The organism is Staphylococcus sp. EG-SA-15, assembly GCF_017151895.1.
Taxonomy (GTDB): Bacteria; Bacillota; Bacilli; order Staphylococcales; family Staphylococcaceae; genus Staphylococcus; species Staphylococcus aureus.
In genome coordinates this window covers 1-42135 of sequence record NZ_JACVZN010000024.1, presented here as the reverse complement: position 1 = coordinate 42135, position 42135 = coordinate 1, and the positions used below count along the sequence as shown (strand labels likewise).

45 protein-coding genes and 1 pseudogene are annotated in these 42135 nt (G+C 32.4%); 30 read left to right on the top strand and 16 right to left on the bottom strand.

Annotation, left to right across the window (positions count from 1 at the left end):
- Positions 1-99 (top strand): annotated as a pseudogene (locus IDG64_RS10385) (potassium transporter Trk); the annotation flags it as partial.
- 289 nt (positions 100-388) lie between these two features.
- Here IDG64_RS10385 and rnjA read toward each other — a convergent pair.
- The 4 genes from rnjA to def form a co-directional block, all read right to left on the bottom strand.
- A complete protein-coding gene (gene rnjA / locus IDG64_RS10380; RefSeq protein WP_000811375.1) occupies positions 389-2086 on the bottom strand; it encodes a ribonuclease J1 in 1698 nt (565 codons plus the stop codon).
- The gene (locus IDG64_RS10375; RefSeq protein WP_000257888.1) at positions 2086-2304 is read right to left on the bottom strand and encodes a DNA-dependent RNA polymerase subunit epsilon; all 219 of its coding nucleotides are present in this window, start codon (positions 2302-2304) and stop codon (positions 2086-2088) included. Before IDG64_RS10375 ends, rnjA begins: the two co-directional genes overlap by 1 nt.
- Positions 2305-2332: 28 nt before the next feature.
- Positions 2333-2455: a hypothetical protein gene (locus IDG64_RS10370; protein ID WP_031864513.1), complete on the bottom strand. Its 123-nt coding sequence runs from the start codon at positions 2453-2455 to the stop codon at positions 2333-2335.
- 330 nt (positions 2456-2785) lie between these two features.
- Positions 2786-3337: a peptide deformylase gene (gene def, locus IDG64_RS10365; protein ID WP_000957036.1), complete on the bottom strand. Its 552-nt coding sequence runs from the start codon at positions 3335-3337 to the stop codon at positions 2786-2788.
- Between the two features lie 364 nt (positions 3338-3701).
- Between def and IDG64_RS10360 the strand changes: the two genes are divergently transcribed.
- The 13 genes from IDG64_RS10360 (at position 3702) to IDG64_RS10300 (ending at position 16091) form a co-directional block, all read left to right on the top strand.
- Positions 3702-4328, top strand: a complete 627-nt coding sequence (locus IDG64_RS10360) for a YkyA family protein (RefSeq protein ID WP_000668339.1) — start codon at positions 3702-3704, stop codon at positions 4326-4328.
- Between the two features lie 170 nt (positions 4329-4498).
- Positions 4499-5611 carry a pyruvate dehydrogenase (acetyl-transferring) E1 component subunit alpha gene (gene pdhA / locus IDG64_RS10355; RefSeq protein WP_000035320.1) on the top strand — a complete coding sequence of 371 codons (1113 nt, stop codon included), beginning with the start codon at positions 4499-4501 and terminating at the stop codon, positions 5609-5611.
- A gap of 3 nt (positions 5612-5614) precedes the next feature.
- Positions 5615-6592 (top strand): alpha-ketoacid dehydrogenase subunit beta, encoded by a 978-nt coding sequence (locus IDG64_RS10350; RefSeq protein ID WP_000068176.1) that lies wholly within the window; start codon positions 5615-5617, stop codon positions 6590-6592.
- Between the two features lie 90 nt (positions 6593-6682).
- Complete coding sequence (locus tag IDG64_RS10345) at positions 6683-7975, top strand: dihydrolipoamide acetyltransferase family protein (RefSeq protein ID WP_000863440.1); 1293 nt, start codon at positions 6683-6685, stop codon at positions 7973-7975.
- Positions 7976-7978: 3 nt separating this feature from the next.
- A complete protein-coding gene (lpdA, locus tag IDG64_RS10340; RefSeq protein ID WP_000260117.1) occupies positions 7979-9385 on the top strand; it encodes a dihydrolipoyl dehydrogenase in 1407 nt (468 codons plus the stop codon).
- Between the two features lie 167 nt (positions 9386-9552).
- Positions 9553-9828, top strand: a complete 276-nt coding sequence (locus IDG64_RS10335) for a UPF0223 family protein (RefSeq protein ID WP_000455597.1) — start codon at positions 9553-9555, stop codon at positions 9826-9828.
- A gap of 143 nt (positions 9829-9971) precedes the next feature.
- The gene (locus IDG64_RS10330) at positions 9972-10511 is read left to right on the top strand and encodes a helix-turn-helix domain-containing protein (RefSeq protein ID WP_001020625.1); all 540 of its coding nucleotides are present in this window, start codon (positions 9972-9974) and stop codon (positions 10509-10511) included.
- Positions 10512-10523: 12 nt separating this feature from the next.
- A complete protein-coding gene (locus IDG64_RS10325; protein WP_000433551.1) occupies positions 10524-11618 on the top strand; it encodes an ABC transporter ATP-binding protein in 1095 nt (364 codons plus the stop codon).
- Entirely contained in the window at positions 11611-12408 is a 798-nt protein-coding gene (locus IDG64_RS10320; protein ID WP_206171316.1) for an ABC transporter permease, read from the top strand. The genes IDG64_RS10325 and IDG64_RS10320 overlap by 8 nt, the downstream gene beginning before the upstream one ends.
- Before the next feature lie 5 nt (positions 12409-12413).
- The gene (locus IDG64_RS10315) at positions 12414-13223 is read left to right on the top strand and encodes an ABC transporter permease (RefSeq protein ID WP_000872390.1); all 810 of its coding nucleotides are present in this window, start codon (positions 12414-12416) and stop codon (positions 13221-13223) included.
- Positions 13223-14296 (top strand): ABC transporter substrate-binding protein, encoded by a 1074-nt coding sequence (locus IDG64_RS10310; protein ID WP_000819671.1) that lies wholly within the window; start codon positions 13223-13225, stop codon positions 14294-14296. The genes IDG64_RS10315 and IDG64_RS10310 overlap by 1 nt, the downstream gene beginning before the upstream one ends.
- Positions 14297-14369: 73 nt before the next feature.
- The gene (auxB, locus tag IDG64_RS10305) at positions 14370-15389 is read left to right on the top strand and encodes a lipoteichoic acid stability factor AuxB (RefSeq protein WP_000145505.1); all 1020 of its coding nucleotides are present in this window, start codon (positions 14370-14372) and stop codon (positions 15387-15389) included.
- Between the two features lie 282 nt (positions 15390-15671).
- Complete coding sequence (locus IDG64_RS10300; protein ID WP_001080466.1) at positions 15672-16091, top strand: DUF4064 domain-containing protein; 420 nt, start codon at positions 15672-15674, stop codon at positions 16089-16091.
- Positions 16092-16172: 81 nt separating this feature from the next.
- Here IDG64_RS10300 and IDG64_RS10295 read toward each other — a convergent pair whose 3' ends face one another.
- Together IDG64_RS10295 and IDG64_RS10290 are read right to left on the bottom strand one after the other, a co-directional pair.
- A complete protein-coding gene (locus IDG64_RS10295; RefSeq protein WP_001060842.1) occupies positions 16173-17525 on the bottom strand; it encodes an Nramp family divalent metal transporter in 1353 nt (450 codons plus the stop codon).
- A 183-nt stretch (positions 17526-17708) separates the two neighbouring features.
- The gene (locus IDG64_RS10290; RefSeq protein ID WP_000170610.1) at positions 17709-18323 is read right to left on the bottom strand and encodes a YktB family protein; all 615 of its coding nucleotides are present in this window, start codon (positions 18321-18323) and stop codon (positions 17709-17711) included.
- 156 nt (positions 18324-18479) lie between these two features.
- Here IDG64_RS10290 and IDG64_RS10285 point away from each other — a divergent pair, with 156 nt between their 5' ends.
- A complete protein-coding gene (locus IDG64_RS10285; RefSeq protein ID WP_001240316.1) occupies positions 18480-19307 on the top strand; it encodes an inositol monophosphatase family protein in 828 nt (275 codons plus the stop codon).
- Positions 19308-19460: 153 nt separating this feature from the next.
- Here the strand turns inward: IDG64_RS10285 and IDG64_RS10280 are convergent, their stop codons facing one another.
- Positions 19461-19652, bottom strand: a complete 192-nt coding sequence (locus IDG64_RS10280; protein WP_000810620.1) for a DUF5325 family protein — start codon at positions 19650-19652, stop codon at positions 19461-19463.
- 101 nt (positions 19653-19753) lie between these two features.
- Between IDG64_RS10280 and typA the strand changes: the two genes are divergently transcribed.
- Complete coding sequence (gene typA, locus IDG64_RS10275; RefSeq protein WP_000182654.1) at positions 19754-21601, top strand: translational GTPase TypA; 1848 nt, start codon at positions 19754-19756, stop codon at positions 21599-21601.
- Positions 21602-21740: 139 nt separating this feature from the next.
- On the opposite strand, the gene IDG64_RS10270 is transcribed toward typA, so the two are convergent.
- Complete coding sequence (locus tag IDG64_RS10270; RefSeq protein ID WP_001250275.1) at positions 21741-21908, bottom strand: YlaI family protein; 168 nt, start codon at positions 21906-21908, stop codon at positions 21741-21743.
- Between the two features lies 1 nt (position 21909).
- The gene (locus tag IDG64_RS10265; RefSeq protein WP_000614716.1) at positions 21910-22392 is read right to left on the bottom strand and encodes a hypothetical protein; all 483 of its coding nucleotides are present in this window, start codon (positions 22390-22392) and stop codon (positions 21910-21912) included.
- A gap of 141 nt (positions 22393-22533) precedes the next feature.
- On the opposite strand from IDG64_RS10265, the gene IDG64_RS10260 reads away from it, so the two are divergent.
- From IDG64_RS10260 to IDG64_RS10250, 3 genes are all read left to right on the top strand, one after another.
- Entirely contained in the window at positions 22534-22809 is a 276-nt protein-coding gene (locus tag IDG64_RS10260) for an Fpa/YlaN family protein (RefSeq protein ID WP_001118417.1), read from the top strand.
- 313 nt (positions 22810-23122) lie between these two features.
- Complete coding sequence (gene ftsW, locus IDG64_RS10255) at positions 23123-24349, top strand: cell division peptidoglycan polymerase FtsW (RefSeq protein ID WP_000787940.1); 1227 nt, start codon at positions 23123-23125, stop codon at positions 24347-24349.
- Positions 24350-24902: 553 nt separating this feature from the next.
- Entirely contained in the window at positions 24903-28355 is a 3453-nt protein-coding gene (locus IDG64_RS10250; protein WP_000809512.1) for a pyruvate carboxylase, read from the top strand.
- Between the two features lie 139 nt (positions 28356-28494).
- Here the strand turns inward: IDG64_RS10250 and IDG64_RS10245 are convergent, their stop codons facing one another.
- Positions 28495-29406 carry a COX15/CtaA family protein gene (locus tag IDG64_RS10245; protein ID WP_000467123.1) on the bottom strand — a complete coding sequence of 304 codons (912 nt, stop codon included), beginning with the start codon at positions 29404-29406 and terminating at the stop codon, positions 28495-28497.
- Between the two features lie 439 nt (positions 29407-29845).
- On the opposite strand from IDG64_RS10245, the gene cyoE reads away from it, so the two are divergent.
- From cyoE to IDG64_RS10225, 4 genes are all read left to right on the top strand, one after another.
- Positions 29846-30757 carry a heme o synthase gene (gene cyoE, locus IDG64_RS10240; protein ID WP_000031401.1) on the top strand — a complete coding sequence of 304 codons (912 nt, stop codon included), beginning with the start codon at positions 29846-29848 and terminating at the stop codon, positions 30755-30757.
- Positions 30758-30781: 24 nt separating this feature from the next.
- Positions 30782-31243, top strand: coding sequence for a DUF420 domain-containing protein (locus IDG64_RS10235; RefSeq protein WP_000538766.1), 462 nt, complete (start codon positions 30782-30784; stop codon positions 31241-31243).
- 326 nt (positions 31244-31569) lie between these two features.
- Positions 31570-32607, top strand: coding sequence for a CAP-associated domain-containing protein (locus IDG64_RS10230; protein ID WP_000733409.1), 1038 nt, complete (start codon positions 31570-31572; stop codon positions 32605-32607).
- Between the two features lie 15 nt (positions 32608-32622).
- Entirely contained in the window at positions 32623-33057 is a 435-nt protein-coding gene (locus IDG64_RS10225) for a YlbF/YmcA family competence regulator (protein WP_000606480.1), read from the top strand.
- A 62-nt stretch (positions 33058-33119) separates the two neighbouring features.
- Here IDG64_RS10225 and IDG64_RS10220 read toward each other — a convergent pair whose 3' ends face one another.
- Positions 33120-34046 (bottom strand): glycerophosphodiester phosphodiesterase family protein, encoded by a 927-nt coding sequence (locus tag IDG64_RS10220; RefSeq protein WP_000757572.1) that lies wholly within the window; start codon positions 34044-34046, stop codon positions 33120-33122.
- 238 nt (positions 34047-34284) lie between these two features.
- Here IDG64_RS10220 and IDG64_RS10215 point away from each other — a divergent pair, with 238 nt between their 5' ends.
- Positions 34285-34539, top strand: coding sequence for a YlbG family protein (locus IDG64_RS10215; protein WP_001049150.1), 255 nt, complete (start codon positions 34285-34287; stop codon positions 34537-34539).
- Between the two features lie 2 nt (positions 34540-34541).
- On the opposite strand, the gene IDG64_RS10210 is transcribed toward IDG64_RS10215, so the two are convergent.
- On the bottom strand, positions 34542-34931 hold the full coding sequence (locus IDG64_RS10210; protein WP_000814565.1) for a DUF7147 family protein: 390 nt from the start codon (positions 34929-34931) through the stop codon (positions 34542-34544).
- 69 nt (positions 34932-35000) lie between these two features.
- Between IDG64_RS10210 and rsmD the strand changes: the two genes are divergently transcribed.
- A complete protein-coding gene (gene rsmD, locus IDG64_RS10205; protein ID WP_001263796.1) occupies positions 35001-35543 on the top strand; it encodes a 16S rRNA (guanine(966)-N(2))-methyltransferase RsmD in 543 nt (180 codons plus the stop codon).
- A gap of 1 nt (position 35544) precedes the next feature.
- Positions 35545-36027 carry a pantetheine-phosphate adenylyltransferase gene (gene coaD / locus IDG64_RS10200; protein ID WP_000401377.1) on the top strand — a complete coding sequence of 161 codons (483 nt, stop codon included), beginning with the start codon at positions 35545-35547 and terminating at the stop codon, positions 36025-36027.
- 61 nt (positions 36028-36088) lie between these two features.
- Here the strand turns inward: coaD and IDG64_RS10195 are convergent, their stop codons facing one another.
- Positions 36089-37228: a nucleotidyltransferase gene (locus IDG64_RS10195; RefSeq protein WP_000843610.1), complete on the bottom strand. Its 1140-nt coding sequence runs from the start codon at positions 37226-37228 to the stop codon at positions 36089-36091.
- Between the two features lie 126 nt (positions 37229-37354).
- Here IDG64_RS10195 and IDG64_RS10190 point away from each other — a divergent pair, with 126 nt between their 5' ends.
- The gene (locus tag IDG64_RS10190) at positions 37355-37912 is read left to right on the top strand and encodes a YceD family protein (RefSeq protein ID WP_000872161.1); all 558 of its coding nucleotides are present in this window, start codon (positions 37355-37357) and stop codon (positions 37910-37912) included.
- A gap of 79 nt (positions 37913-37991) precedes the next feature.
- Complete coding sequence (gene rpmF / locus IDG64_RS10185; protein WP_000290472.1) at positions 37992-38165, top strand: 50S ribosomal protein L32; 174 nt, start codon at positions 37992-37994, stop codon at positions 38163-38165.
- A gap of 116 nt (positions 38166-38281) precedes the next feature.
- On the opposite strand, the gene IDG64_RS10180 is transcribed toward rpmF, so the two are convergent.
- From IDG64_RS10180 to IDG64_RS10170, 3 genes are all read right to left on the bottom strand, one after another.
- Entirely contained in the window at positions 38282-39667 is a 1386-nt protein-coding gene (locus tag IDG64_RS10180) for a recombinase family protein (protein WP_000861313.1), read from the bottom strand.
- 206 nt (positions 39668-39873) lie between these two features.
- Positions 39874-40554 carry a type II toxin-antitoxin system PemK/MazF family toxin gene (locus tag IDG64_RS10175; RefSeq protein WP_000392109.1) on the bottom strand — a complete coding sequence of 227 codons (681 nt, stop codon included), beginning with the start codon at positions 40552-40554 and terminating at the stop codon, positions 39874-39876.
- Positions 40555-40589: 35 nt separating this feature from the next.
- Positions 40590-41309: an XRE family transcriptional regulator gene (locus IDG64_RS10170; protein ID WP_000358224.1), complete on the bottom strand. Its 720-nt coding sequence runs from the start codon at positions 41307-41309 to the stop codon at positions 40590-40592.
- A 141-nt stretch (positions 41310-41450) separates the two neighbouring features.
- Between IDG64_RS10170 and IDG64_RS10165 the strand changes: the two genes are divergently transcribed.
- Together IDG64_RS10165 and IDG64_RS10160 are read left to right on the top strand one after the other, a co-directional pair.
- Positions 41451-41669, top strand: coding sequence for a helix-turn-helix transcriptional regulator (locus tag IDG64_RS10165; RefSeq protein ID WP_001198672.1), 219 nt, complete (start codon positions 41451-41453; stop codon positions 41667-41669).
- Between the two features lie 15 nt (positions 41670-41684).
- Positions 41685-42135 (top strand): BRO-N domain-containing protein (locus IDG64_RS10160; RefSeq protein WP_031774109.1); only part of this gene is annotated, 451 nt, incomplete at its 3' end.

Sequence of the window (42135 nt, the reverse complement as noted above, 5' to 3'; positions counted from 1 at the left end):
CCAAATCCAAATATTAATTTAGAAATAGGTGATATTTTAATCATGATTGGACATGATAATGATTTAAATCGCTTTGAAAAAAATATTGCGACGAGATAATCGGGAGTGGGACAGAAATGATATTTTCTCAAAATTTATTTCGTCGTCCCACCCCAACTCGCATTGCCTGTAGAATTTCTTTTCGAAATTCTCTATGTTGGGGCCCCTGACTAGAATTGAAAAAAGCTTGTTACAAGCGCATTTTCGTTCAGTCAACTACTGCCAATATAACTTTGTAGAGCATTGAACATTGATTTATGTCTCAAGCTCATCATATATAAAGAAAAAGCTACTAACAATGGGTGGTGAGTTTAATTAAAACTTCACTTCAAAGTTAGTAGCTTTTTGATTATTTATTGTTTGATTCTTTTTGTTCGTTTACCTTCATAATGACTGGTAAAATCATTGGTTTTCTAGCTGTTTTTTCAAATAAATAAGGTTGTAATGTTTCAATGATAGAAGATTTAATCTGATGCCATTGAATATCTTTATTTTGATTTAACTTACTAATAACATCAGTTTTGATTTTGCGTTGTGCATCATAAATTAATTGACCTGATTCCCTCATATATACAAATCCTCGAGAAATAATGTCTGGACCAGAAAGTAATTTATTTGTATTAAAATCAATACTAACAACAACGATAACTAAACCTTCTTCAGATAATAGCTTACGGTCTCTTATTACAACATTACCGATATCACCGATACCACTACCATCAACAAGTACATTACCAGATGGAATGCGACCAGCTTTACGTGCTGAATCGTGTGTTAAAGCTAAGACATCTCCAATATCAAAGATGAAGACATTATCTTCTTCAACGCCGCATTCAACACCAGTCTCACCATGTGCTTTTAACATACGGTATTCACCATGAATAGGTAAGAAATATTTCGGCTTGATTAATCGAAGCATTAATTGTTGATCACCTTGAGAACCATGCCCTGAAGTATGGATGTTAGAAATCTTGCTATGGATAACATCTGCACCAGCTTTATACAAGGAATTAATAGTTCTGTTAATACTTTTTGTATTACCTGGGATAGGTGATGAACTAAATACAACGGTATCTTCAGGTATAATTTTAATTTGCTTATGAGTACCATTAGCAATTCTAGATAATGCTGCCATTGGTTCACCTTGTGAACCAGTACATAGTATCAATAACTCATGCTTCGGTACGGTATTAATTTTATTAGGTTCAATAAATGTTTCAGGTGGTGCTTTAATATAACCAAGTTCCATACCTATTTTAATATTGTTTTCCATCGAACGACCGAACGTAACAATTTTACGGTTATTTTTGATAGCAGCTTCAACTGCTTGTTGAACTCGGTAAATATTAGAAGCGAAGGTAGCAAATATAATACGACCTTTACAATTACGGAAGATCTTATCTACGTTTTGACCAACTTCACGTTCGCTTAAAGTAAAATCAGGCACAAGTGAATTTGTTGAGTCTGAAAGTAAACATAGAACGCCTTCTTCGCCTAATTGAGCCATTTTAGCAATGTTTGCTGGTTTGCCTACAGGTGTAAAATCAAATTTAAAGTCACCGGTATGAACTACTTTTCCTTCAGGTGTATCTACGATGACGCCATAAGTTTCAGGAATACTATGCGTAGTTAAGTAGAAAGAAATCGTAAAGTGCTTAGATTTAATCACACTGTCCTCATTGATTTCATTTAGTTTAGCAGTACGTAATAAATGATGTTCTTCAAGTTTATTACGGATTAAACCTAATGCTAAAGGACCACCATAAATAGGTATATTAAGTTGTTTTAATAGGAAGGGCACACCGCCTATATGGTCTTCGTGACCATGTGTTATAAATAGGCCAACAATTTTATCTTGGTTTTGAACTAGATATGTGTAGTCAGGTATAACATAATCAATCCCTAATAAGTTATCATCAGGGAATTTGATACCTGCATCGATAATGACAATTTCGTCTTTATACTCAACTGCATAAGTATTTTTACCGATTTCACCTAGACCTCCAAGTGCATATACACCTACTTCATTTGGATGTAATTGTTTCATTATTTAGCAATCTCCACATTAAAGTGTTCTGAGTTTTCTTTTTCGTAATCTAAATGTGCGCCCTCTAATTTAGTGATAAATTCGATATTAAAATTACGATCTTTCAAGTAACGACGTACTTGTTCTTCTGTTTGAGCTTCAACATAAAGTGATTGTGTATTTTCACGCACAATTACCTCGTCTCTGTTATGTTGATAAAAAACTTTAAATACTGCCATGTTAAAAATTCCTCCTAAGAATGTTTGTTTAATTTATTGTTAACCCTAGTAAAATCGTATTGGAGTATATATCGATAAATTCATTCCAATTATCTCTATAATTTAACTTAATAACGATTTGGTTAATAACTAGGTTCATCATGTCGTTCATTTTAAAAAATTAGTGAAATAACACTAAAATTTCAGTTAAATCTTATTTTACATGATGAATGATAATAAATAAAGCAGTTTATCTCACTAGAAATCTAAGTATTTCGAATAAATGTGCAGTTCTATTTATTAAAATAAATGTAGAGATTATAAATTAATGTTAAGAAAGAATTAAAGGATTTTATATGAAACGGTAAAATTTAAATGAGGGGATAAAAAGTTTGGTAGAAAGGTGAATATATTTAACTGTTGTTTATTCGAAAAAGTTGTACAAGAAAAAGCTTAGGACATCATATTTATCCTAAGCTTTGATAATTAGTAATAGTGTGTTTTAAACTTCTACTGCATCTGTATGTGGTTGTAATGGGTGGTCTTTGTCAATGTGATCATAGAACATTACACCATTTAAATGATCAATTTCATGTTGGAAAACAATTGCTGGATATCCTTTTAGTCGTAATTGTATATCATTACCTTCGATGTCTTTGGCTTTAATTGTAATTCTATTATGACGGTGAACTAGACCAGCAACATTATCATCGACACTAAGGCAACCTTCACCAGTTGGTAAATAAGCTTCTTGAACGCTATGACTTACAATTTTTGGGTTCACAAGCATATAGTCATAAGATTTGCCACTGCCATCATCTGGTATTAAAACAGCAATCATACGTTTAGAAATATTAATTTGAGGTGCAGCCAAACCAACGCCTGAACGTAAACCATATCGTTTCGCGATTTCCTCATCTTGACTATTTACTAAAAACTCTCTCATGGCGATTAATGTTTCTTTTTCTTCTTTAGTTAATGGTAATTCTAACTCAGCTGCTTTTTGACGCAAAGTTGGATGACCATCTCTAATGATGTCTTTCATTGTTAACATATATTGCACCTTCCTTATTTTAATTTGTTTTAGTTGAATGACAGTAAAAAGGTTGTTAAGATACTCATACATTTTTATGTGTAAATATCTACAAAGTTAACCAACTACTGCCAATGTTTATTTTAGATAGTATATGTAAATTTTCAGATATGCTAATTGCTTAAAAAATGATTAAAGTGTTGGTTTCAAGCAATGATACTTTAGAAATTTATTTATCATCTTGACTTTAAAAATTATATTATAAATGACGTAACTGTCAACAGATATACTTAGTAATGAAGATGTGTAATGTAATTGTTTAAAATTGATTTCCAAGCAGATTTTATTTATCATTTAATTTAAATAGCAAGTGGAGGTACAAGTAATGAAATTTGGAAAAACAATCGCAGTAGTATTAGCATCTAGTGTCTTGCTTGCAGGATGTACTACGGATAAAAAAGAAATTAAGGCATATTTAAAGCAAGTGGATAAAATTAAAGACGATGAAGAACCAATTAAAACTGTTGGTAAGAAAATTGCTGAATTAGATGAGAAAAAGAAAAAATTAACTGAAGATGTCAATAGTAAAGATACAGCAGTTCGCGGTAAAGCAGTAAAGGATTTAATTAAAAATGCCGATGATCGTCTAAAGGAATTTGAAAAAGAAGAAGACGCAATTAAGAAGTCTGAACAAGACTTTAAGAAAGCAAAAAGTCACGTTGATAACATTGATAATGATGTTAAACGTAAAGAAGTAAAACAATTAGATGATGTATTAAAAGAAAAATATAAGTTACACAGTGATTACGCGAAAGCATATAAAAAGGCTGTAAACTCAGAGAAAACATTATTTAAATATTTAAATCAAAATGACGCGACACAACAAGGTGTTAACGAAAAATCAAAAGCAATAGAACAGAACTATAAAAAGTTAAAAGAAGTATCAGATAAGTATACAAAAGTACTAAATAAGGTTGGTAAAGAAAAGCAAGACGTTGATCAATTTAAATAATTAATATAATACAGATGGTAGGAAACAACTAATACAGTTCCTATTATCTGTATCTTTTTTTATTAAAACAGAACTTTTTCAAATGGTTTAACAGTCCCATTTATTTGTGGTACAATTAGTAAGGATAAAATGAATTTCTATACAATTATGGGAAAGGTATGGTGAATTGAATGGCTCCTAAGTTACAAGCCCAATTCGATGCAGTAAAAGTTTTAAATGATACTCAATCGAAATTTGAAATGGTTCAAATTTTGGATGAGAATGGTAACGTCGTAAATGAAGACTTAGTACCTGATCTTACGGATGAACAATTAGTGGAATTAATGGAAAGAATGGTATGGACTCGTATCCTTGATCAACGTTCTATCTCATTAAACAGACAAGGACGTTTAGGTTTCTATGCACCAACTGCTGGTCAAGAAGCATCACAATTAGCGTCACAATACGCTTTAGAAAAAGAAGATTACATTTTACCGGGATACAGAGATGTTCCTCAAATTATTTGGCATGGTTTACCATTAACTGAAGCTTTCTTATTCTCAAGAGGTCACTTCAAAGGAAATCAATTCCCTGAAGGCGTTAATGCATTAAGCCCACAAATTATTATTGGTGCACAATACATTCAAGCTGCTGGTGTTGCATTTGCACTTAAAAAACGTGGTAAAAATGCAGTTGCAATCACTTACACTGGTGACGGTGGTTCTTCACAAGGTGATTTCTACGAAGGTATTAACTTTGCAGCAGCTTATAAAGCACCTGCAATTTTCGTTATTCAAAACAATAACTATGCAATTTCAACACCAAGAAGCAAGCAAACTGCTGCTGAAACATTAGCTCAAAAAGCAATTGCTGTAGGTATTCCTGGTATCCAAGTTGATGGTATGGATGCGTTAGCTGTATATCAAGCAACTAAAGAAGCACGTGACCGCGCAGTTGCAGGTGAAGGTCCAACATTAATTGAAACTATGACATATCGTTATGGTCCTCATACAATGGCTGGTGACGATCCAACTCGTTATAGAACTTCAGACGAAGATGCTGAATGGGAGAAAAAAGACCCATTAGTACGTTTCCGTAAATTCCTTGAAAACAAAGGTTTATGGAATGAAGACAAAGAAAATGAAGTTATTGAACGTGCAAAAGCTGATATTAAAGCAGCAATTAAAGAGGCTGATAACACTGAAAAACAAACTGTTACTTCTCTAATGGAAATTATGTATGAAGATATGCCTCAAAACTTAGCAGAACAATATGAAATTTACAAAGAGAAGGAGTCGAAGTAAGCCATGGCACAAATGACAATGGTTCAAGCGATTAATGATGCGCTTAAAACTGAACTTAAAAATGACCAAGATGTTTTAATTTTTGGTGAAGACGTTGGTGTTAACGGCGGTGTTTTCCGTGTTACTGAAGGACTACAAAAAGAATTTGGTGAAGATAGAGTATTCGATACACCTTTAGCTGAATCAGGTATTGGTGGTTTAGCGATGGGTCTTGCAGTTGAAGGATTCCGTCCGGTTATGGAAGTACAATTCTTAGGTTTCGTATTCGAAGTATTTGATGCGATTGCTGGACAAATTGCACGTACTCGTTTCCGTTCAGGCGGTACTAAAACTGCACCTGTAACAATTCGTAGCCCATTTGGTGGTGGCGTACACACACCAGAATTACACGCAGATAACTTAGAAGGTATTTTAGCTCAATCTCCAGGTCTAAAGGTTGTTATTCCTTCAGGCCCATACGATGCGAAAGGTTTATTAATTTCTTCTATTAGAAGTAATGACCCAGTCGTATACTTAGAGCATATGAAATTGTATCGTTCATTCCGTGAAGAAGTACCTGAAGAAGAATATACAATTGACATTGGTAAGGCTAATGTGAAAAAAGAAGGTAATGACATTTCAATCATCACATACGGTGCAATGGTTCAAGAATCAATGAAAGCTGCAGAAGAACTTGAAAAAGATGGTTATTCTGTTGAAGTAATTGACTTACGTACTGTTCAACCAATCGATGTTGACACAATTGTAGCTTCAGTTGAAAAAACTGGTCGTGCAGTTGTAGTTCAAGAAGCACAACGTCAAGCTGGTGTTGGTGCAGCAGTTGTAGCTGAATTAAGTGAACGTGCAATCCTTTCATTAGAAGCACCTATTGGAAGAGTTGCAGCAGCAGATACAATTTATCCATTCACTCAAGCTGAAAATGTTTGGTTACCAAACAAAAATGACATCATCGAAAAAGCAAAAGAAACTTTAGAATTTTAATACATTTTAAAAGTTAACGAAGTTAGCGTATTTTAGTCTCATTGATTAAAATGAAATGTTTAATTTACGAAATCTTAGGAGGGCAAAAACGTGGCATTTGAATTTAGATTACCCGATATCGGGGAAGGTATCCACGAAGGTGAAATTGTAAAATGGTTTGTTAAAGCTGGAGATACTATTGAAGAAGACGATGTTTTAGCTGAGGTACAAAACGATAAATCAGTAGTAGAAATCCCATCACCAGTATCTGGTACTGTAGAAGAAGTTATGGTAGAAGAAGGTACAGTAGCTGTAGTTGGTGACGTTATTGTTAAAATCGATGCACCTGATGCAGAAGATATGCAATTTAAAGGTCATGATGATGATTCATCATCTAAAGAAGAACCTGCGAAAGAGGAAGCGCCAGCAGAGCAAGCACCTGTAGCTACTCAAACTGAAGAAGTAGATGAAAACAGAACTGTTAAAGCAATGCCTTCAGTACGTAAATACGCACGTGAAAAAGGTGTTAACATTAAAGCAGTTTCTGGATCTGGTAAAAATGGTCGTATTACAAAAGAAGATGTAGATGCATACTTAAATGGTGGTGCACCAACAGCTTCAAATGAATCAGCTGCTTCAGCTACAAGTGAAGAAGTTGCTGAAACTCCTGCAGCACCTGCAGCAGTAACATTAGAAGGCGACTTCCCAGAAACAACTGAAAAAATCCCTGCTATGCGTAGAGCAATTGCGAAAGCAATGGTTAACTCTAAGCATACTGCACCTCATGTAACATTAATGGATGAAATTGATGTTCAAGCATTATGGGATCACCGTAAGAAATTTAAAGAAATCGCAGCTGAACAAGGTACTAAGTTAACATTCTTACCTTATGTTGTTAAAGCACTTGTTTCTGCATTGAAAAAATACCCAGCACTTAACACTTCATTCAATGAAGAAGCTGGTGAAATCGTTCATAAACATTACTGGAATATCGGTATTGCAGCAGACACTGATAGAGGATTATTAGTACCTGTTGTTAAACATGCTGATCGTAAGTCTATTTTCCAAATTTCAGATGAAATTAATGAATTAGCTGTTAAAGCACGTGATGGTAAATTAACAGCCGATGAAATGAAAGGTGCTACATGCACAATCAGTAATATCGGTTCAGCTGGTGGACAATGGTTCACTCCAGTTATCAATCACCCAGAAGTAGCAATCTTAGGAATTGGCCGTATTGCTCAAAAACCTATCGTTAAAGATGGAGAAATTGTTGCAGCACCAGTATTAGCATTATCATTAAGCTTTGACCACAGACAAATTGATGGTGCAACTGGCCAAAATGCAATGAATCACATTAAACGTTTATTAAATAATCCAGAATTATTATTAATGGAGGGGTAAAACATGGTAGTTGGAGATTTCCCAATTGAAACAGATACTATAGTAATCGGAGCAGGTCCTGGTGGATACGTTGCAGCAATTCGTGCAGCTCAATTAGGACAAAAAGTAACAATTGTTGAGAAAGGTAATCTTGGTGGTGTTTGCTTAAACGTAGGATGTATTCCTTCAAAAGCATTACTACATGCTTCTCACCGTTTTGTTGAAGCACAACATTCTGAAAACTTAGGTGTTATTGCTGAAAGTGTTTCTTTAAACTTCCAAAAAGTTCAAGAATTCAAATCATCAGTTGTTAATAAATTAACTGGTGGTGTTGAAGGCTTACTTAAAGGTAACAAAGTTAACATCGTTAAAGGTGAAGCATATTTCGTAGATAACAATAGCTTACGTGTTATGGACGAAAAGAGCGCACAAACATACAACTTTAAAAATGCAATCATTGCAACAGGTTCAAGACCAATTGAAATTCCTAATTTCAAATTCGGTAAACGTGTTATCGACTCAACAGGTGCTTTAAACTTACAAGAAGTACCAGGTAAATTAGTTGTAGTTGGTGGAGGATACATTGGATCAGAATTAGGTACAGCATTTGCTAACTTTGGTTCAGAAGTAACCATCCTTGAAGGTGCTAAAGATATCTTAGGTGGCTTCGAAAAACAAATGACACAACCTGTTAAAAAAGGTATGAAAGAAAAAGGTGTTGAAATCGTTACTGAAGCTATGGCTAAATCAGCTGAAGAAACAGATAACGGAGTTAAAGTTACTTATGAAGCTAAAGGCGAAGAGAAAACAATCGAAGCTGATTATGTATTAGTAACTGTAGGTCGTCGTCCAAACACAGACGAATTAGGCCTAGAAGAATTAGGTGTTAAATTCGCTGACCGTGGATTATTAGAAGTTGATAAACAAAGCCGTACGTCTATCAGCAATATCTATGCAATTGGTGATATCGTTCCAGGTTTACCACTTGCTCACAAAGCTAGCTATGAAGCTAAAGTTGCTGCTGAAGCAATTGATGGTCAAGCTGCTGAAGTTGATTACATTGGTATGCCAGCAGTATGCTTTACTGAACCAGAATTAGCTACAGTTGGTTATTCAGAAGCGCAAGCTAAAGAAGAAGGTTTAGCAATTAAAGCTTCTAAATTCCCATATGCAGCAAATGGTCGTGCATTATCATTAGATGATACTAACGGATTTGTTAAACTTATTACACTTAAAGAAGATGATACTTTAATCGGTGCTCAAGTAGTTGGTACTGGTGCATCAGATATTATCTCTGAATTAGGTTTAGCAATTGAAGCTGGTATGAATGCTGAAGATATCGCATTAACAATCCATGCACATCCAACATTAGGTGAGATGACTATGGAAGCAGCAGAAAAAGCTATCGGATACCCAATCCATACAATGTAATAACTGATTATCTATAAAGATTCAGTCATTAAAAGCTGTAGCATATGCTACGGCTTTTTTGTTTTAGGTAAAGTAATGTAAGGAAATTGATTTGAGATATCGTTAACATGTGACATGCATGTTATACTAGCGATGCTAACAAAAGAATTGAAATGGAGGGTTCAACAATGGAATATGAGTATCCAATTGATTTAGACTGGAGTAATGAAGAGATGATTTCAGTGATAAATTTCTTTAATCATGTAGAGAAGTATTATGAATCCGGCGTGACGGCAGGCGACTTTATGGGTGCATATAAAAGATTTAAAGAAATTGTGCCTGCTAAAGCAGAGGAAAAACAAATTTTTAATACTTTCGAAAAAAGTAGTGGCTATAATAGTTACAAAGCAGTTCAAGATGTAAAAACTCACTCTGAAGAACAAAGAGTAACAGCTAAAAAATAATTCGTTCGAAATTAACACAATTTAATAGGAATTTTTCTTTAAAACTATTGCTAATAAAGCTATATTTTGATACCTTTATCAAGTGTTAAACAAAATGTTTGATAAAAGTAAACTTAATATAGCTTTTTTAGGTGGAAAAATAAATGAACATAGGTAATAAAATTAAAAATCTTAGAAGAATTAAAAATTTAACGCAAGAAGAACTTGCTGAACGTACAGACTTATCGAAAGGCTACATTTCACAAATAGAAAGTGAACATGCCTCACCAAGTATGGAAACTTTCTTAAATATTATAGAGGTGTTAGGAACGACGCCAAGTGAATTTTTTAAAGACAGTGAAAATGAAAAAGTATTATACAAGAAGGAAGAACAAGTTATTTATGATGAGTATGATGAAGGTTATATATTAAATTGGTTAGTTTCAAAGTCAAATGAATATGATATGGAGCCATTAATATTAACTTTAAAGCCTGGAGCATCATATAAAAATTTTAATCCATCAGAGTCTGATACGTTTATTTATTGTATGTCAGGTCAGATAACACTTAATTTAGGCAAAGAGATATATCAAGCACAAGAAGAAGACGTTTTGTATTTTAAAGCACGAGATAATCATCGTTTGTCAAACGAATCAAACAATGAAACACGAATACTTATTGTAGCGACAGCTTCATATTTATAGGGGGGATCTTATTTGGAACCGTTATTATCATTAAAATCAGTTAGTAAAAGCTATGATGATCTTAATATCTTAGATGACATAGATATTGATATTGAATCAGGATACTTTTATACATTATTAGGTCCTTCAGGTTGTGGTAAAACAACAATTTTAAAATTAATTGCAGGGTTTGAATATCCTGACAGTGGTGAAGTGATTTATCAAAACAAACCAATTGGTAATTTACCACCAAATAAACGTAAAGTGAATACAGTCTTTCAAGATTATGCATTATTTCCACACTTAAACGTCTATGATAATATCGCTTTTGGTTTGAAATTAAAAAAATTATCAAAAACCGAAATTGATCAAAAAGTAACTGAGGCATTAAAATTAGTAAAACTTTCAGGTTATGAAAAAAGAAATATTAATGAAATGAGTGGCGGACAAAAGCAACGTGTTGCAATTGCACGTGCTATCGTAAATGAACCAGAAATATTATTGTTAGATGAATCTTTATCCGCATTAGATTTGAAATTGCGTACTGAAATGCAATATGAATTACGAGAATTGCAATCTAGATTAGGTATTACATTTATATTTGTAACACATGATCAAGAAGAAGCGTTAGCATTAAGTGACTTTCTTTTTGTATTAAAAGATGGGAAAATTCAACAATTTGGCACACCAACAGATATATATGACGAACCAGTGAATCGATTTGTAGCTGATTTTATTGGAGAATCTAATATTGTTGAAGGGCGCATGGTTAGAGATTATGTCGTGAATATTTATGGGCAAGATTTCGAATGTGTCGATATGGGTATTCCTGAAAATAAAAAAGTAGAAGTCGTTATTCGACCAGAAGATATATCATTAATCAAAGCTGAAGAAGGATTATTTAAAGCAACTGTTGATTCTATGTTATTTAGAGGGGTCCACTATGAAATATGTTGTATAGACAATAAAGGTTATGAATGGGTAATACAAACGACTAAAAAAGCTGAAGTAGGCAGTGAAGTTGGTCTTTATTTTGATCCTGAAGCCATTCATATTATGGTTCCTGGAGAAACAGAAGAAGAATTTGATAAACGTATTGAAAGCTATGAGGAAGTAGACAATGCGTAATACTAATAAATTTCTCTTAATCCAGTATTTACTATGGATGGTTATATTTATTATTGTACCAGTTGTATTACTCATTTATTTTTCATTTTTAGATATCAATGGACATTTTAGTTTCACGAATTATCAACAAATTTTTACTACAAAATATTTGAAAATGTTTGCATATTCAATTTTATATGCCGCTTCAATAACAATTATTACCTTGACTATCAGTTATCCAGCTGCCTACTATATTACTCGTTCGAAATTTCAAAATATCTTATTAATGATAATGATTATTCCAACATGGATAAATTTATTGTTAAAGACATATGCTTTTATAGGTTTATTAAGTCATGATGGCGTGATTAATCAATTTTTCCACTTATTTAATTTACCATCATTCAATTTGTTATTTACAACTGGTGCGTTTTTAGTAGTGGCAAGTTACATTTATATACCATTTATGATTTTACCTATATTTAATAGCATGAAAGCAATTCCTAATAATTTATTGCAGGCCTCAAGTGATTTAGGTGCCAGTCCTTTCTATACTTTTAGAAAAGTAATCATGCCGTTAACAAAAGAAGGTGTTATGACTGGGATTCAAGTAACCTTTATTCCATCACTTTCATTATTTATGATTACAAGATTAATTGCAGGTAATAAAGTCATAAATATAGGTACGGCAATAGAGGAACAATTTTTAACAATTCAAAATTATGGTATGGGATCAACTATAGCTATATTCTTAATTGTATTTATGGCATTCATTTTAATCATTACAAAATCATCTAATGGGAGAGGGTGAATCATATGAAATGGTATGGAAAGCTGTATATCGGGATACTTTTAGCGATTTTATACATCCCAATATTCTTTTTAATGTTCTATTCATTCAATTCGGCTGGTAATATGATTCACTTTGAACATTTTACATTAGAGCATTATCAATCATTATTTCAAAATGATCATTTAATGTCGGTCATTTTTAATACGATAGCTGTAGCACTTTTAGCAGCCTCAATTTCTACAGTTATTGGTACATTTGGTGCCATTGCTATTTATTATTTAAGAAATAAAAAGTTTAAAGTAACTTTACTAACATTGAATAATGTCTTGATGGTATCATCCGACGTTGTCATAGGTGCATCATTCTTAATTATGTTTACAACGATTGGCCATTTTACTGGTCTTGGTTTAGGATTTTGGACAGTTCTAATATCTCATATTGCATTTTGCATACCTATAGTTGTGATTATCGTCTTACCACAACTGTATGAAATGAATAATAATATGTTAAATGCTGCAAGAGATTTAGGAGCGACTGAACCACAATTATTAAGCAACATTATTATTCCTAATATTTTACCTTCTATTATAGGAGGATTCTTTATGGCTTTAACTTATTCACTAGACGATTTCACAGTAAGTTTCTTCGTTACTGGTAATGGCTTTAGTGTGTTATCAGTTGAAGTTTATGCTATGGCGAGAAAAGGAATTAGTATGGAAATTAATGCGATTTCAACATTATTGTTTGCTGTTATTGTATTAGGAATACTAGGATATTATTTGATTCAATACGTGATAAATAAGAAAAAACTAATCAAGCGAGGTGTAAAATAATGAAACGTTTTTTACAACTCATTATAGGTGCATTAGTTGTGGGTATGCTTTGTCTTACTTTAAGTCATTGGTTTAAATCTAAAGAACAAGTGCATACAAATCAAAAAATTTACGTATACAATTGGGGCGAATATATTGATCCAGAGTTAATTAAGAAATTTGAAAAAGAAACTGGCATTCAAGTCGTTTATGAAACTTTCGATTCAAATGAAGCGATGGAAGCCAAAATTCGCAATGGCGGTACACATTATGATGTTGCTTTTCCTAGTGAATATACAGTTCAAAAATTGAAAAGAGATCATATATTGTTACCAATAGATCATAATAAGGTACCTAATATTAAAAATTTAGATTCAGATTATATGAATATGTCATTTGATAAAGGCAATAAATATTCTTTACCTTATTTCTTTGGAACTGTAGGTATTTTATATAATAAAGAAAAGTATCCAAATGAATCATTTGATAGTTGGAAGTCATTGTATAATCCTAAATTTAAAAACCAAATTTTACTAGTTGACGGTGCTAGAGAGATTATAGGCATGAGTTTGAATAAACTTGGGTATAATCTTAATGACCGTAATTCGCACCATTTAAAAGAAGCAGAGCGAGATTTAACCAAACTAGCACCACAAGTAAGAGGTGTCGTAGGTGATGAAATTACCATGATGCTTCAACAAAATGAAGGTAACATAGCGGTTGTTTGGAGTGGTGTTGCAGCACCTCTAGTGCAAGAAGGGGATAAATATAATTATGTTATTCCTAAAGAAGGATCGAATTTATGGTTCGACAATATGGTAATTCCAAAAACGGCACAAAATAAAGAGGGTGCATATAAATTTATGAATTTTTTATTAGATGCTAAAAATAACAAGCAAAATACAGAATTCGTAGGCTATGCAACGCCAAACAAGGCTGCTCGACAATTGTTGCCTAAAGAGATTAAAGACGACCATCGTTTTTATCCGACTAAGAAAGAGCAAGAACGCCTTGAAGTTTATAAAGATTTAGGACCTGAAGTTTTAAGTGAATACAATGAAAACTTTTTGAATTTCAAAATGTCATTAAAATAAAATCATAAATAGTAGTTATTTACTGTATATTTAGTTATAATAACGGGATAAGTACTATAAGGAGTTGTAACGAATGACTGGAGAACAATTTACTCAAATTAAACGTCCAGTAAGTAGATTAACTGAAAAAGTTCTAGGTTGGTTATGTTGGGTGATGTTATTAGTGCTTACTGTAATTACGATGTTTATAGCACTTGTTTCATTCAGTAATAACACATCGATTGCTAATCTTGAAAATACATTAAACAATAATGCATTTATCCAGCAATTATTAGCTGGAAATGGCTATAATACAACACAATTTGTAATATGGTTACAAAATGGTATATGGGCTATTATCGTTTACTTTATTGTTTGTTTGTTGATTTCATTTTTAGCTCTCATATCTATGAATATAAGAATCTTGTCAGGTTTCTTATTCTTAATATCAGCAATTGTAACGATTCCTTTAGTTTTACTTATCGTTACTTTAATCATTCCGATATTATTCTTTATTATTGCGATGATGCTATTTATAAGAAAAGATAAAGTTGAAATGGTTGCGCCACAATATTATGAAGAGTATAACGGACCGATTTATGATTATCGTGAACCTGTGTATGAGCGCCCCCAACCGAAAGATGATTATTATGATGTGCCTAAATATGAAAAAGAATTGGATAAATCAAATACTGTATATGATCAAGAACAGGAAAGAGATAAATATGATCAATTTCCTAAACGTGCAGTTGAAAGTGAATATAATTATGATGAGCGCACTGAGGAAGAACCATCAGTATTATCCAGACAGGCTAAATACAAACAAAAAAGTACTGAAGAACTAGGTATTGAAGATGATGGTTATTATGCAGAACCTGAAGTTGATCCAAAAGAATTGAAAGCACAACAAAAGCGAGAAAAAGCTGAAATTAAAGCTAAGAAAAAAGAAAAACGTAAAGCTTATAACCAACGAATGAAAGAACGTAGGAAAAATCAACCTAGCGCAGTTAGTCAACGTCGAATGAATTTTGAAGAGCGACGTCAAATTTACAACAATGATATTTCTGAAGAACGCAATTCAAGTGAAGTTAAGGACAAAAAAGAGCAAGAATAAATATTGATGATACCCAGATTAGTAAGTAGAGGTCTTTTGCTTATTAATCTGGGTTTTTATATGAGGTTAATTATCGATAACGTTTAATTAAAGTGTTTAGGTGTCATAATTTTAAATGACGATTTCTCATTACCATACACCTAAATTACCATCAATCTGAATTCAGATGCTTATTATAAAAATTAGATGAAAAATATGTTAATATACAAGTAAATTAATGTGCGTATATCTATAGGCTCGTAGTATACTTATTAAAATATTAAACAAAGAAAGGATTTTAAGATGAATAGAAAACCTGAATTAATCATGGCTTGGATTGCAAATAGTATTAGTATTATTTATTTATTAGTTATGGGGCTATCCTATTTTTCTTTAAAAAGTGGTAATGCATCACAACGTGAAGAATTAGCGAAGCAATTATCTCAGAACGGTGGCAATGTTTCTTTAGATATGCTTCAGACAACAATGGGTGCATTAGCAATTATTTTATTAATTTCAACACTTTATGGTATATTTGCGACAATTTGTATTAAAGGGCGTAGAAAATTATCGATTATACTTTTTGTTATCGCGATAATTGTAAGTTTGATGGCTCTTAATTTAATTGCAATTGTCTTATGGGTTATCGTGATGATTATGTTGATTTCTAAAAAAGAATCAAAAGAAACAACACATAAGGACGATGAGTATATTTATCATTAATATGTTCATAGCAAAAGAAAAACCATTAAAATGTTAAGTTGTTAATTATTAGATACAACCAACATTTTAATGGTTTTATTTTTAACTTTGTAGTTCTTGGAATGTTTGAACGATTAAATAGACATTTAAAATACTTAGAATAATAATAAGTGTCCATGAAATGATATTAACCCATGTTTTATTATAGAAAGGTCCCATCAAGTCTTTATTACTAGTAGCTAATTGTAATGGTATTAAACAGAATGGCAGAGCAATACTTAAAAATACTTGAGAGAATACAAGTAGTTGCTCAATTTTAGCTGCATTACCTTTAAAAATGATTAAGCATACGATAACAGGAATGACAGCAAGGGAACGTGTAATTAAACGTCTTAACCAATTTGGTATGTGTAATCTTAAAAATCCTTCCATTACAATTTGTCCTGCTAAAGTACCAGTAATCGTTGAATTTTGACCTGACGCTAATAATGCAACTGCAAATAATGTACTCATGATTGCACCCATTGTTGCACCTAGTACAGGTTCAGTTTTTAAGGCGTGATATAAATCATAGAAACCACCTAAATCGTCAGCATTTGAGTTGAAAAATAGTGATGCTCCTAACACTAATAATAAGCAATTGACTACAAATGCGATTGATAACTGAATGTTCGAATCTATCGTAGCAAATTTAATCGCTTGCGCCTTTTCTTCATTGTTATGTCTTGAGTATGTTCTAGATTGTACGATTGATGAATGTAAGTACAAATTATGAGGCATAATTGTAGCGCCAATAATACCTAATGCAATATAGAGAATGCCGTTATTTGTAATGATTTCACTATGTGGTATAAATCCATTTAACACAGCATTCAACTGTGGTGATGAAATATAGACTTCAAATATAAAGATGAATAACACTGTGAAAATTAATGTACCAACAATAGCTTCAATTTTTCTAAAACCATATTTCATTATAAATAGTAGTAAAAATACATCAAGTACAGTTATTAGTGCACCGACGATTAAAGGTATGTTAAATAGGAGATTAAGAGCAATAGCACTACCAATAACCTCAGCAATATCTGTAGCGATAATTGCTAGTTCTGCAATGATCCAAAAGATTATAGCAATAGGTCTTGATAAATAATGTCGTGTCATTTGAGCTAAGTCCATACCTGTTGCTATTCCTAATCTCACTGTCATGCTTTGAAGTAACATTGCTGATAAACTTGAAATAAGAATTACGAATAGCAAAGTATAGCCATATTGCGCGCCACCTTGCATTGATGTTATCCAGTTTCCGGGATCCATGTAACCAACAGCGACTAATAACCCAGGCCCAAGAAATGATAAAAATTTCTGTTTATTTGAACTGCGATGATCGAATTTAATTGTATTGTTTATTTCGTCTAAACTTAATTGTTCATTTGTTGAATGTCGTTTATTATTCATTTTGACTCACCTCTACTTCTTATGGACAATATAATAACCTAATAAAATGTTTAGGTCAACCTAAATTTATTTTAATTTTTTTAAAAGTATGAATCATTATGTTGAACGTTCGATTTAATATTAAGAAAAAAGAGCACGAAATCATGGATGTGATTACGTGCTCTATTATTTAAACAAAGTTATTTATGCAGAATAAAATGGTAAGAACTGATCGAAGGTTTCTTCTAAAAATGCAATAAATGCTTTGTCACTTTTTAATCTTTTATCTTGTGGTGTGATTGCACGCGCTATAAAGAATTCACCTTTTTTCACATTGATGGCTCTTTGTATCGCTTCTATTAAATCATCATCCGTTAAATCTTTAATAAATGGTTTATCAGGTTTCATATGATCTAAGCAAACACGATAATCATCAGGTAATTGTTGAATAGCTTTAAATTTTCTTTCAAAAACTTTTGCACGTGTTGCTTTATCTTTTGCTTCATGCATGATTCCAAACATAACAAACAGTTGATCTTCAAACATACCAATTTGGAAATGAGGTAACATTTTATAGCCTCTTTTGTTTGTTGCAAAAGCAACCCATGTATCTTTAGGAGGATTCACACTTCTTCTAGCATGTTTTGCTACGTGAGGATAAAATGTTTCACCAGTTTGACTTGTAAAGAAGTCACTAAAATATTCTCCTAATTCACGGAGTTGTGGTCGTATGTATTCGTTTAAAGCTTCCATTCGTGCGTCTAAGCCTTCTACGTTGAACGCTTTGAAATCTTTAGGTTTAAATGTATATTTTGTCATAGAGTACCTCCTGTATAGTGTTTAAAAATATTGTAGCATATGTTTTATCAATTGCGGCTTAAGACGCTCTCATTAAAATTAGTATTTTCATTTTTATCATAAGAAGTTATTTTTATAAAATGTTGATGTATAATAAAGATGTTAGGAGATGATGTTATGGCACTTTATGGATTTGCCCAAGGACTTATTCAAGAAGCAGGAATTAGAATTAAACAATTGATGGAGCAAAATTTAACAATTGAAACAAAGTCAAATCCGAATGACCTTGTTACAAATGTAGATAAAGCAACAGAAGATTTCATTTTTGATACAATTTTAGAAACATATCCCAATCATCAAGTATTAGGTGAAGAAGGGCATGGTCATGACATCGATACTTCCAAAGGTACGGTATGGGTTGTTGACCCAATAGACGGTACATTGAATTTTGTTCATCAACAAGAAAATTTCGCAATTTCAATTGGTATTTATATCGATGGTAAACCTTATGCAGGTTTTGTATATGATGTTATGGCTGACGTCTTATATCATGCTAAAGTAGGGGAAGGTGCATATCGTGGTAGCCAACCCTTGAAACCATTGAATGATTCTAATCTAAGACAAAGCATTATTGGGATCAATCCGAACTGGTTAACTAAACCAATTTTAGGAGAAATCTTTAAAGAAATTGTTAATGATTCTAGAAGTGCAAGGGCATATGGTAGTGCAGCGCTTGAAATCGTTTCAGTTGCTACAGGTAATTTAGAAGCATATATGACGCCAAGACTTCAACCATGGGATTTTGCTGGCGGATTGGTTATTTTATATGAAGTAAATGGACAAGCTTCCAATTTACTAGGAGAACCATTAACAATTAGTGGTCCAAATTCAATCTTAGTTGGAAATCGTGGTCTCCATCAAGAAATTAGCAACGATTATTTAGAGCCCCACCATGATGCGTTAATACAATTACATGAACAACGATTTAAAAGAAAATCAAAATAATTACCAAAAGCGTAATATGAAGTCCTAACAATTAGGTAACATATTACGCTTTTATACCTTAAATAATAAAAACACGCGCCAATATAAAACCAGTTAAATGTTCATCATGAACATGTGTGGTCTTAAATCAACGCGTGTTATTGTCGATATAACTTATAGCCAATCGTTTTCTCGATATTTTTTCTTTGTAGTAAATCCAATTCCAAAGGTTGCAACGAGTAATATAAATGTTAAAATCATCATTGGTACATTTGATGCACCAACAGCAAAACTAAATAATACTAAGAAAACAACAGCTAATATAGAAAATACCCAAAAGATATTTTTAGATTTTTTTTGTTTCATCCTATCCCCACCTTTTGCTTATCTTTTCTCAATTATATGATATAATAAAAAAGTTGTAATTAAAAGTGGGATTTTACTTAAGAAAGAAGGAAACTATTTATATGACTAATAAAAGAGAAGATGTCCGCAATATAGCAATTATTGCTCACGTTGACCATGGTAAAACAACTTTAGTAGATGAGTTGTTAAAACAATCTGGTATATTCAGAGAAAATGAACATGTCGATGAACGTGCAATGGACTCTAACGATATCGAAAGAGAGCGTGGAATTACGATTCTAGCCAAAAATACGGCTGTTGATTATAAAGGTACACGTATTAATATTTTGGATACACCAGGACATGCAGACTTTGGTGGAGAAGTAGAACGTATTATGAAAATGGTTGATGGGGTTGTCTTAGTAGTAGATGCGTATGAAGGTACAATGCCTCAAACACGTTTTGTACTTAAAAAAGCGCTAGAACAAAACCTGAAACCTGTTGTTGTTGTTAATAAAATTGATAAACCATCAGCACGTCCAGAGGGTGTTGTAGATGAAGTTTTAGATTTATTTATTGAATTAGAAGCAAACGATGAACAATTAGAATTCCCTGTTGTTTATGCTTCAGCAGTAAATGGTACAGCTAGCTTAGATCCTGAAAAGCAAGATGATAATTTACAATCATTATATGAAACAATTATTGATTATGTACCAGCTCCAATTGATAACAGTGATGAGCCATTACAATTCCAAGTAGCATTGTTGGACTACAATGATTATGTTGGACGTATTGGTATTGGTCGTGTATTCAGAGGTAAAATGCGTGTCGGAGATAATGTATCACTAATTAAATTAGACGGTACAGTGAAAAACTTCCGTGTAACTAAAATCTTTGGTTACTTTGGATTAAAACGTTTAGAAATTGAAGAAGCACAAGCTGGAGATTTAATTGCTGTTTCAGGTATGGAAGACATTAATGTTGGTGAAACTGTAACACCACATGACCATCAAGAAGCATTGCCAGTTCTACGTATTGATGAGCCTACTCTTGAAATGACATTTAAAGTTAACAATTCTCCATTTGCTGGCCGTGAAGGTGACTTTGTAACAGCGCGTCAAATTCAAGAACGTTTAAATCAACAATTAGAAACAGATGTATCTTTGAAAGTTTCTAACACAGATTCTCCAGATACATGGGTAGTTGCTGGTCGCGGTGAATTGCATTTATCAATCCTTATTGAAAATATGCGTCGTGAAGGTTATGAATTACAAGTTTCAAAACCACAAGTAATTATTAAAGAAATAGATGGTGTAATGTGTGAACCATTTGAACGTGTGCAATGTGAAGTGCCACAAGAAAATGCAGGTGCTGTTATTGAATCATTAGGTGCACGTAAAGGTGAAATGGTTGATATGACTACAACTGATAATGGACTTACACGTTTAATCTTTAATGTACCGGCTCGTGGTATGATTGGTTATACGACTGAATTTATGTCAATGACAAGAGGTTACGGTATTATTAACCATACATTTGAAGAATTTAGACCACGTATTAAAGCACAAATTGGCGGTCGTCGTAATGGTGCATTAATTTCAATGGATCAAGGTTCTGCAAGTACTTATGCCATTTTGGGACTTGAAGATAGAGGTGTAAACTTCATGGAACCTGGTACTGAAGTTTATGAAGGTATGATTGTTGGTGAACATAATCGTGAAAATGATTTAACTGTTAACATCACTAAAACAAAACATCAAACTAACGTACGTTCTGCAACGAAAGACCAAACACAAACAATGAATAGACCGCGTATTCTAACATTGGAAGAAGCGTTACAATTCATTAATGATGATGAACTTGTTGAGGTTACACCAGAAAGCATACGTTTAAGAAAGAAAATTTTAAACAAAAATGTTCGTGAAAAAGAAGCAAAGCGTATCAAACAAATGATGCAAGAAAACGAATAATTTAACATAATAAAAGAGAAGCTGAGCGATGAAAGTTGCTTAGCTTCTCTTTTGGCATATAATATTTGAAAAAGTGTTTAAATGCTATTATTTCCTGTTACTTTCACATTTTCAAATTTCTAACTTGTTTATTCAGATATTAATCGAGCGGATAGTGTTGCGCACGTTGTTTAGGTGTGTCTAATCGACTTTTACAATCATCACACATAAATGTTCGAATAGGATTGTTTTTAAGTCGTTTAGACTCAGTTGTGCGCTCATCTATAAATACTTTTGCATCACAGATAATGCATTGCACTTGTCTCAAATTAAATCACCTCAATATGAGTTACATGGTTGATTCGATATGAATAACCATCTTCTTGATTGTAAATAAAACTATCTACACCATTATCGCTGTAAAGTCGTTTACCGTCTTTTGCAAATTGGAAAAATAAATAGGGTAATAGATCTATCGGTATATCTAAATGATTATGCTCATTTGATAATCGAATAGTAGTTGCAGAGTCATGTGGTTCGGAATGTTTGAAAAAAGGTGTCATATTAATGACAAATGAACCTTCTAACATGGCACGTTTTTTATATTTTATTTCTGAATTTAAAGTAGGCGGATTAGTTTGTCCTTCTAGGATAGCACGATTCCATTCATGATTATCTTCAAAGTCGATTGGTTTTGAACCATCAAATACACCTTTTTCTAAATCTTCGATGCTAACTTTTCTATCATCGAAAATCCAAGTCGTACTATCTAATGTTATAGGAAACTTTACGGCTCCTTTAATTTGTATCATTTTCCCACTCCCTATCAATGTATATAGCATTATTTTAACACAAATTGCTAACGACACATTTTAAATCTACTTGCTTTTTAATATTTAGTAAGATAAACTTTTAGTAAGACTTGAGAATTTATATAGAGGGGGGAGCGTGTCATGGCGAAACAAGCAACAATGAAAAATGCAGCTTTGAAACAATTGACTAAAGATGCTGATGAAATCTTGCATCTGATTAAAGTTCAACTAGATAATTTAACATTACCTTCATGCCCATTATATGAAGAAGTACTAGATACACAAATGTTTGGACTTCAAAAAGAAGTTGATTTTGCTGTTAAATTAGGTTTAGTTGACCGCGAAGATGGCAAACAAATTATGTTACGTCTTGAGAAAGAACTTTCAAAATTACATGAAGCTTTTACACTTGTTTAAGGTTTAATATATAAGCATATTAAAATGGCGTGAGATATCGACAATTGAGCTGCGCCGATTTTATATTTATAGTTTAATTACTGATTAAAGTGGCTGTTATGTTGTCTTCTTGATGACATGTCAGTCACTTTTATTGGGTTTTAGCAATTCACGATATTAAGTAAACAAATATTCTATAAATTACCTCAAGAGACCTGTTAATATTTGTGATTATGACTGTGTCATGTATATAATAAGTAACATGGATTTTTAAAATTAAAGTATAAAACGAAATCATTTGAAGTATAAATTGTAGAATTGGATGACTGAATATATGAAGAATTTTAGAAGTATTTTACGGTATATTGGTAAAACCTCAAAGTTTATTGATTATCCGTTATTAGTTACATATATTGTATTGAGTTTAATTGGATTAGTGATGGTATATAGTGCAAGTATGGTTCCAGCAACTAAAGGCACATTGACTGGTGGTATCGATGTTCCAGGAACGTATTTTTACAACCGACAATTAGCATATGTCATAATGAGTTTTATAATTGTATTTTTTATTGCATTTTTAATGAATGTTAAATTACTGAGTAATATTAAAGTGCAAAAAGGTATGATTATAACTATCGTCTCACTATTATTACTGACGTTAGTAATAGGTAAAGATATTAATGGTTCTAAAAGTTGGATAAACTTAGGATTTATGAACTTACAGGCATCTGAGTTATTAAAAATTGCAATCATATTATATATCCCATTTATGATCAGTAAAAAAATGCCTAGAGTATTAAGTAAACCAAAATTAATTTTAAGTCCTATTGTATTAGCATTAGGTTGTACGTTTTTAGTTTTCCTACAAAAAGACGTAGGGCAAACATTACTAATATTAATTATTTTAGTTGCGATCATTTTTTATTCAGGAATTGGGGTAAACAAAGTCCTAAGATTTGGTATACCAGCAGTGCTAGGATTCTTAGTAGTATTTGTCATTGCATTAATGGCTGGTTGGTTACCAAGTTATTTAACTGCCAGATTTAGTACGCTAACAGATCCATTCCAATTCGAATCAGGAACTGGATACCATATTTCCAATTCATTGCTTGCGATAGGTAACGGTGGCGTATTTGGAAAAGGATTAGGAAATAGTGCAATGAAATTGGGCTATTTACCAGAACCACATACAGATTTTATTTTTGCAATTATTTGCGAAGAATTAGGTTTAATCGGAGGATTGCTAGTTATTACTTTAGAGTTCTTTATTGTATATCGTGCCTTCCAGTTTGCAAATAAAACATCATCATATTTTTATAAACTTGTGTGTGTTGGGATTGCCACATACTTTGGAAGTCAAACGTTTGTAAACATTGGCGGTATTTCGGCAACAATTCCATTAACTGGTGTGCCATTGCCATTTATCAGCTTTGGTGGATCATCAATGATTAGTTTAAGTATTGCTATGGGATTACTTCTGATTGTAGGTAAACAAATCAAAGTAGACCAGCAACGAAAGAAACAACAACAAAAAGTTGATATAAGAAGACAATTTAATTAAAAAAATACTAGCCAATATTTAGTACGAGATGACTTCTGTCATTAAGCAATGCTAAACATTGGCTATTTATATACTCTTTGTCAAATTGGACTGATGAGTTCAATAACGGAAGTTAGGCAACCAAACAACGCTTAACTTCCTTTTTGTTTTGATATTACGAGATTACTCATGATTATCAAATTTTATAAACAAAACAACGTATAATTATAACTAAATTTTATGACTAAAAATTACTAAATGTGGTGGCGAAATTAGAATCATGATGATAAGATAAAGTTATCGCTATTGATAATAAATGTTGATGTTTTGCAATTTTATTTTTAATTTTTTAGAGTTGTAGAAATCGAAAATGTTTCACAACAAAAACGTGAACTACCTGTTGTTGCATAGTCATTTTTGAAATTATTATTTCTGAAGCGGAGGTTTTAATTGTCTCAAGAATGTTAAATTTTGAAAATTTGAAACATAACTATAGCAAAACAGAGCGCTTTAAGATAAAATTTTATTATCTAATTAGTTAGAAAATTCTAATAGTTTGAGGAGTGTATCGCTATTGAAACAAATAAAAAAGTTACTTGTTGCTAACCGTGGAGAAATTGCAATTCGTATATTCAGAGCGGCGGCAGAATTAGACATCAGCACAGTTGCAATTTATTCGAATGAAGACAAAAGTTCATTACATAGATATAAAGCAGATGAATCCTATTTAGTTGGAAGTGATTTAGGTCCTGCTGAAAGTTATTTAAATATTGAGCGTATCATTGATGTAGCAAAACAAGCGAATGTGGATGCGATTCATCCTGGCTATGGATTTTTAAGTGAAAATGAACAATTTGCGCGTCGTTGTGCAGAAGAAGGAATTAAATTTATTGGTCCTCATTTAGAACATTTAGATATGTTTGGAGATAAAGTTAAAGCTCGTACAACGGCTATCAAGGCAGATTTACCAGTTATTCCTGGTACAGACGGTCCAATTAAATCATATGAATTAGCAAAAGAATTTGCAGAAGAAGCTGGTTTCCCGCTAATGATTAAAGCCACAAGTGGTGGCGGCGGTAAAGGTATGAGAATCGTTCGTGAAGAAAGTGAATTAGAAGATGCTTTCCATAGAGCAAAATCAGAAGCTGAAAAATCATTTGGTAATAGTGAAGTTTACATAGAAAGATACATTGATAATCCAAAGCATATTGAAGTACAAGTTATAGGTGACGAACATGGAAATATCGTACACTTATTTGAACGTGATTGTTCAGTACAACGTCGTCATCAAAAAGTTGTAGAAGTTGCACCATCAGTTGGATTATCACCAACATTACGTCAACGTATTTGTGATGCTGCAATTCAATTGATGGAAAATATTAAATATGTCAATGCAGGTACTGTTGAATTTCTAGTATCTGGTGACGAATTCTTCTTTATAGAAGTTAACCCTCGTGTACAAGTTGAGCATACAATTACAGAGATGGTAACAGGAATTGATATTGTTAAGACACAAATTTTAGTTGCAGCAGGTGCCGATTTATTTGGTGAAGAAATTAATATGCCGCAACAAAAAGATATTACAACATTGGGCTATGCCATCCAATGTCGTATTACAACAGAAGATCCGTTAAATGATTTCATGCCGGATACTGGAACAATCATTGCTTATCGTTCAAGCGGTGGCTTTGGTGTACGTCTCGATGCTGGAGATGGTTTCCAAGGTGCTGAGATATCACCTTATTATGATTCATTACTCGTAAAATTATCTACACACGCGATATCATTTAAACAAGCAGAAGAAAAAATGGTACGTTCATTACGAGAAATGCGTATTCGTGGTGTTAAAACTAATATTCCATTCTTAATTAATGTAATGAAGAATAAAAAGTTCACAAGTGGTGATTACACAACTAAATTTATTGAAGAAACACCAGAACTTTTCGACATTCAGCCGTCTCTAGATAGAGGTACTAAAACATTAGAATATATAGGTAATGTAACAATTAATGGTTTCCCAAATGTTGAGAAACGTCCGAAACCAGACTATGAATTAGCATCAATTCCAACTGTATCTTCAAGTAAAATCGCTTCATTTAGTGGTACGAAACAATTGCTTGATGAAGTAGGTCCAAAAGGTGTAGCTGAATGGGTTAAAAAGCAGGATGATGTCTTACTAACAGATACAACCTTTAGAGATGCACACCAATCATTATTAGCTACACGAGTTAGAACTAAGGATATGATTAATATCGCATCCAAAACAGCGGACGTATTTAAAGATGGTTTCTCACTTGAAATGTGGGGCGGTGCTACATTTGATGTGGCATATAATTTCTTGAAGGAAAACCCATGGGAACGACTTGAACGTCTACGTAAAGCTATTCCAAATGTATTATTCCAAATGTTGTTACGTGCTTCAAACGCAGTTGGTTATAAAAACTATCCTGATAATGTTATTCATAAATTCGTACAAGAAAGTGCTAAAGCAGGCATAGATGTCTTTAGAATTTTCGATTCTTTAAACTGGGTAGATCAAATGAAAGTTGCCAATGAAGCAGTACAAGAAGCGGGCAAAATCTCTGAAGGTACTATTTGTTATACAGGTGACATTTTAAATCCTGAGCGATCAAACATTTATACTTTAGAGTATTATGTCAAACTAGCTAAAGAGTTAGAACGTGAAGGTTTCCATATTTTAGCGATTAAAGATATGGCAGGCTTATTAAAACCTAAAGCCGCTTACGAATTGATTGGTGAGTTAAAATCAGCTGTAGATTTACCAATTCATCTTCACACTCATGATACAAGTGGTAATGGTTTATTAACATACAAACAAGCAATAGATGCTGGTGTCGATATCATTGATACTGCTGTTGCTTCAATGAGTGGTTTAACAAGTCAGCCAAGCGCCAATTCGTTATATTATGCATTAAATGGCTTCCCACGCCACCTTAGAACTGATATTGAAGGTATGGAGTCACTTAGTCATTATTGGTCAACTGTACGTACTTATTATTCAGACTTTGAAAGTGATATCAAATCACCGAATACTGAAATTTATCAACATGAAATGCCTGGTGGACAGTATTCGAATTTAAGTCAACAAGCTAAAAGTTTAGGTTTAGGCGAAAGATTTGATGAAGTCAAAGATATGTATCGCAGAGTGAATTTCTTATTTGGTGATATCGTAAAAGTAACTCCATCGTCTAAAGTAGTTGGTGATATGGCACTTTATATGGTACAAAATGATCTTGATGAACAATCCGTGATTACAGATGGCTATAAATTAGATTTCCCAGAATCAGTAGTGTCGTTCTTCAAAGGCGAAATAGGACAACCTGTAAATGGTTTTAATAAAGATTTACAAGCGGTTATTTTAAAAGGCCAAGAAGCACTAACAGCTCGTCCAGGTGAATATCTAGAGCCAGTTGATTTTGAAAAAGTCCGTGAGTTGCTTGAAGAAGAGCAACAAGGTCCTGTTACGGAGCAAGATATTATTAGTTATGTATTATATCCAAAGGTATATGAACAATATATTCAAACTAGAAATCAATACGGAAACTTATCGTTACTTGATACGCCTACATTCTTCTTTGGAATGCGTAATGGTGAAACAGTAGAAATCGAAATCGATAAGGGTAAACGATTAATTATTAAACTAGAAACGATTAGTGAACCAGATGAAAATGGTAATAGAACGATTTACTATGCGATGAATGGTCAAGCGAGACGTATTTACATTAAAGATGAGAATGTGCATACAAATGCGAACGTTAAGCCAAAAGCAGATAAGAGTAATCCAAGTCATATCGGTGCGCAAATGCCAGGTTCAGTAACTGAAGTCAAGGTTAGTGTAGGTGAATCTGTGAAAGCTAACCAGCCGTTGCTAATTACTGAAGCTATGAAAATGGAAACAACAATTCAAGCACCATTTGACGGTGTGATTAAACAAGTAACTGTAAATAATGGTGACACAATAGCGACAGGCGATTTATTAATCGAAATTGAAAAAGCAACTGACTAAAATGATTAAAATAAAACGAGATTACACAACAATTGACGTGTAATCTCGTTTTTACATGGCTTAGGTTTAATTTTAAATATTGATATAAAAAACCGTAATTTTAATGGGCGTGCCATTAAAATTACGGTTTGCTTTTTTGTTATTGCTTGTCACTTCTTACTGATCGTAACATTAGCATGATAAAGTATGTTGTCATACCAAATAAATAAGTGATAAATAATGCATGGAAAAGTGCGATTATCAGGTTAACATTTGTCATAATAGATAATGCACCTGTGATAACTTGTAATATAACAAGTATAAATGCAGCTGTATAACCATAATGAACAGTACGGTTATTTGGATAATTTTTAACAGCGTGAATATAAGTAATCATAATAATCGTAAACACTATAAAAGCCATGATACGATGCGTGAGTTGAACCCAATCTTGTTCTGAATGTGGTACAAGATCGTGGAATGGCAATGGCCAACCACCATATGCTAAACTTGCATCCGCATGTCTCACTAGTGCACCAGTATAAACACCACAATAAATGATGATTGCCATTAACCATGTTAAACGTCTTAATGGCTTTTTGATATATAATTCGTCAGCTTCATATTTTTGATCTATAGAGAAAATAATCAATGTTATTAAAAATACAGATGAGAAACTGATTAATGATATACCAAAGTGCAATGCTAAAACGTAATCGTTTTGTTGCCAAATAACAGCAGCAGCTCCGATTAATGCTTGCAATAATAAGAATCCAACACTAATGATTGATAAAGGTTTAATTTCTTTAATATAGCCTATATGTTTCCATGCAGTGATAACTAACCATAAGACCATTAATAAAGACAAAGCTGAAACGGCTCTATGACTTAACTCAATAATCGTATCAATAGGAAAGAATTCTGGAATCAACGCACCATGACATAGTGGCCAAGAAGAACCACAACCATCAGCTGATCCGGTTTTGGTAACTAAGGCTCCACCAAGTTGTACAAATGTCATCATTAACGTTGCTACGACACCTAACCATTTTAAATTCTTTTTGCCAAACAATTTATACACCCCATCATAAAAAAACGCATCACTGAGAATTAGAATTAATAGCCGGATTTGAGATGATACTATAAATTGACCTGATTGTAGGATATGAAAAGATGGGATCCAACGCAGGAAATATGATTTAATTTTACAAGTATTGTATGTGGACGACATAAAAAGAACTTAATCGTAATGATTTTTTTATTGGGATAATTATGTAATCCACGTTTACTCAAATTTGAAGCTTAAATATTAATCTCTTTTAGATGCATGATTCTACTTATTAAAATTTTCTAACATATACATTATAGCAATAAATTAAATGTTATTTGTGTCACAAAATTGACATTTTCTCTTGTCGTTAATTTGTCACAATTTAATTTTATTAAACCTAGTCTTTTTATGCAATCTAAGATATCATAATCTTATATGAACAAATTTAAGGAGGGGGATTATGAGCAAAGAGCATACTTTGTCACAAAATATTAGCAGAGTTAACTTCAAAGAATTGCAACAGATAATTAAAATGGGACTTGTTCAAGGCAACTTAATTCCGGCTTTTGCGGGCGCATGGCTAGCAGTTGTAATGACAAATCATTCCTTCTTATCATCAATACCTCAAATTTTATTAATGCTATTTGGATCTACTTTAATTATGGGTGGCGCATGTGCGTTAAATAATTATTACGACCAAGATATTGATCGTATTATGCCTAGTAAACAAAATAGACCAACTGTAAATAATAGAATTACAGATCAAAATTTATTACTATTAAGTTTTGGTATGATGTTAGTTGGAGAAATTTGTTTGTTTTTATTGAATATACCATCAGGCGTACTTGGTCTTATGGGGATTGTAGGTTATGTGTCTTATTACTCAATATGGTCTAAAAGACATACAACATGGAACACAGTCATTGGGAGTTTTCCTGGAGCAGTACCACCACTAATTGGATGGGTTGCAATTGAAGGACAAATTAGTTTAACAGCGATTGCGCTGTTTTTAGTTGTATTTTGTTGGCAACCAATTCATTTTTATGCCTTAGCTATTAAACGTAAAGATGAATATGCACTTGCAAATATTCCAATGTTACCATCAGTTAAGGGCTTTAAACGTACACGTGTCAGTATGTTTATCTGGTTGATTATTTTATTGCCAGTACCTTTATTACTAATAAATTTAGGTGTCGTATTCGTAGTGTTAGCTACATTATTAAATTTAGGATGGATTGCATTAGGTTTAACAACATTTAAGAAAAATTCAGATCAAACAAAATGGGCAACACAAATGTTTATATATTCACTAAATTATTTAGTGATCTTTTTCGTGTTAGCTGTGATTGTTTCATTACTTACTTTGATCTAGATTAATTAAGTTAGGATGAAAAATATGGGCGTTCCAATTTTACCAACGATTAGTACGACATGTATTGTCATTAGTGCAATTTTAATTGCCATTGGTTGGAGACTTATTTGGAAAAGGGAAATAAATAAACACAAAAATGTTATGTTAGCTGCAGCTGTTTTTGCTTTAACTTTTTTCTTAATCTATGCAAGTAGAACGATTTTTATCGGTAATACAGCATTTGGCGGACCAGCATCAATTAAGAAATATTATACGATTTTCTTATTTTTCCACATTAATTTAGCAACAATTGGTGGTATTCTAGGCCTAGTTCAAATTATTACTGCATTTAAAGATAAATATAATGTACACCGCAAATTCGGGCCATTCGCTTCAGTTATATGGTTCTGTACTGCAATTACAGGTGTAGCAGTTTACTTATTATTATATGTATTATATCCAGGTGGAGAAACGACATCACTGATTAAAGCAACATTTGGTCATTAATATGCTTATACAAATGATACTAATCTGATAAGGCAATTTGTTTTATCAGGTTTTTTGATGAAGAATAGTCGGACAGTTGATGGTATTCATTTGATACCTTAACTGTCCATTTTTTTATACATATTTTAATCTTAATAATGAAATTCAACCTGAAAATATAAAGATAGGTTATGATATAGAGTGTAGGGAAAATCTTTATGACGTTAAAATTATGCCTGAAGATGATTTTGTTTTATCGAAACGACACAGTTATGTCAGTGTTGAAAATTTGCTAATTAATGTGTTGTTTTTTACAATAGTATTAATACTTTTTAGGTGGTTGATTGATGAAAAAGTTAATTATAAGAGTCGTCGGTGTATTATTTTTAGTTGGATTTTTAATATATCTTTTTTATTCACCGAGATTAAAATTTGATGTATTAGAGAACCCGAATAAAGGTAATAAAGTAAATAGATCTGAACAGGTGAATAAATCAAATAACCATGCTGAAAATCCAAAGCCTAAAGAAGGTGTTGGTACATGGGTAGGTAAAGATATTAAAGTGCTTACTTCTAAATTTGGACAAGCAGATCGTGTCTACCCTTTTAGAGATGGTTACAAAAATTATGTGTTTAAAGACAAAAACAGTTATTACATTGTTTCAACTAAACGTGAAGAAATCGTTTCAGTGTATGCTACAGGTGAGAAAGTCAATGTTAGTCCGTTAAAAATAGGACAACATTCTGCAGAAATTTTTAATCATACAAGTATTAATCCAGAACCGTCCTTTAAAGTTGATGGTAAAAAATATGAATTTGAACTTTCAGATGAAGATTTAAAAACACAAACACTGATTAAATATGGCGACATATATGCACAAGTGTATTCTGATCAACAATCGAAAAAGGTGCTAAGTGTACGATTTTTAACAAAAGAAATGTTAGCAGATATTGAACCTTATCAATTAAATTCTAATTCTACGTCAGAAGAGCATAATAAGCGTCCAGTTGAGCAAAATCCAAATCAATTAATTTCTCTTTATGAAGTAACGAATGAAATGAGAAAATTAAAAGGATTAAAACCATTGAAAATCAATAGCGATTTAGCACATATTGCATCTAATAACTTATATGAAGCGACCTCTAATGGTTCTGATAGTGTTGAATTTACAGAGGACGCATTAAGAGGGCAATTAGATAAAAATCACGTTACTTATAAAACAACTGCTCAAAATGTTGGTTATGCGTTTAATGATGTACCAACATTAATCCATAGTTGGATGAATTCAGATATACATCGATCTCGTCTATTAAATTCAAAATACGATGAGATGGGTGGAGATGTAATGAGAGATTATTATTCACTAATTTTCTTAGAAAAATAACAATGAGGGGTATTTATGATTAATGAAGCTTCACTAGCGATATTAGATGATATTGATGAACTAGCTGATATGATAGTTGCATCAGATATTTATGCATCATTTGAGCAAGCTAAACAGGCGCTCGAAAACAATGACGAAGCACATTTACTTTATCAATCATTTTTAAAATCAAAAGAGAAATATGATGAAGTAATGCGATTCGGGAAATATCATCCTGATTATAAGAAAGTTATGTTAGAGACAAGACAACGCAAAAGAGCATATGAGATGCTTGACGTTGTGATGCATTACAAAGCTAGGGAAATGGCACTTCAACATTTAATAGATGAAGTTGTTACGAAAATTGCGTACGCTGTTTCAGAACATGTCAAAATAGAAACAGGTAATCCATTCTTTCAAACATCACATAGTGGTTGTGCGACGGGCGGATCCTGTAATTGTTCATTATAAAAAACATCGAGTCAGAAAAAGGTGGTTATTGAAACCACTAACTAGCATCTGACTCGATGTTTTTATTTATTCGGGATTGTTTGTTTGAATTGTTGTGCTAAATCTGGTCGATCTGTCACAATCGTGTGTGCACCTTTTTGGTATAAATCATTCATCAGATCTATACTATTTACGCCATAATAGCCTGGAATGATATTCATATCATTTAACCATTTGATAAAACGAGATGAAGTCAAATCAATGCCTTTAAAATGAGTAGGCATTTGGAACGTTTGTGCTAATGGTTGGTAGTACCTACCACCTAATAAATGATATTTTAAAAATGCTTCTGTAACTTCCTGTTGGCTAGCACCAATTGCGACGGATCCTTGTGCAATTTTATTAAAACGAACGATTTGTTCTTTATAAAAACTTGTCACAAGAACGCGGTCAAATGCTTGATTTTCTGCAATTGTATCAAACATAATTTGTGGTGCGATTGAGCTTTCATAGGATTCAGGAGCATCTTTTAAGTCTACGTTTATATACATATCAGGATATTGCTTCAGCAACTCATCGAAGGTTAGTATAGCTGTGTGTGCATGACCACGATATGGTGTTAGTCCATTGATATCTTTGAAGTGATAAGCTGCGTCTAATTTCTTTAATTCTGCTAATGTATGGGCACTAACTTTTCCAGAGCCGTTCGTCGTTCTATCAACAGTTGCGTCATGAAAAACGATAAGCTGTTGATCTTTTGTGAGTCTCACATCTGTTTCAAAGCCATCAACGCCTAATTGTTTAGCATAGTCAAATGCAAGTTGCGTTTGCTCTGGTCTTAAAGCCATACCACCGCGATGCGCAAATATATATGGTGCATTGCCTTTGAAAAAAGCAGGGATGGTTTGCTTTTTAGTAATCACTTTATTTTTATTGATCATTAATAGACTACTTAAAAATCCAGCACCGACTAGTACCGCATTTAAAATGTTTCTGTTTACTTTTTTCATAGAAAATTCCTCCTCGTTTACTTTTATAGCTTAACAAAATCATAGTTCTGACTACAGCGAAATGTGTGGTTAATCATATAGTGATGCTCTTGAGAATTGAATTAATATAATGATGTTTAATATAATCTAAATACATTTATCGAGCAATTACATAAGACATAATTAAGGTAGCTTAATATTTTAAAATTAATAAAGACATGATATGATTAATGCTGAAAATAAATGGAGTGAGGTTTAAATGAATTTAATCCCAAGAACTAGTATTGTAGTTTATTTAAAACATATGAAACATGAACGACAAATCCGAAAATATGGACATATCGTTCATTCAAATAGAGATCGTAAATTTGTAATTATGTATGTGAATGAGCAGGATGTTGATCAAATTGTACATAAACTAATGCAACTTAAATACGTTAGACACATTGATGGCTCACCATATAAATACTTAAAGAAAACTTACGAAAAAGAGAAACACGAAATATATAATTAATATTATTGAAGTTCTGGTATCCATTTTTGGAGCCTTAACACACTAATTAAATAATTATAATATAACGATAAATCATGAAATGCTTGAGGGGGCTGTACATCGATACCTAAAATTGGTATGTCGAATTTTTCAGCACAATCATTAATCATTTGAAACTTTTTATTTGAATCTGGATATGGATATTTAATAGCGTTAATCATGATATAAAATGCTTGGAAATGATTGCCAGTTGTAGGGTTCATAATGATTGCTACAGATGACTTTTTATTTTCAGCTTGTGGTGAATGAAAATAGATAATTTTATCAATACGTTGATGGTTATATTCAATCATCGTCATGAATTCGAACAAATCTGTTAGACCTTCACCAAGTGTAATAAATGTTTGTTTCATTGGTTTATCATTCTCCTTTTTCTCAATAAATTATATTAAATAACTAAATGAATTGGAAGTGTGAACAACATGCGCGTCATTGCAGGTAAACATAAAAGTAAAGCTTTAGAAAGTATGGAAGGCCGTAATACGAGACCAACTATGGATAAAGTTAAAGAAGGTATCTTTAATAGTTTATATGATGTGTCAGGTATAGGTTTAGATTTATTTGCAGGAAGCGGGGCGCTTGGAATAGAAGCACTCTCTCGAGGTATGGATAAGGTAATCTTTGTTGATCAAAATTTTAAAGCTGTAAAAGTTATTAAATCAAATCTTGCGAATTTGGATTTAGAGGCACAATCTGAAGTTTATAAAAATAATGCAGATAGAGCTTTAAAAGCATTGTCAAAACGTGATATTCAATTTGATGTCATTTTCTTAGATCCACCTTATAATAAAGGTCTCATTGATAAAGCTTTAAAACTAATTTCAGAGTTTAATTTATTGAAAGAAAATGGTATCATCGTTTGTGAATTTAGCAATCATGAAGAAATAGACTATCAACCGTTTAATATGATTAAACGTTACCATTATGGGTTGACAGACACATTGTTATTAGAAAAGGGAGAATAGCATGGAACATACAATAGCGGTCATTCCGGGTAGTTTTGACCCCATTACTTATGGTCATTTAGACATTATTGAGAGAAGTACAGATAGATTTGATGAAATTCATGTCTGTGTTCTTAAAAATAGTAAAAAAGAAGGTACGTTTAGTTTAGAAGAGCGTATGGATTTAATTGAACAATCTGTTAAACATTTACCTAATGTCAAGGTTCATCAATTTAGTGGTTTACTAGTCGATTATTGTGAACAAGTAGGAGCTAAAACAATCATACGTGGTTTAAGAGCAGTCAGTGATTTTGAATATGAATTACGCTTAACTTCAATGAATAAAAAGTTGAACAATGAAATTGAAACGTTATATATGATGTCTAGTACTAATTATTCATTTATAAGTTCAAGTATTGTTAAAGAAGTTGCAGCTTATCGAGCAGATATTTCTGAATTCGTTCCACCGTATGTTGAAAAGGCATTGAAGAAGAAATTTAAGTAATAAAAATAACAGTATTTTAGGTTTATCATGGTTTACAATCCTAAAATACTGTTTTCATTTGTTAACGATATTGCTGTATGACAGGCGTGTTGAAATCTGTTTGTTGTTGCCCGCTTATTGCATTGTATATGTGTGTTGCTTTGATTTCATTTGTGAAGTAATGTGCATTGCTTTTGTTAATATTGGTTATATATTGTCTTTCTGGGAACGCTGTTTTTAAATGCTTTAAATATTGTCTGCCACGGTCGTTCATCGCTAATACTTTAACTGCGTGAATGTTTCTCGTAACATCTGTAGGTTTAATGTTTAATAATACATTCATTAACAGTCTTTGGATATGCGTATATGTATAACGCTTTGTTTTTAGTAATTTTACAAAATGATGAAAATCAGTTGCTTCATAAATGTTAGATTTCAAACGATTTTCAAAACCTTCAGTAACAGTATAAATATTTTTTAATGAATCTGTAGTCATAGCTATGATTTGATATTTCAAATATGGAAATATTTGATTTAATGTTATATGAGGTGTTACGTACAAGTGTTGAATATCTTTAGGTACCACATGATGCCAATGATCATCTTGACTAATGATTGATGTTCTAATAGATGTACCACTTGCAAACTGATGGTGTTGAATTAATGAATCATGATGTTGAGCATTTTCTCGTTTGATAGAAATTGCATTGATGTTTTTAGCATTTTTAGCAATTGCTTTCAGATAACTAATACCAAGTATGTTGTTAGGACTTGCTAGTGCTTCATGATGCTCTAATAATTCGCTAATGATACGAGGGTAGCTTTTACCTTCTTTTACTTTTTGTGAAAAGGATTCAGATTGTTCAATTTCATTAATGCTGTGTGCTAATTGCTTTAATGTTTTGATATCATTATTTTCACTACCAAATGCAATTGTATCGACACTCATATAATCTGCGACTTTAACTGCTAGTTCGGCAAAATGATCGCCAGATGATAAACTGGCAGTTGCTGGTAGTTCGATAACTAAATCAGCTGTTGATAATGCCATTTTTGCACGAGTAAACTTATTATAGATTGCTGGTTCGCCACGCATGACAAAGTTACCACTCATTATTGCAATAGTAACGTCAGCATTTGTAAGTTTTTTAGATTGATTAATATGATATTGATGCCCATTATGAAAGGGATTATATTCTGTGATTAAGCCAACGCTTTTCATTTGCAATTCGTCCTTTCGGTATTCATTATTAATATTGTAACAGAACATGATATGTTAAGAAAAAATCTTGACAACTTGTTCTTAGAAAGTTAAAATAAATTTTGTGCTTGTTAGAGGTGAAGCCATATGAAATGGTCAATTACGCAATTAAGGAAATATCAAGGTAAGCCATTTGAATTTGATCAAACGGTGAGTTTTGACAATTTAAAAGAATCATTAGATTTAATTGATTTATCTCCAATTACAATCCAAGGTCAGTTAACCATTAAGTCAACAGAAGTCGTTGCGAATATTCACATTACTGGAACGTATACAATGCCTTGTGCACGTACTCTTGTACCAGTTAAAGTCCCACTAGATGTAACTACTACAGAAGTATTTGATTTAGAAGGGTACAATCAGTATAACGATGATCAAGATGATGTAGATGAACACTATCACATTATTAAAGATGGTATGGTTAATCTTCAGGATATTGTCGAGGATATAGTTATTATTGAGAAACCAATGAGAGCTTATTCAGAGCAAAGTGACCAAATGTTGACAGTAGGTAATGGTTGGGAAGTAATCGATGAGGATCAATTAGATGAGCTTGCTAAACAGCAAGAACAAGATGATTCAGAATCACGACAAGTTGATCCAAGGCTTCAAAAATTACAACAATTATATGATAAAGAGCAATAAGTAGTTTAATTAATGATATAATGTTGTTAATTAAACTAACATTTAGTATTTTTCGTTTATAATCTAAGGAGGATATATCATGGCAGTACCAAAAAGAAGAACTTCTAAAACTAGAAAAAACAAACGTCGTACGCATTTCAAAATTTCAGTACCAGGTATGACTGAATGCCCAAACTGTGGCGAATACAAATTATCACACCGTGTATGTAAAAACTGTGGTTCTTACAATGGCGAAGAAGTAGCAGCTAAATAATTTTAGTTACTCAATATAAAAAGTCCCGCTTAAAATGATTGTTTTAAGTGGGACTTTTTATAGTGCAAAAAATAATTGGCGAACGAGGTAACAGCATAGTTATTCCGAACTTCCAATTAATAAAACTCTATACCCGTAATCTTCAATGAGTTCTGGCGCTTCCCTTTAATTCCTTTTACATATTCAAAATGAATGTTTTTGATTGCCATCTTTATGAATTCAGTTTTTAACTCATCTTCCATTAATTCCCAGCCGTTTAGCAATGAATACTTGAAATTTTTAATCTTCTCATAGTTAAAAGTCTTACCCTTATCATTATCCTTGCGCTTTTCATACTCATGTATTTCTTTGTCAATACGACTTATTATTGGAAAAGCTTCATCCTTATCCATCATACCTTCTATAAAAAGTGTTTGACATCTAGCGCGTTCTTTTCGCAACTTTTCAATATCGATGCCGACATCTTCTATTTCTTTAGGTTGGTTTTCGATTTTATATGATGTTAAATCAAATTGTTTTAGATAATTGTAAAATTGTTTTAAAACCTCGCCTTCGTCGATGTTACATGCATTTTTATTTTTAGTATTTTTGCAGTTAGAACAAAAGTATAGTTTAGAATACCAAACTTCTTTATTTTTAGGCGTATGCTTGACTGTGTTTAAAGTCAATTTCTGGTTACAGTTTGGACATAATAGTTTACTTCTGAAAATAGCGTTATGTTTTACGATTGTAGAGTTAGTTTTTTCACTTATCCTTAATTTTATTTCTTCGTATTCTTCTTCACTTATAATAGCTTCGTGGGTGTTTTCGACGAATATGTCACCGAAAACAAGATGACCTCTAGCTACCGGACTCGTTAGAGCATTGCCTATAACTGATCTGTGCCAGTTTTTACCTAAGGGTGCTTTGTATTTAGAGTTGTTCAATTTTATAGTTATTTCTCTTAAACTAGTACCTTTTTTCGCTTCTTCTACTGCAAATCGTAATACTTTTTTATATTCATTAGGCACAAATTTATCGTTTACTCTGTCGTAATAGAAAGGAGGGACAGTTTTAGCTAACCCTTTTCTAGCTGATGCGCGTCGACCCATTGCAGTACGCTCTTGAATTGTAGTACGCTCCCACTCTGCCATAGCACCTACTAATGTTACGAACAAACGTCCCATAGCAGAAGTTGTGTCATATACTTCTGTTGCGCTCCTAAACAACACGTTTTTATTCTCAAACAATTCTAGTATCTCTAGTAAGTCTTTAACACTTCGAGTTAATCGATCTAGTTTATAGACTAAAACCAAATCAAAATTATCTATTTCATTCAACATTTCTTGTAAAGCGGGTCTGTCTTTTTTAGCTCCGGAGTATCCAGCGTCAGTATATACTTTATGAATTTTCCAGTCGTTTATGTCGCTGTAAGCTCTTAATTTTCTTTCTTGTTCTTCGATAGAGTGTCCTTTTTCTTTTTGTTCAAGTGTACTCACTCTAGTATAAATTGCTACTTTCATGTGCTCCCTCCTCAAAATTGGCAAAAAATAATAAGGGTAGGCGGGCTACCCGTGAAAATTGTATAAAAAAAGAGAGAGCGCAGATGCACCCTCTCATGTCGCAAATATTTCAGCGACTTGTCTAATTTGAAGCTTGCCGCAAATATTTCAGCGGCTTGTTTTGTATATATGTAATATACCATCAAAGAGAGTGTAGTTCAAGCGATTTAACTAAGAAATCTAATTTTTATACTATTTTCAATTTTATCTACTGTTTCTTTTGAATATGATATTTCTCCGGCAGGGTCATACCTATTAATTTTCGATATTCTATCCTTGCTGATTGTAGTGATATTTAAAACGTTAGCATAGGTCTTTTTATACTTGAATCGCTCATATCTTTTGCGAACCTTCGAATATTTTTTGAAGTCGTCATTCAGCGATTTGTTTTCATCAAGTAATTTTTGATCGTATGGGTTTTCTGCTTTTGACACCTTTTCAAGATTGTTCATGATTTTTTTAGCTAAATCCTTACCCGTTACGTCCATTTTTTCCAATACTAAAGGTAACAAATCTTCTTCGATATGCACATTGAATTTACTTCTGGAAGATGTAAGTGGAACTACCGTTAATATTGGATTTTTATTTGAATCGTGATTATTAAGTACCATACAAAAATGGTTTCCAGAAAACTCTCTGCCAACATTAACACCTAACTTTACATAAATTATAGTGCCTTTTTTATATCTGGTGTAACTTTTGTTTTCTTTTAACAATCTAACTTCATCCAATAAAAACTCTGAATATTCAAGACACCATGAATTCATATATTTAAATTTGTAAATCTCGCTATTTTGAATCTTTTTAAAATTATTAACTGCTGTTTCTAAAGGTGCGTTCTCTTCCATCCCTCATCCTCCTCGCGCCACATAGGCGTTATTAATCACAATACAACTTTGCCCATTACTTTAATATTACTAAACGAAGCGACTTTGATATCATCATACTTCGGATTTAGAGATACCAAATTAATATAGTCTTCGCATATATCTACACGCTTGATAAGACTTACTCCATCTAATACAACGAGTGCAATTGTACCATCTTTAATAGAATCTTCTTTCTTAATAAAAGCGTATGTTCCTTGTTTTAACATAGGTTCCATTGAATCACCATTAACTAAAATACAAAAATCAGCATTTGATGGCGTTTCGTCTTCTTTAAAAAATACTTCTTCATGCAATATGTCATCATATAATTCTTCTCCTATGCCAGCACCAGTTGCACCACATGCAATATACGATACTAGTTTAGACTCTTTATATTCATCTATAGAAGTGACTTTATTCTGTTCATCTAATTGCTCATTTGCGTAGTTAAGTACGTTTTTTTGTCTTGGAGGCGTGAGTTTACTGTATATGGAAGTGATGTCGTTTTTTTTATTATTTCTTGTAGGAAACAAATCATCGATACTGATATTTAAAATATGAGCAATTTCAAACAAATCATCTTGTTTAGGAGTTCTGTACCCTGTCTCATAATTTGAAATAGTAGCCTTTTTAGTGTTGAGTTTTTCTCCAAGTTGATCTTGAGTTAAGTTCAATTTGGTTCTATAGTATCTGATTTTATTGCCTATAAATTTCGCTAATTCTTTTTTATCCATTTTCTTACCTCCTTAAATTTACCTATAGTATAACCCAATTATTTTTGGTATTCAACAAAAAAATACACGAAAAGCAAACTTTTATGTTGACTCAAGTACACGTATCGTGTATAGTTAGTTTTGTAAGCGGGAGGTGACAACATGCAATGGAATTTAATAAAGTTGAGAAAAGAAAGAAAGTGTACTCAAGAAGATTTAGCAAACCTCTTGAATATATCAACTGAAGGTTATCGTTTAAAGGAATTAGGAAAGCATCAATTTAAGAATGATGAGATGTTTATTATCGCTGATTTTTTTGACGAAAATATTGGAGATATTTTTTTACCCACAAAGTACACGAAACGCAAACAAACATTTTAAAAGGAGGAACGAACAATGCAAGCATTACAAACATTTAATTTTAAAGAGCTACCAGTAAGAACAGTGGAAATTGAAAACGAACCTTATTTTGTAGGAAAAGATATTGCTGAAATTTTAGGATATGCAAGGGCAGACAATGCCATCAGAAATCATGTTGATAGCGAGGACAAGCTGACGCACCAATTTAGTGCATCAGGTCAAAACAGAAATATGATCATTATCAATGAATCAGGATTATACAGTTTAATCTTTGACGCTTCTAAACAAAGTAAAAACGAAAAAATCAGAGAAACCGCTCGAAAATTCAAACGATGGGTAACATCAGACGTCCTACCAGCCATTCGCAAACACGGTATCTACGCAACAGACAATGTAATTGAACAAACATTAAAAGATCCAGACTACATCATTACAGTGTTGACTGAGTATAAGAAAGAAAAAGAGCAAAACTTACTTTTACAACAAG

Coding starts and splice junctions, on each gene's coding strand:
- IDG64_RS10230 (WP_000733409.1), top strand. CDS start 31,570: ATGAAAAAGTTAATTATAAGAGTCGTCGGTGTATTATTTTTAGTTGGA.
- IDG64_RS10320 (WP_206171316.1), top strand. CDS start 11,611: ATGCGTAATACTAATAAATTTCTCTTAATCCAGTATTTACTATGGATG.
- IDG64_RS10210 (WP_000814565.1), bottom strand. CDS start 34,931: ATGAAACAAACATTTATTACACTTGGTGAAGGTCTAACAGATTTGTTC.
- IDG64_RS10290 (WP_000170610.1), bottom strand. CDS start 18,323: ATGACAAAATATACATTTAAACCTAAAGATTTCAAAGCGTTCAACGTA.
- IDG64_RS10180 (WP_000861313.1), bottom strand. CDS start 39,667: ATGAAAGTAGCAATTTATACTAGAGTGAGTACACTTGAACAAAAAGAA.
- IDG64_RS10295 (WP_001060842.1), bottom strand. CDS start 17,525: ATGAATAATAAACGACATTCAACAAATGAACAATTAAGTTTAGACGAA.
- pdhA (WP_000035320.1), top strand. CDS start 4,499: ATGGCTCCTAAGTTACAAGCCCAATTCGATGCAGTAAAAGTTTTAAAT.
- IDG64_RS10335 (WP_000455597.1), top strand. CDS start 9,553: ATGGAATATGAGTATCCAATTGATTTAGACTGGAGTAATGAAGAGATG.
- IDG64_RS10215 (WP_001049150.1), top strand. CDS start 34,285: ATGAATTTAATCCCAAGAACTAGTATTGTAGTTTATTTAAAACATATG.
- IDG64_RS10225 (WP_000606480.1), top strand. CDS start 32,623: ATGATTAATGAAGCTTCACTAGCGATATTAGATGATATTGATGAACTA.
- IDG64_RS10310 (WP_000819671.1), top strand. CDS start 13,223: ATGAAACGTTTTTTACAACTCATTATAGGTGCATTAGTTGTGGGTATG.
- IDG64_RS10170 (WP_000358224.1), bottom strand. CDS start 41,309: ATGGATAAAAAAGAATTAGCGAAATTTATAGGCAATAAAATCAGATAC.
- cyoE (WP_000031401.1), top strand. CDS start 29,846: ATGAGCAAAGAGCATACTTTGTCACAAAATATTAGCAGAGTTAACTTC.
- rpmF (WP_000290472.1), top strand. CDS start 37,992: ATGGCAGTACCAAAAAGAAGAACTTCTAAAACTAGAAAAAACAAACGT.
- IDG64_RS10330 (WP_001020625.1), top strand. CDS start 9,972: ATGAACATAGGTAATAAAATTAAAAATCTTAGAAGAATTAAAAATTTA.
- IDG64_RS10350 (WP_000068176.1), top strand. CDS start 5,615: ATGGCACAAATGACAATGGTTCAAGCGATTAATGATGCGCTTAAAACT.
- def (WP_000957036.1), bottom strand. CDS start 3,337: ATGTTAACAATGAAAGACATCATTAGAGATGGTCATCCAACTTTGCGT.
- IDG64_RS10280 (WP_000810620.1), bottom strand. CDS start 19,652: ATGAAACAAAAAAAATCTAAAAATATCTTTTGGGTATTTTCTATATTA.
- coaD (WP_000401377.1), top strand. CDS start 35,545: ATGGAACATACAATAGCGGTCATTCCGGGTAGTTTTGACCCCATTACT.
- IDG64_RS10285 (WP_001240316.1), top strand. CDS start 18,480: ATGGCACTTTATGGATTTGCCCAAGGACTTATTCAAGAAGCAGGAATT.
- IDG64_RS10220 (WP_000757572.1), bottom strand. CDS start 34,046: ATGAAAAAAGTAAACAGAAACATTTTAAATGCGGTACTAGTCGGTGCT.
- IDG64_RS10265 (WP_000614716.1), bottom strand. CDS start 22,392: ATGATACAAATTAAAGGAGCCGTAAAGTTTCCTATAACATTAGATAGT.
- typA (WP_000182654.1), top strand. CDS start 19,754: ATGACTAATAAAAGAGAAGATGTCCGCAATATAGCAATTATTGCTCAC.
- IDG64_RS10300 (WP_001080466.1), top strand. CDS start 15,672: ATGAATAGAAAACCTGAATTAATCATGGCTTGGATTGCAAATAGTATT.
- rnjA (WP_000811375.1), bottom strand. CDS start 2,086: ATGAAACAATTACATCCAAATGAAGTAGGTGTATATGCACTTGGAGGT.
- IDG64_RS10175 (WP_000392109.1), bottom strand. CDS start 40,554: ATGGAAGAGAACGCACCTTTAGAAACAGCAGTTAATAATTTTAAAAAG.
- rsmD (WP_001263796.1), top strand. CDS start 35,001: ATGCGCGTCATTGCAGGTAAACATAAAAGTAAAGCTTTAGAAAGTATG.
- ftsW (WP_000787940.1), top strand. CDS start 23,123: ATGAAGAATTTTAGAAGTATTTTACGGTATATTGGTAAAACCTCAAAG.
- IDG64_RS10375 (WP_000257888.1), bottom strand. CDS start 2,304: ATGGCAGTATTTAAAGTTTTTTATCAACATAACAGAGACGAGGTAATT.
- lpdA (WP_000260117.1), top strand. CDS start 7,979: ATGGTAGTTGGAGATTTCCCAATTGAAACAGATACTATAGTAATCGGA.
- IDG64_RS10370 (WP_031864513.1), bottom strand. CDS start 2,455: ATGAACGACATGATGAACCTAGTTATTAACCAAATCGTTATTAAGTTA.
- IDG64_RS10315 (WP_000872390.1), top strand. CDS start 12,414: ATGAAATGGTATGGAAAGCTGTATATCGGGATACTTTTAGCGATTTTA.
- IDG64_RS10195 (WP_000843610.1), bottom strand. CDS start 37,228: ATGAAAAGCGTTGGCTTAATCACAGAATATAATCCCTTTCATAATGGG.
- IDG64_RS10165 (WP_001198672.1), top strand. CDS start 41,451: ATGCAATGGAATTTAATAAAGTTGAGAAAAGAAAGAAAGTGTACTCAA.
- IDG64_RS10190 (WP_000872161.1), top strand. CDS start 37,355: ATGAAATGGTCAATTACGCAATTAAGGAAATATCAAGGTAAGCCATTT.
- IDG64_RS10260 (WP_001118417.1), top strand. CDS start 22,534: ATGGCGAAACAAGCAACAATGAAAAATGCAGCTTTGAAACAATTGACT.
- IDG64_RS10235 (WP_000538766.1), top strand. CDS start 30,782: ATGGGCGTTCCAATTTTACCAACGATTAGTACGACATGTATTGTCATT.
- auxB (WP_000145505.1), top strand. CDS start 14,370: ATGACTGGAGAACAATTTACTCAAATTAAACGTCCAGTAAGTAGATTA.
- IDG64_RS10360 (WP_000668339.1), top strand. CDS start 3,702: ATGAAATTTGGAAAAACAATCGCAGTAGTATTAGCATCTAGTGTCTTG.